Raw genomic sequence first — 45,770 nt, forward strand, 5'->3', positions numbered from 1 at the left:
GCTAAGCTTACCCCGAAGGATAAGCTCCGCTCGACTTGCATGTATTAGGCACGCCGCCAGCGTTCGTCCTGAGCCAGGATCAAACTCTCCAATAAGGTTTTTCCGAGCGATCACTTCACCCGAATCACTTCGAGGAAATAACCTTCCGAAAACTATCGAAAAGAGCGATTGCTCATTTTGAAACATCTGACGAGAATTTACATTCTCTACTTTTGGATCTCACCGAAGTGATCTCCAGATACTCACTCGTTGTTCAGTTTTCAAAGATCAAGCTCGCCATTGCCTTATATATTCTCGTCAGCAGCGACCTTTATAATATATCATGCTTCCCTCGTTTTTGTCAACATCTTTTTTTGATTTCTTTTTTCCGTTGATCCCCTTCTGCTTCTCAGCTTTAAGGTGTGTCGGAGGGACGAGTTATAATTTAACATAGAATTAACAACCGAGTCAACAGTTAAATTTTCAGTTCATTTATTGGTATCGTTGTTTAACTTTCACACCTAAAAACCAACAAAAAAAGAGAGTACATTTCCTCTCCTTAGCTTGACCTATTCAGCTTCACAGCATGCATGCCGGTGATCTTTTTGTATCTATAGTGTGTAGCGGACTGCGCGGCCTTCAGCAGCATCATCGGCCCAGGCCGTTATCTCTCTAATCTGTGAACGGGACACCAGCTTGCGCAGTACAAGCGGTAATTCAGCACCAAGCGGACTTAGACCGGAATGCTGTAATAATTCTTTAATGCTCCAGGACTCTTTGCGGCTTCCCAGAATATCCAGCAGCAGGCTGCAGCAGTCAGACATTTTGGACATAAGAGCAAACTCACAGGCGAGCAGAATAAGCTCAACTCTCTGATCAAGCGTTTCGGTGCTCACTGTCAGCTCCTCATACAGCTTGTGAACCGGGGTATTCAGACTTTTCACCTGCTCCCACACTGCGGGACTTGGAAAGAACCCCGCCTCGCTAACCTCAATCCGTGCCCAGTGATATAAAGCAATAAGTACACAATTATATGCATCCATCGTGCAGTCGGCTTCAAGGTAGCGCTTGGATTTTACATACATGTGCAGGAAACGGGCAAATTCCATAAACAAAACCCGCTCTTTAAGCGGTCCCTGAAACCGGACTATTTCACGCCGCATCTCTCCCAGAATCCCCTTAGGGTCCCAGATAACCTCACCCGCTACCAGACTGGTAAGCAGTTCGTTGTTATCCCCTGCCAATACAGCCCGTTCAAGTGCAGGCAAACCTACATGCACTGTCTGCGTCCGCCGCTCACCTGCAACGGTGTGAGTCAGAACCCGTTCCTTTTCCTGCTCCTCATGCAGCATCAGTACCACCATATCAAAATCGTGAAGCAGAGCGCTCTCAAACGGAGCATTGCCCTGTTGCCGCAGTGCTATAGCGCCCAGGACAGTCTCGTCAAACGTTTCTCCACTCAATAAGGTCAAATTGGATAGTTCCATGCTTCCCTCCATCAAATTTGGCGATTTTGCATCACGTCAGTTATAATTCTTATAAAGAATAATATTCTACATAGTCATGTCAGTTCCTTCCGGAAGTCCCAACTATATTTTAGTTAGGAGCTAAGCGATATGAAGATGAAGTCGGCTAAAATCAATGCTTTTCGCACTTGGGGACTGCTGCTCACTATGGTTGGTATGGGCCTGATGATTGCCGGAACGGCAGGCATTGTATTCTGGGGATCCGCAGGGAAAATAGCTGCCGCTATCGGACTTGTTATCGGACTGATCTCGATGACAGCCAGTCTGGCCATCTATTTCTGGGCAGGTATGCTGTCTACAAGCGCTGTCCAGCTGGAGTGTCCGGAATGCGGAAAGCTTACCAAAATGCTCGGTAAAACCGACCGCTGCATGTTCTGTCACACCCTGCTTACCCTGGATCCTGCACAAGCAACCCTGACTTCCGAGCAGCTTGAAAGTCAAAAGCTTCAGCATCCCTAGAATGCCCGGCGTGCAATTCTCTTCTTATTATCCACTCCCCCACTGAAAAATCACTGAAACATTGATGTAAACAAAGAAAGGTGCCCCAAACAGGGCACCTTTCTTCTATATACCGGATCGTCTACTTACTTATTTCCTGAAGTGTCTGCCAAGCCTCCAGCGTTCCGAAGCTACGGGTCCAGGAAGCAACTCCGCCAAGTCCGAACGATTTGGCAAGCTCAACCCGTGATTTCAGGGAAACCTTGTCCTCAATCCAGATTTTGTTAAGCACACCGTCTACTTTGTATTCCACATAATTCTGACCTGCCTTGTTATCGAAGGACGGGGTCAGTTTCTTTTCCGCCAAAAGCTCCTGAACCGTCTTCATGCCTACCGCCTTGGAGCTTACCTTCTTCTCCCCGTTCTCCATTGTCTCAGTCCAGATGCGGGTATAGAGCGGAACACCGAGAATCAGCTTCTCGGCCGGCACATCGTCCTCCTCAATAATCCGGCTTATCGAGTTCTTAACCCATGGCAATGAGGCTACCGAGCCTGCTGTGGGGCTGGACGCCCAATGCTCGTCATACGCCATAACAATTAAAAAGTCCGCTGCTGAGCCAAGCGCTCTCCGGTCCAGAAACAGCGACCACATCTCACTATTTGATTTCGGGGTAACATCTATAGAAGTAATCAGATTTTTGGCCTGAGCCATCGGTTTTAGCTCCCGCATAAACTGCGTGACATTCTCCCCGTCCTTGGTGTACACATTCTCAAAATCAATATTAATTCCGTCAAGATCATATAAATCAGCATATTCCAGCATTTGAACAATTGTATTCATCCGCTTTTCATAGCTCGATAACGCTTCGGTGGTCAGATCTGCGTCAAAGCTGTTACTGAGCAAGCCCCATACCTCCATGCCTTGCTTATGAGCCCAATCCACATAGGCACTATCAGCCTTACTGCGTACATTACCGTCAACATCCACAATACTGAACCAGGTTGGACTGACCACGTTCACTCCGGGCAGCTCTCCAAAATTAGCCGGATTAGGCTTTCGTTCATAGACAGCCTCCCAGAACAGGTTCACAGCCTTCCCTTTCCAGCTGCGTTCCGCACGCGTAGGCACATACTCCTTCTGCTCCACTGTCTTTTCTCCGTCAGCAGTAATATCAGCAGTCTTTATATATCCGGTATAGCCGTTATCCATCTGTACATACAGCCATTCCTCATTCTCGTTCTCTGTATTCCAGATCCGTACCATTGTACCGGGAGGCAGGTCCGCAATAATGGGCGCATGAATAGTCGGCTCATTGCGCAATGCCTTCGTGCGGCCGCCTGACTCCCCTTTAACCGTGCCGGTCGGCACGCTCTCTCCGGCAGTCATCAGCAGAACAGCACCGGTGACGCTGTCCTCCTCTACCTCCAGCCCGTACAGATCTTCCAGAGCATCGGCCGGAAGATAGGTCACTCCATCCTTCTCTTCAGGAGCAAGCCGGAGCTGGACCGGCTCATTATTCAGGCTGGCCGATGTTGAATCCTCCTGCATATATAGCAAATCATTATCTGTAGAAAGAATAACGGACTTGGTAGCTTCTTCATAACGGATAGCCGGATCAACATAATCCTGCAGCAAAGGGAGCGGCAAAAGTAAACCGTCACCGGTACCGCTGGCAGAGTATCCCGTTAACTGGCCTTTTACAAAAACCGGCTGCTTCATGCCTTCCCAGTCCGGCTCGGTATGTTCACGGTTAGGCAATACATAGAAAGCGATCCAATAGGCGGCTGCGGCGATAATAACAAGTACTGCGAAAAGGCTAAAACGGCTTCCACGCTTGCGGGTACGTCCTTGTCTCATTCTGCTCTCCAAAATATATCCTCCAAAACTATCAATAGATTTAAGTGCAGTTTTCCAGTCTTAAGTATACGCTATGTTCAATGCATTGGTTGCGCAAATCTGCTGGAAGGACAGGGATTAAATGGCCTCTACGCTCCGGTATAACAAAAAACGCGTGATACCCGTTGCCGGATCCCACACGTTATAAATTCTCGCTCTTCACTTAAATTCCTTTACTGCTTAATGCTTGTTATCACTGCAGCATTTGCAGACTCCGTACATTTCCATACGCAATCCGTGAACCTTGAAACCTGTTGCGAGTTCTGCCGCATGCTCTACCTCATGAAGCGACGGATAGCTGAAGTCTTCGATTTTACCGCATTCCTGGCAGATGACATGATAATGATCGGATACATTGGCATCAAAACGGCTGGAGTTATCACCGTAGGTCAATTCACGCACCATTCCGGCTTCCATGAACATTTTCAGATTGTTGTATACTGTCGCCACGCTCATACTTGGAAACTGCGGCTCCAGCGCACGATAAATATCGTCTGCCGTAGGATGATTCAATGCCTCCATCAGATACGTCAAAATAGCATGACGCTGGGGTGTAATACGGACACCGGTAGTCTTTAATTGTTCCAATGCATGCTGTACGCCACTACCCATCAATTCCACCGCCTTTAAATTAAACCCGTAATGTAAGAAGTTAAAAACCTATACTGCAATTGTAAAACCAGAATTTGAATGTTGTCAACGCGCCAGATACATTATATTCATTATTATATAATAAAAATTACTTTTTTCAATATTCCTTCACAATTAAACTGCTGTTTCCTTCTACATGCACCTTATATTCACCTGTGCCTATTTCGCCGGAAATAGTTTTCTTGTCAATCATCAGTCCGCTAATTTCAGAATTAATATTTCCGTAACCGCTCGAACCTGCCATTGTATAATTTGCTTCAGCTGGCAGGTAAAGATTAATATCACCAACAGCGCTATAGACCTCCCAGTCCCCGCCGACAGCCTCTGACCGGACATTAATTGTGCCGTTCAGCGATTCCGCATGCAGCTCTGCCCTTACACCGTCAACTGTGAGGTTGCCGTTTTTACTGGACAGGCTTACTTCATCCCCGCTGCCTGTAGCTGAGATATTACCGACAACCGTGGAGAGCTTCAGCGCACCTGCAACATCCCAGGCATCCATGCTTCCTCCTCCTGTTGAGAGATCAACTCCGCCTTGAACGGTGCGGGCGCGGACTGCGCCGTTCAACGTTTTTCCTTTTACATTTCCAAAAATACGATGCAGAATCAGCTCACCGTTACCAGTCTCAAGAGTGATATCTTTAATGGCCTCAACGTTCTGCAGTGTTATGCCTCCGTTCATCGTCCGGATATCGAGATTGAAGCGCCGGTCTTCCGGGAGCGAAATGTCAAGGTCCATGCGCGGCTGGCGTTTGCCGGAATCGCCGTACGTTTTGTATTGAGGAGTGATTTTAATAGTGGGACCTTCTTCTACCTGGACAAAGGACTGCTCTGAAACGGCCTCTGCCTGTGGTCCTTCCAGCTGATCTACCCACACGGTGGCTGTAATTTCTATATCCTCCACTGCAGCGCGGTGGATCAGAATATCCCCGTTGATACCATCGACCGTGATCTTGGAGGTATTAAGCTCGACGGGTACAATTAGCGGCGCCTTCTCGTAACGGTTCCCTTCCGCCTCCCCGTAATCTACTGCAGCCGCAGTCAGATTAAGACTGACTTTGTTCCACAGATGCAAATAGTGCGCCTGTTCAGCCACAATAAACACACTGGCTCCCAGTACTATTGCCGACAGCAGGCCGCGCAGGTCCATCCGGGGTCTCGGGGCTTTGGTTACATTCCCCCTGCGGCGCGAAATCAGGGAAATGAGCAGATACTCCGCGCCCCACAGCACCGGGATCAGCGGCCACCATTTGAGCAATAACAGCATGCTGTCGGTTCCGTTCACCCAATCCAGCAGCAGGAGACTGCCAACGGACGCAAGTAGTGCAGCAGCTGTATAGCGGCCTACACGGCGGGGGCGGCGTTCGCCGCTTTTGCGTACCAGCATACCCTTGGCAATCTCGCGTCCCCCCAGCCATAAACCGCCAAGAATCAGAACGCCCGCAACAGCAGCAGCTGCATAGTTCTCAATAGTGTACTGAAGCCAGACCGGCTTTTGGCGGAAAAGGAACATAAGCGTTCCCCCGAAAAGCAGCATCAGACCAAAGACAATCCCCGGCTCACTGATCCAGGCACGGCGCCTGGCTGTCTTGCCCGCTGTTATCGGCAGCTCCGGCTCGGATTCCTCCGGCAGCCGGAGAATACGGTCTGCAGACTGCAGCGCATCAAATACATTGTAAAAATACACGGCAGGAATCAGAAGTGCCAGCAAAATAAGCAGAGGAACATTAATCTGCATGCCTAAAGATGAAAAATAGAGCATAGCCGCAATATCCAGCAAAATAATGAACAGGAAAGAAATCCCCTTGCGCAGAAGCCCAAAATAGAGATGTCCGCTTCCGGGAATCACGGCCGCCAATAGCCCTGCTATAAATTTGCGTTTGCGGGGGCGTTTTTTCTGGCGCGGCGGAATTACAGGTGGCTTAGGCTGGATAACAGATTCATCCTGCTGTTCGGAATTCATATCTGGACTCTTCCTTTCCCGAAAAGTATATTTCATCCTGCTCAAAGCTGCCCACCCCGGTAAAATTCAATCAGCTCCACTCCCGGAGCCACTTCCTCTATACCCGCAGGAACAAACCCGTGCTTAGTATACAGTGTTACCGCAGGGTAATTCAGTTTTCCTGTAGATACTATAAACCGCTCTATTTCAGAATAATGCCCGAAAATATAATCCAGCAGGCTTCCGGCTATGCCTTGGCGAAAATGTCCAGGATTCACCATCATCCGGGTAACCGTCAGCCTGCCCGGTGTTTCCTCAAGGACAGCTACGGCTCCCAGCAGGTCTCCGCTGTCATCAAACCGGCCGTAGAACTCCTCTTTCGCAGCAGACAGCATCTCTCTTGTCTCAAGCAGCGGGGGAATCTCATTGAAGCCGATCATCTCCGCTTCCAGCCTGTAGGCTTTGTGCTGGAGGCTCCAGAGCTCACTTAGAGTGTAATCATCCTGCAGATTCAGCCTGATTATTGTATTCATCCGCCCATTCCCCTTATATGCCGCACAGGGCCTGCCGTTGCCGACAAGCCCTGTGCATAAGATCCTATAATGAATTACCCAAACCCGGTCTTATCCGTTCAGCACTTCTGCCAAAAGGTTGTTTACCAGCCCCGGATTAGCTTTACCTTTGCTTTCTTTCATTACCTGGCCTACGAGGAAGCCGATTGCCTTCTGCTTGCCGGCTTTGTAATCCTCAACGGATTGCGGATTGGCAGCCACAACAGCTTCAACAATCTGCTTGATTGCACCTTCATCGCTGATCTGTACAAGCCCCTTTTCTTCAACGATTACAGCAGGCAGCTTGCCGCTTTCCAGCATTTCTTTAAACACGGTTTTGGCGATTTTACTGCTGATGGTTCCGCCGGCAATCAGACCGATCATCTCCCCAAGTCCCTGCGGGGTAATCTTTACCTGGGATAATTCAAGGCTGTTGCTGTTCAGATACCCGAGCAGATCCCCCATCATCCAGTTCGCAACGGCTTTGGCATCCTTTGTAAAGGCAAGACTGCCCTCAAAGAAATCAGCCAGCGGCTTGGAAGAGGTCAGTACGCCTGCATCGTAGGCTGTCAGCCCATATTCTTCGCTGTAACGGGCCTGGCGGGCATCCGGCAGTTCCGGAATGGTCTCGCGGATGGATTCCTTCCAGGCATCGTCAATATGCAGGACAATCAGATCCGGGTCCGGGAAATAACGGTAGTCATGTGCTTCCTCTTTGCCGCGCATGGACAGGGTTTTGCCCTGTGCCTCGTCCCAGCGGCGGGTTTCCTGTACGACCACACCGCCGTCATCAAGGATTTCTCCCTGGCGGAACTGTTCATATTCAAGGCCGCGCAGTACACCGCGGAAGGAGTTCATATTCTTCAGCTCGGCGCGGATACCAAATTCGTCCTGTCCCACAGGGCGCAGGCTGATGTTGGCATCACAGCGCATGGAGCCTTCCTCCATCTTCACATCGGAAACATCGCAGTACTGCATGACTGCACGGATCTTCTCCAGATAAGCACGCGCCTCTTCCGGCGAACGCAGATCCGGTTCAGAAACGATCTCTATCAGCGGAGTTCCCACCCGGTTGAAGTCAACCAGTGAAGCAAATCCGCCGTCCACGTGGGTCAGCTTGCCTGCATCTTCCTCCAGGTGAAGGCGGGTAATGCCGATCCGCTTTGTCTCTCCGTTCACCTCAATATCAATCCAGCCGTTCAGGCCGATCGGCTGGTCGAACTGCGAAATCTGGTAGGCTTTCGGCGAATCTGGATAAAAGTAGTTTTTGCGGTCGAACTTGCTGACATCACCAATAGTGCAGTTCAGCGCCATAGCCGCTTTCATAGCATAATCCACCGCCTGGCGGTTCAGCACAGGCAGCACGCCGGGATGCCCCAGGCAGACCGGACAGGTATGGGTATTAGGCGGAGCACCGAATTCCGTCGAGCAGCCGCAGAAAATTTTGGACTTGGTATGAAGCTCCACATGAACTTCCAGCCCGATGACCGTTTCGTATTTAGACATAAATGATCTCATCCCTTAAAAGTTTTGTGAGCCTGTTCCCTGTACAGCGTATTATCCGGCGGAGCTTACAGCTGTGGCCGCTCTTTGTGGAAATCTGTATGTTGTTCAAAGGCGTGCGCAACGCGCAGCACGGTGCTCTCGTCAAATTCCTTCCCGATAATCTGCAGTCCGACCGGCAGACCGCCGGCAAAGCCGCAAGGAATGCTGACCGCAGGAATGCCGGCCAGATTGACCGGAATGGTCAGTATATCGTTTAAATACATCGTCAGCGGATTTTCCGTCTGTGAGCCCAGCTTGAAAGCAGTAGTCGGCGCTGTAGGGCCGATTACCACATCATAATTCTTGAAGACTTCATCGAAGTCTTGCTTAATCAGGGTGCGCACCTTCTGCGCTTTCAGATAATAAGCATCATAATAACCGGAGCTCAGCGCATATGTGCCCAGCATAATCCGGCGCTTCACCTCTGGACCGAAGCCCCGGCTGCGGGAATTGTGGTACAGATCAAGCAGTCCGCCGCCCTCATCCACACGCACACCATAACGGACGCCGTCAAAGCGGGCCAGGTTAGAAGAGGCTTCCGATGAAGCGAGCAGATAATATGCTGCTACTGCATATTCCGTATGCGGCAGGGAAACTTCTTCCCATACTGCGCCGAGGCTTTCCAGTACTTTAAGTGCGGACATTACCTGTTCGCGCACCGATGGATCTACACCTTCGCCGATATATTCCTTCGGCACGGCAATGCGAAGTCCGGAAACATCGCCGGTCAAAGCGCTCAAATAGTCGGGGATGTCCACTTTTGCAGAGGTGGAATCCTGGGCATCGTAGCCTGCGATCGCCTGCAGCACATATGCGGAATCCTCCACATTACGGGTTACCGGGCCGATCTGATCAAGCGAGGAAGCGAAAGCCACCAGACCGTAACGGGACACCAGACCATAGGTCGGCTTCAGGCCGACTACACCGCAATAAGATGCTGGCTGGCGGATCGAGCCGCCGGTATCCGAGCCAAGCGCGAACAACACTTCACCGGCGGCAACAGCCGCTGCCGAACCGCCGCTTGATCCTCCGGGAACATGCTCCAGATTCCATGGGTTACGCACAGCACCGTAAGCGGAGTTTTCATTAGAGCCGCCCATAGCGAACTCGTCCATGTTCAGCTTACCGACCGTTACCGCATCCGCCTGACGCAGCTTAGAGACAACGGTCGCATCATAAATCGGCTGGAAATTGTCCAGGAACTTACTCGCACAGGTAGTGCGCAGCCCCTTGGTAACAATGTTGTCCTTTATCCCGGCAGGCAGACCGAACAGCAGGCCGCGCGCCGCTCCTGAAGCCAGCTTGTCGTCCAGCGCACGTGCAGACTGGCGTGCCCCTTCCTCATTCAGCGTTAAAAATGCATGTACCTTACTGTCACGATCAGCAATAGCAGCCAAAGATTGCTCCGTCAGCTCACTGACGGAAATTTCCTTGCTCTGCAGCATGTTATGTAGTTCTGGCAATCGATATTGAAACAGGCTCAACATTCTTCCTCCTTTTCGGTATGGTTATTCCAGTACAGCGGGAACCTTAAAGTGGCCGTCTTCATCCTCCGGCGCGTTAAGCAGAGCTTCGTCCTGGGACAGGCTCTCCTTCACGACATCCTCACGCATAACGTTACTGACCTGCAGCACATGTGTAGTCGGCTTTACATTTTCTGTATCCAGCTCATTCAATTTCTCGGCATATTGTAAGATAGCATTCATTTGTTCAGTAAAAACAGCCTCTTCCTCCGGGCTTAGCTGCAGTCTGGCCAGCTTGGCCACATGCTGCACATCTTTGACAGTAATGCTCATAAAGAATATCCCTCCTGTTTAAAGGGCTAAAGCGCCCGGATAACGTTTTTAATTATATTGTAGAAGCCTGGACAATTCAATGTACTTGTCATTCCGCCCTTTATCTGGATAACAAAAAGACCGGCTTGCGCCGGTCTTCATTAAATCCAAGCCCGGAGATTCACCTGTTTGATGAATTCCGCCTGGGACATGCTCTCTTTAGGTGCTGCTTCCGCTTCTTCCGCTTCAGCATCCTCGCCGTTCATCAAATGATGAAACAGCTTCTCGTTATACGTCGATAAAGCATAGTCGATCAAGGCCTCATGCGTCGCTCTTTCGGCTTCCGCCTCCAACAGCTGATCTTCCGCCTCAATGTCCTCTGCAGTAACATAAAAATTCCTGTTAGCCTGAGGGACCCGGATGACGTAATCAAACGCATTGTCAGGATTGCGGTCATAAGCAATCAGGTAGCCGTAGTCTCCGATAGGAAGACTCTGTTCAAACGCGTCAGCAACAATGACAATCTTCTCTCCCAACCGCAGCATCGCCTTACCTCCTGCTCCAAAATCTATCATGGTTCTACTTGTTTCAACAGTCTACTAGAAAAAGCTAGAGCTGTCCAGCAGCAGCAGGAGTGTTAAATGAAAGTTCACAATAATTTTCTGAAAACAAACATTGTGTAATTTTGATTCAGCGTTTCTGTCCGGTTGTCCGGCGGCGTTCCGGCAGTACAACAAACAGCAGGTAAACAACCAGCGGCGTGGGAAATCCGGTCATCCCCCATAATCCCCAGAACCAGGCTGCCCTGCCTTTATCCCTGCTGCGGGCATCATGGAAAAGCCATGTCCCCTGAACCAGCAATATGGCTGCAATAACAGCCCATAGCCAATAAGGCACATCACGCAGTTCCTTCATTGCCCCCTCTCCTCCCGTCGCTGCCTGACCTTTACCGCGGCCAGCCCCCCAAGTACAGCAAGCGGAATTACCGCTTGGATAACCCAATAAACAGCAGGCGCAAAACCAAGAACAGTCAGAACAATACTTAAGAGGAGTATTGCAGCCAGTAAAAACAGCAGCAGCTCCCGGCGGCTCTGGCTCCGTCTGCGGTCAGCCTCTGCGGCCAGAAACTGCTGCATCGCCGGTAAGGACGGTGCCGGGATGTCATCATACTGCGCATCCAGCCGTTCCAGCTCAGCAGACAGCTTGTTCAAAAGCTTCTGGTCCTCGGCATCATTATTCATCCTCTTTGAGCTCCTTTCTCAGCTGCTGCAGACCTTTAGACACACGTGATTTAACGGTTCCGGAAGGGACCTCCATAATGCTCCCGATCTCTTCATAGCTGTAGCCGTAGTAATGCTTCAGAAGTACAGCTACACGCTGGGGCAGCGGCAGCCTGGACAATGCATCAAGTACATCGCTCCATTCCATATTGCGGCTCTCGAACCGCCAGCGGATAGCCGCCGCTCCCCGCTCCCGGCGCAGCCATTCTGACTCCCTCTTCCATCGCCGTTTACGGTCAATGTACAGCCGGGTTGCAATCGTGATCAGCCATGAGGAGAAGGCTGAGGTCCCATTGTAATTGCCGATCTTCTCCATAGCCCGCACCATAGTGTCCTGGGCAAGCTCTTCCGCCAGGGAAGGGTCCATAGTAGCTTTGATTAAATATTTGAACAAGAAGTTGTAGTGCTCCCGCAGAAGCCCGGCCAGCGCCGGGGCATCCCCCTGCTGTGCCTGCCTGATTAACTCCAGCGTCCCTTCGTCCATCAGCTTCCTGTTCCCTCCTTCATTTGTGCACAGCTGTAATACGTCCGTAGCTGCCGGATCGTTCATTCCCGGTCCCGGTTATTTTGCAGCTCCCATAATCTGCGTCTCCAGGGCTGATAGCGCCCCCGGCCGGCCGGAAATCCCCAAAAACATAAAAGGCTCCGTGTCTCTCCGGCCGTCTGAGTTTCCTTTGCCTGTGGATGATGTAGCGCCGGCCTCTCTATACTTTCAGCCTTTAAATCAGCTTCACTTAAGCTGGAGCAAACATATAAATCAATACTATCGTTCTTCAATGAACTTCCTCCCATACAAATAAACCCGTCTAAACAGACAAAAAAAGAACGCAAACCGGGATTAATTCCGCAGTCTGCGTGCTTCGCGAGGTAAATGTTACATTTAATTAACGTTATTGTAGCAACTTTGTATCCTTCTGTCTATCTCTATTTTCTCGCTTTTTGTCGCCTGGTCAGGAATGCCGTCACTGCATGGGGACGTAAGGATTGTTCCGGCGCTCAAAGCCAATGGTCGTCCGCGGGCCGTGCCCCGGATAAACCTTCACTTCTTCATCCAGACGGTATAGCTTGCCGCGCAAGGAATCAACCAGATCCCGCTCTCTGCCTCCAGGGAGGTCAGTACGTCCTACACCAAGCTTAAACAGGACATCTCCGGAAAAAAGATCATTCCCGCACAGGAAGCTGACGCTGCCCGGCGAGTGACCCGGAGTATGAAAAACTTTGAAGGTAAGCCCTAGCAGCTGCAAAATCTGGCCCTCGGCCAGATCATATTCCGCAGGCTCCGTACTGATCGGAGGTGAGGCCTCCGGCCACATCAGAGAGCCGTTCAGCTTGGGACTGACCAGCCACTCACTCTCCAGGGCATGTACATAAACAGGGCAGTTTTTGGCTTTGCGCAGTTCATCCACACCGCCAATATGGTCGAAATGGGCATGGGTCAGCAGAATCGCTTCAATCTCCATATCTTGAACAGCGCGCAGCAGTGCAGCAGGATTCATGCCGGGGTCGATGATGACACCCCGCTGCGGATCTGCTCCGGTAAGCAGATAGGCATTGGTCTGGAGCGGGCCCAGATTATAGGAGCGGATATTTAACATTGATCAGAGACCCGAAATCAGAGTGCGAAGCTCACTGGCAATAACCGCGTGCGACTCTGTTCCTTCTCCGTAGGCCTGCCCCATAGCCTTGCGCACTTCCGCAATTTTGCTGTCGTAATCAGCAGCTTCACGGTCAGGATTCTCCTGTTTGAAGGCACGCATCAGTGTCTGTACATGCTCTGGACGCGGTCCCCAGTGCCCCAGCACATATCCGCCTGTATCGGCAAAGATTACAACTGGCACTGATCTTCCGCCCATCGTAAGAAAATCATCCATAAGATCCTGATTCTCTTCAAGAATCAGCACTTCAGTCTTGATCCCTGCGGTCTCCAGAATCCGGAATACAACCGGCACATTGCGCACAACATCACCGCACCAGTCCGCAGCCAAAATCAGCACGCGCAGATCATCACGATGATTCAGGCTTTCAAAAAATTCACGGTCGTCCCCGTTATCCCATGCAAACTTCTCATACCAGGATTCAAACGCCTGCTGGTTTTTGGTCATGCTCTCCACGAACTGGCGGGGGGTCAGGCCTTGGCCAAACTTATGGGCTACATTCTGCTTCATGCTGCACTACCCTTCTTTTTGGATTTATACCATTTGAACAGAAAATAGATAATAATAACGGCAATTGCAACCAGAAGAATCTCACGGGTATACTTACCCGCAACCTCATCAATAGTCTCCCATTTGTCACCCAGGGTGTATCCCAGGTATACAAACAGCGCACTCCATGGAATCACAGCAAGTGTAGTAAGCAGAGTAAATTTACCCAGCGGCATACGTGATATACCTGCAGGCACTGAGATGGCATGACGGACGACCGGAATGAACCTTGCGGTGAAAATAACACCGGTACCATACTTTTTAAACCATTCCTCTGAGTGGTCGATATGCTTCTTGTTAATCAGAATATACTTTCCGTATTTCTCCAGCACCGGTCTTCCGCCGTAGCGGCCGATCCAGTACACAAAAATCTGTGCAATTACACCGCCAATTGTACCAAAAATAATGGCTCCGAAGAAATTAATGTCGCCCTGTGAAACCAGATAGCCGCCAAATGCGAGCACGATTTCACTTGGAATGACCTCCAGCATCAGCCCGATCATAATCCCGAAATAACCAAGACTCTGAATCCATTCAAACAAATGTGAGATCAGATCAGATATAACATGCAACTGCAGCCCTCCTCCCTTTGAATGCAAAATGTAAACTGCCGGAAATCCCGGCATTTTTCTGCTCTATGTACCCGGCTTCTACTAGCTTATTCTAGCATATGCCGGCTTACAACTTCTAGTTAAGGCACACAGCTGAATAACCGCCAATGACAATTACAGGAATTAGCGCGATTATATATTTAGACAATTATCTAAATATTGAAAGGTCGGACAGAACATGAATGAATCCTTTAAAGCGCTGGCCGATCCAACCCGGAGGCAGATCATCCGGCTGCTGCGCGAGAAAGACCGGACCGCAGGCGAGATTGCCGATTACTTCCGGATGACCAAACCCAGCATCTCCCATCACCTAAGCGCCCTGAAGCATGCCGGGCTGGTACAGGATGAGCGCAAGGGGCAGTTTATTGTGTACTCACTCAATACAACTGTGCTTGAGGAGGTCCTGGGATGGTTTCTGGAACTGACCGGTGCCGGTAACAGCAATGAGGCTGAACCGCCTGCAGCCAAGGATCAGCCCCGCGGGAAGCTCCAATCTGACAAGGAGGAAATATGATGGAGGATTTTAAATGGAAATGGCAGGACACGCTGATCGTTATATTCGGTATGCTTGCGCTCGGGTACGCTCTGGCTAACTATAGCAGACTGCCGGACCTGCTCCCTGCCCAGTTCAGCATTACAGGAGAAGTGAACAGGTATTGGCCCAAAAGCTCAATTATTATTCAAGGCGCCTTTCTGGGCCTCATTCTTCCGTTAGCAATGCAGTTCATCCGCCGGGCCGACCCCAAGAAGGATAATTACAGGAAATTTGAAGCTGCCTATAAAATGATCCGTCTGGCTATAGCCGTCGTGATGGATGCTATGCTGGTGCTCGCTGTGGCCAAAGGGCTGAATCCCGGTTTTGCTGCAGGCAAGCTTGCCATTGCCGTCATCGGTGTGCTGTTCATCGCGCTGGGCAACTATATGCCGCAGATAAAAGACAACTATTTCACCGGCATTAAGACACCCTGGACGCTTGCGAGTCCTGAAGTCTGGCGCAAAACACACCGTTTCTCCGGGTACATGTGGGTAGCCAGCGGAGTATTATTGATGCTTGCTGCATTTCTGCCTGCAACGCTGTCGATCAGCCTGATTATCACCGCTCTGCTGATTGCTGTCATTGTACCTTATGTTTACTCCTGGCTTATTTCACAGCGGATGAAGGCGTAGGGATGGTGCAGGAGCGGGCAGGAGCCAGCAAAATACTGTAGGCTGGGCGATCTAGGGATAGCCTGAACCCCGCATAAGCTCCAATGAATCTTGCCCGTTTGCCTCCACTGTCCGCACCCGGACGGCTGCTGCGATCAGCTGATCCAGCTTCACACCCAGCTCTTCAGCTTCAGCTGAAAATGCAAAACCCCGGTCATTATGTGCCTGACCTTTATTATGTTCAGAAAGTGCCAGCAGCCGGTATCCCCTCGTCAGCTCGTGTCCGGCATACGCCATTGCCGCCGCGCTACTCCGGTCGCCCTTGGCTAAAAAATGCTGTCCCATCTGCAGCAGCCCCTTTGCTGCGCTCTCCCACTTGACGGCATTATACCGGTCCAAATCCAAGCTCCTTCTCATCCAGTACAACGCTCTGCCCGGATCATTGCCATTCAAATATGACTCTGCCAGCAGCCAGTGCAATTCGGCATCGCCTGGGGAATACCTAAGACTGCTGTGCAGCAGCTCTATCTTCTCCCGCTCCGGAAGCAGAACGGCAAGGTTAATGGCTGTACGCGGAGCATACGGATTGTAACGCAGCGATTTCCGGAGCAGTATGCTTTGTTCTTCAGGTGCAGCAGAACCTGAAGCTTGCTTGAATAAGACCTCCCCCCTCCACAGCTTGAAGGAAATTCCGGTACATATCAGACAGAAGCAGACCGTTGCGATCAGCAGTTCCCGTACTCCTGACCGCTGTGCTGAACTGCTGCGGGTCATCTGCCCCTGGCGGGCAGAGCTCCGCCGTGATAGGGTGTTCAACACCAATTTCGTTGCGGAAGCTGTAAGTCCAGGGACAGACTTGGCTGCCGGCACTAATGCAACTGCGGGTACAGAGACCGGTTTAAGCACATCGGCCGTGTCCGAATTGCATCCGGCGTCCTTAGCCCGGCTGACCGGCCTGTGCAGCGGCGATCCGGCCAGCGCCCGTGCTGTCAGCAGAAACAGCAGCAGCCAGAACAGCCCGTAGCTCCAGCTGAAATCCACCGCCCCGTGCAGGAGGATTATGAGCATTGGAGGCAGCAGCCCGGGGGCGTTCCTGCCGGCTATATATAGTGCTGCGAGCAGCATGAGCAGCAGAACGGCACCTCCGGCGATGCCGAGATTCAGCAGGAAATCGAGGTAGCCGCTGTGTACCTGGCTGCCGACATAGGGGCGGGACTGGACGGCGAGGTACGCGCTGCGCCAGGTCTCGCCCCCCTGCCCCAGCCAGGGCGCTTCCCCCGCGAGGCGCAGAGCGTCGCGGTAGAACAGCCCGCGGGCGGCGGCCGTCGGGGACGGCCCGCTGATCCGCCCGCGCAGCAGTGCCAGGACGGCGCTGCCCGCCGCCGTCCAGAGCCCCGCCGCCAGCAGCATGGCGGCGGGGTCCCTGCCCGCCGCACGCCTGCTGCGGCGGCACAGCCACAGGCCGGCGAGCAGCGCGCCGGCCCAGCACCCGGCCAGCAGCAGCAGGCCGGGCAAGGGCTCTGCCGCCAGCCCGGTGCGGGCCAGCTGGCGGTAGAGCAGCGCCGCTGCAGCCGCAGGCGCGGCGGCGCAGATAAGCAGCGGCGCGGCAAGCTGCCGCTGCAGGAGCAGTGCCGCTGCGGCGGCGCAGGCCGCAGCGAGCATGGCGCCGCGCGACTCGCTGAGCAGCAGCGCGGCGGCGTAAGGGAACAGAGGCAGCATGCGCAGCAGCTGCCTCGCGGTGTCCGGCGCGCGGAGCCGGCCTTGCGCCGATGCGCCGGCCTGCCGCTCCCCGGCGGCGGCTATGACCCGCTCCAGAAGAAAGACTGCCATCGCCGCGCCGAAGGCATTAGGATACTGGAGCAGGCCGCCCAGTCTCGCTCCGGCAACACTTACAGCCGGAGAAGCTGTATAGGCAACCGCAAAGGGAACCGGCAAGCCGCCGCAGACAGCCAGCAAGCCGCTTAAGCAGATTGTCATCCCAAGCATTGTCCACAGGGCTTCAAGAAACCGGGTTCCCCGGCGGCTGCCTGCACAAACAACAGCACAACAAGCAAAGCCCGCATATAGACCCCAGCGCAGAAGCTCATTAAGCGTACCCAGCACTGATAACGGCTCCCGCAGCTGAACGGCATACAACGCCAAAATCAGCAGCAGACAGCCCGCAGCAACGATAACCGCTTTACCGGCCCCGCGCGTCATACCAGCCTTACCCGGCTGACCTTCCATGCCGCTCCCGGCATTACATACCCGCTTGTTCAAGCCTGGAGCGGGCAGAACAAAGCTGGAAGACGGCATCCGGAGCTTCGCAGGAAGTTTACGCATGGCGGACTTTGCAGGGAATGCGGGTATTGCGGCCTGGTGCCAGCCCACAAACAGGCAAGCAGCGGCAGCAGCGGTACATAGGCCGAACCATACGGCCATAAGCCCGTACATTTCTCTGGCAAAAAATAAGCCGCGCAGCAGACAGGCCGCAGCCGCTGCAGCAGTAACCATGCCCGCACTTCCCCATACCGCTATAATCTGCAGCCTGCGCTTCCCTTTAACTGCGCTCATCCCATCACTCCAGGCACTTAAGATATCTGTAAGTATTTCCAGATTCCCTCTTGCGCAACGGACACAAAGCAATCGTTACAAAAAAAACAGCAGGACGGCTTGCTCCTTCCGGAGACAGCCGTCCTGCCAGTTATCATACTTTAGTCTTCTCTCATAAGGCAGCTTCAGCCCTGGGCCGGAGTTTCCGCGGGCAGTAGATCCGCACAGACACGTTCAAGGTACGGCTTCGCCCCCAGAAAATCACGGAATGCGCTGTATTCACGCCATTTGGCAGCTTTGTCTCCGCTGCCGGCTTTGACTGCACGGATAAGGATATTCTTGGGTGTATGCTCCATGTCGATGAATTCCAGCAGCTGGCTGCGGTAGCCCATCAGCTCCAGCAGCTTGGCCCGGATTGCATCAGTGGCAAGCGCCGAGAAGCGCTCCTTGAGGATGCCATGGGACAACAGCGGACTCAGCACCTCATTCTCAACCTGGTTAAACAGCTCATGCTGGCAGCAAGGTACAGACAGGATGACCGAAGCGCCCCAGCGGACCGCTTTTTCCAGTGCGGCATCAGTGGCAGTATCACAGGCATGCAGGGTAACGACCATGTCCACCTGATCCAGCTCGTTGTAATCGGCAATGTCGCCCACAAGGAACTTCAACTGATCATAGCCCAGCTTCGCAGCCAGCTGGCTGCAGTGGGCAATAACATCCGCTTTGAGGTCAAGGCCGACGATGTTCAGCTCCCGGCGCTCCCGGACAGCCAGATAATGATACAAGGCAAACGTCAGGTAAGATTTGCCGCAGCCGAAATCAACAATGGTTAAAGGGCGCCCGGCCGGAAGGTCGGCCAGCACATCCTCAACCATCTCCAGGAAACGGTTGATCTGGCGGAACTTATCGTATTTCTTGGCCAGCACCTTGCCTTCACTGTTCATTATCCCCAGCTCGATCAGAAACGGAACAGGCTCTCCCTCATCCAGCACATAACGCTTCTTACGGTTATGGGCCAGATCAGGCGCCTCCTCCTTGCTGGCAGATTTCGTCAGGATCGATACTTTGTACTTCTTGCTGATCAGCACCTGATAATCCGCCTCAATGGTGCACACCAGCGCCTGGCGGAAGGTTGACCGCAGAAGAGACATCATCTCCGCAGCGGCTTCTTCAGCCGGAATGTTCCGGTGCTCGACCTTAGGTCCGGTGAAGTAGGCAAACTGGTAATGCAGCTTCCCTTTGAGCTCAACCGGCTTGACCTGGACTTTGCTGTAGGCGACCTCGCCTTTACTGCGCAATTGGCTTAATGTAGCCGATATTAAGGTGCGGTTGTTAATCACCTGTACGATTAATGTATTTAAAGATTCCACGGGGTACATCTCACTTTCACCTATTGAATAGAGAACGGGTTCTCATTAGCAGCTGCTATATTATAGCATGCCCGGCACACAGATATTATAAAAGGCTGCTGCATTAGTATATCAGCTATAGAAAACGTACTTGTGAGCTAGCTTTGCTCCTGCCTGGCAGCCGCAGTAATTCTCTCCCACTCGGCCTGTCCCTGGCGGACTTCCTCCAGCGGAAGACCGCCGAGCTCCAGCGCTTCTGGCTCCTTCAGCAGCAGCCGCCGGTAGAGTCCCTGGCCTTCCACAGCAACATCTGCCCCCTGCTCCCATAACCGGTACAGGCTGTCCTCTGCTTTGGCATAACGTCCGTCAGACTCAAGATAAGGCAGCAGCAGGCGTTCTGTTTTGACGGGAAGCCGGTAACCCTGTATGTTATCCAGCAGCTCTGCCACTTCCTTGGTCATTCCCAGCAGCTCCCGGTCAGCGCCGTGCTGATCTGCGTAGAGGAATAAATGCAGGGCGCGCATAGACCGCAGCAGCGCAGCTTCCTCATTCCCTGCGGCTGCATAAATGCTGCCCTCCTCCTTAAGCAGCCGGGCCACACCCTGCAGCTTGTCGGACTCTATAATACCGCCCAGGCGGAACATTTCGATCATGTCTTCCACGGACAAAGAGTTCAGCAGACGGGAATTCAGCCGGAAATGCCGGTTAAACTGCTCATCCACTTCCCACAGGGCCTCCGTCGTTTTTTTCTCCTGCTTGAGGGTCATCACCTTGGCTACCATTGCTGTCATATCTTCAATCATCCGGACGATATAATCTCTTCGGAACATAAATCCAACGCCTCCCCGGAAAATATGCCGGCTGCCGGTATGTAAAACCGCAGCTGGCAGAATATCAGATGCTTCTAGGATCATCTTAAACCATTCCCGGTCCTGTGCGCCACTTCACTGATCCATAACCTAAAGAGGCAGCCGTCCGCGCATCCGCGGCAAGCTGCCTCTTTAGACCGATCCTAATTTCCTTCCACATGTACAATTATTTCTTGGCTGCAGGCACCTGTGCAAAATCCTTAATCATCTCAGCCAGACGCTCTGGAGCTTCATACATACTCATATGTCCTGCTCCCGGGATGACTGCCTTGGTAATATTCGCCTTATCGGAGGTAAAGATCCGCTCAGCCGGCACCAGGCTGTCCTCCGCACCGGCAACAAGCAGCACCGGTACAGCAGCCGCAGAGATTACATCACGGCGGTCCGGACGCTCCCGCATCGCCAGAGCCGCGCCTGCTGCGCCTTGCGGCGGAGTCTTATAGCCAATCTCCTTGGCCCGCTGGAGCAGCTGAGGAGCGGCACCTGAAGCGAACAATCCGGGAACCAGTGCATCCACAAATGAGGTGATCCCTTCATTCTGGATCGTACTGACGCTCTTGAGCCGTTTCTCTCTGGCTTCCTCACCGTCCGGATAACCGGTTGAATGAATTAGCCCGAAGCCCTTCAGCCGGGAAGCATAGCGCTGGGCAAAGGATAACGTGACATAACCGCCCATAGAATGGCCCAGCAGATATACATCCTGTATCTCCAGGGCATTCAGCAGGGAGAGCACATCATCGGCCATCTGATCTATGCTGTATGCGCCAAGCGGAGCATCCGATGCGCCATGTCCGCGCAGATCCGGGGCAATCACCCGGTAGCTGCCGCTCAGAAAGGGGATGACCTGCTCAAAATAAGCCGAGCTTCCGCAGAAGCCGTGGAGCAGTACAATAACTTCACCCTGCCCCTGATCACTGTAACAAATATTACTTCCTTCACAACGGATATTTTCCATGGCTGCTTCCTTCTTTCTATGTAATAACTTAGGCTTGTTCTAATTATTAAGCAGAACAGCACTGCTTGAAACGTCCTAAAGCGCCAGTCCAAAAGCTTTTGCCGCAGCCAGGGCAATCTGCTCTGACATCTGAATAACCCGGTACAGCGGTGTGGTCTGCAGTGTGCGGTATGGAAAGGGGCCGTTCACCCCGACGATAGCAGCCAGACTGTAATTTCCGACCTCCGGCAGGCTAAGCCCAATGGACTGCGCTGGACGCAGCGGCTCACTCGCGGCGAAATAGCAGCCAAGGGCTGCCGGAGGACCCAGGCAGGCATCAATCGCTATAACAAGCTGCCCTTCCGGAATAGCTGCAATCCGCGCCACCAGATTATCCGCATCGCAAGGCGAGGGCAGGGTACCGGTAACATGGGGGAATCCGTGCTCCAGCAGCCTGCTGCCGGTCAAGGGGCCGAGGGCATCGCCTGTAGAACGGTCTGTGCCGATACATAGAAAGGTAATCTGCTCTACAGGATGCCGGCCGGCAATATCATGAAAGAAGGCCCTTAGCTGTTCTGCATCCATTTTAATCCGTTTTCTGCTCTCCTGCTCCCTGATTGCCACGATCCTTGCCTCCTTATCCCGATAAATAATCGTATTGATTCCCTCTAATTTAACATGTTTTTTGCAGACCGGACAAAAAAATGGTGTTTCTTTACCCTGTCATGATAAAATACTTCAGAAGAAACAGCCGCACCCTTTCACAGGACGCCGGCCATTTCATTGAATCATACTCAGAAAGGACTGTTTGCACTTCATGGATCTGACAAAGCCCAGCCAGGAAAATGTGGAATATATGATTGAGGGCATCAAAACCAAGCTTAAAATGGCGAGCGCAGCCGCCATGCAGGCATCTGCTTTCTCGGTAGACCACTATGAGGATATTCTGGATATCTACGAGGTTGCTATGGGCAGCGACCGGCTCAGCATTTCCCAGGTCGAAGCGCTGGTATCAGAGCTTGGCCGCCTGCGGAACAAATAACAAGCCTTAGACGACACAGGAGCTCCCCGCCCGGCTGCCATTTACAAATGGTTCCGGTCGGGGAGCTCCTTTACTTTTTATCCGGATTCAACTGATAAGTCCGTTTTCTATGGCAGATCAATCAGTATAAACTCTGCTGTCCCGCCGTTAGTTGTCCCTTTAAGCGTAAGATCACAGCTTTTACGGATACGGGCGGCATCACCGGGCTGAAGCTGAAATTCTCCTTCGCTGCAGCTGACCTCCAGATTACCTGAGATCAGGTAAATATGTGTACGGCGGTCTTCCTTTTGCGGATATTGCACCAGCCTGTTCGTTTCAAGCACGGACAAATAGACCGTTACGTCTTCACCGAGCTTAAGCGCCCCGTCTATCTCTGCTCCTGAAGCTACCGGAAGCAAAGTCCCTGTCTTCAGCTCACGCGGGAAAAATTTAGCATCCCAGGAGGGTTCAACTCCAGGACGGTCAGGCAGCAGCCACATTTGCAGAAACCTGACATTGTCATCCGGTGAGGTATTGGTCTCCGAATGGTTGATTCCTGTCCCTGCACTCATAACCTGAACACTGCCTGCCTGAAGCTCGGCATGATTCCCAAGATCATCCTGATGCCGCAATACGCCTGATATTACATAAGTAATAATCTCCAGATCGTGATGCGGATGCTCCTCCATTCCCTGCTCCGGCTTCAGCTCATTGTCGTTATGGGCCAGCAGTGCACCGAAATGTGCGTTGCTGGGATCATCATAGTCGGCAAAAGAGAAGCTGAATTCGCTGTTGATCCATTGTTTATTCGAAGTATGACGCTCTGCTGACGTGATTATTTTTATCATTAGTTATGCACCTCCAAAGATGTTCGAATCTCTGCATTCGTAATAAAAAAGGGGGGTGTATGCCCCGGTTTATATTGATAATAGGCGCCTTAATTATGTATTTCTTACCCTCAACCTTTCGCTGTCAATCAGAACGAATTACTATATAATTCCATCCCGCGGTTTTTCTCTTGGGTAATGTTTCCTGAGCCTTCCTGCTGTTTCAGCCTATATCCCGAAGTTTATATACGAAGTAAGAACATTCAGGCTATCCTGAACAACAAGTGACCCTATACTATTAAGGAGTGATTATAATGAACAAGGCAGAGACAGAACATCCGGTAGAAAGCGGCAGCACATTCTTTAAAGGTATTTTTATCGGCGGACTATTAGGTGCCGCAGCCGCATTATTGTTTGCACCTAAGCCAGGCCGCGAAATACGCAGTGACCTGTCTGACAAACTTACACTTGCAACAGATAAGACTAAGGAAGTTGCCGGTGTGGTAACTGACAAGACCAAAACTATTGCTACTACTGTCGGAGAAAAAGCAACGGATCTGGCCAGCACTGTATCCGCTAAGGCTTCTGACATCCTCACTACGGTCAGCGACAGCAAGCAGCAGATCGCTGCAACACTGCAGGAGACCGGCAAAAAAATCGGGGAGACTGTAGCCGAAGCATCCGGGGACGTGGCTTCCGATGTCAAAAAAGCATCTGAGGAAGTAACCGATGAAGCCAAATCTGCTTCAAAAGAGGTTGCCGATAAGGCCAAGGATGCCAAAGACGAGGTCGCCAGCGAAGCTAAAGATGCCAAGGAAGAGGTTAAATCCTCTTACAAGTCCTCTTACTAAAATACTGTGACCTGCGGCTCAGTCTGAAGTGGAGAACAGCCAGCTCAGTGCAGCTGGCTGTTCTTATGTAATCAAAACTTCTCATAACAAGAGTAAGTATGCATTATATTAAAGCCTTTATGGCTCAAGAAAGCGGGGAGACCTTATGGGAGATGCAGGCAGCAAGACCAAAACATATGAAGTCGATGAGCATCCCTTTGAGCTGCGGCACGAGGTTAAGCGGCTGAATGCCAGACTGGACAAAATAGCAGATTCTCTGGAAAAATCCGAATTCAAGGACATCCTTGAGAACTATACCAACCCTAAGAAGCGGATTGTAACCAATCTGATGGCCGGCATATCACGGGGCTTGGGTCTGTCTCTCGGGACCTTCGTTATCCTTGGTTTACTCGGCTATGTGCTCAGCCTGTTTCTTGATGTTCCTGTCATTGGAGAGTATCTCGGCGAGATCAAAACCTATATTGATGCGAACAGCTAACGCCCGTGCTTCAGGGCCGGCCGGAAATAAATAAAGGACATGCCCTTTCCCGGAGGATAGGCATGTCCTGTTTTGTCTTTGCTTATACGGCTAGCTTCAATAGGAAGAGTTAGCCATGATCTGCTTCAGCTTCTCAGTGGCCCGCTTCTGAATCCGTGACACACTCATTTGCGACACGCCCAGCTTCTGGGCAATAGCCCGCTGGGATTGGCCGTCCTGGAATGCAAGCAGCAGCACCTGCTGCTCCTGTTCCTTGAGTTGGCCCAGCGCCTGCTGGAGATCCATCCGCTTTTCAACGGTTTCATAGTCATTGGCGTCAGAACTGATCAACTCGCCGAGTGTAGCGCCTGTATCCTCCTGGGAGAGCGGCGAATCAAGCGACACGTAATGGTAGCATTCTCTGCCGGCCAGCACTTCAACAGTTTCTTCCACGGTAAGATCAAGATAATGGGCTATTTCCTCTACAGCGGGCGAACGCTCCAGCCTGATGGTTAGCTCATCAATAGCCTGCTGGACAAGCGCCCCCTTCTCCTTGATTCGTCTCGGAACCTGTATGTACCAGGATTTATCCCGCAGGAAGTTCTTCATATGACCGATCATACTCTTCATTGCATACGGCTCAAAGGGAATTCCCAGACTGATGTCGTATTGTTGAAGCAGTCGAATCAGCGCCATCTGTCCTACCTGGTACAGATCTTCATAGAGGTCGGGACGGTTGCGGGCAATTTTGCCTGCCGCCATCTTGACCATAGGTTCGTATTTGCGGATCAGTACAGTAGCAATTTCATTATCTTTGGTCTGCTGGTATTCCCAGATCAGACTTACCGCTTCGTTCATGGACTCTGGGGGAGTCACTTTGTCACTCATACTTTCTCCTCGCTAAAATTAAGCCGCTTTGTCAGGGTAACGACCGTCCCTCTCCCAGCTTCACTCACGACGCTAACATCATCCATGAGTGCCTGCATAAGATAAAAGCCCAGTCCGCCTACCTCAACATCATTCAGCTCTTTGTCATGCAGCGTCATGCGCGGTTCAGGTGAACCCACTCCGTCAAAGCTCTCCCCCTCGTCTTTGACAGTGATGGACAAGGCACTTGTCCCCACTTCGAAAATTACATCTACAAGCCCGTCTTCCTGGCCGTATGCGTACAATACGGAGTTGTTACAGGCTTCCGATACGGCTACCTTCATATCCTCAATATCCTCGTAGGTAAAACCCATTTTTGAGGCAATTCCATATAAATTCAGTCTGACGATATCGACATATTCTGCGCTGGCGGGTAACTGAAGAACTACTTTTTGCACGTCATCACTCATCCTTGTTTCGATCCTTTCCTTAGTGGGAGTTCTCTTGGGGGGCAAAAAACTTGGAAATACCAGTCATATCAAACAGCTTCTGAATCTGAGGCGGAACTTCCTCAACCGTAAATTTAACATCCATTCCGTGTCTTGCCTTGAGAATCGAGAGCAGAATACCAATACCTGTGCTGTCGATATATTTTAAATCCTTAAGATTAATAACGAGATCCAGTCCCGTGTCTCCCACAAGCGGCTCCATGACCAGACGGAAATCCGGAGCGACTGACAAATCTAGCTCTCCAATCAGATAAACCGTACATACATTGCCTTCAGTTTCGGTCTTTGCGTGGAATTTTTCGCTTTTATGTGTATTCATAGACAATCTCTCCTGATTAAATGTTTTCTTTACCAATAACCCTAAAGGCATAGTGTTGAAACAAAACATGCACAATCCGCAGCAGGTAATTCCTGGGCGTCCGTTAAAACAGTGAGGCATTCCGTTCAATTAGCGTACTGTCATGGACTTCATGACGGCTGATAATTTGTTTGATGCTGCTCAGCTTCAGCGGCTTGCTGATGTAACCGTCCATTCCCGCAGCCTTACAGCGGGTCTGAATGCCCTCCATGACGTTAGCTGTCATAGCAATGATAACCGTCTTCTCAGCTCCCAGACTGCTGCCTGCGCGGATTCTGGTTGTCGCTGTGAGACCGTCCATTACCGGCATCTGCAGGTCCATAAATATATATTCATAGCAATTCTGCGCGGCAAGTTCTACCGCCTGGCTTCCATCCTCGGCTATATCGGCGCTGTAGCCCAGCTTATCCAGCATACTGACCATCAGCCGCTGATTAATCGGATGGTCGTCTACCACAAGCACCTTTTTGTGCATCCGATCCTTGTTAATCTCCCCGTGCGGCTCTTCAGCCTGAAAGCCTCTGGCAAGCTCATCCTCAGGCATTGCGGCCTGAATGGTGAATACAAAGGTTGCCCCCTTCTCCTCCATCGATTCAACGCGGATCTCACCGCCCATCATTCCGACAAGAGATTTGCATATTGCCAGCCCCAGACCCGTTCCGCCATATTTCCGTGTCATAGAGGAATCAAGCTGGGAGAACGGCTGGAACAGCCGGTCGCATTTTTCCGGAGAGATGCCGATACCTGTATCCTTGACAGTAAATTCCACCATTAGCTGTCCATCAGCACCGGAGGCGCGCGAGGCTACCAGATATACACCGCCCTGGTTGGTGAATTTCACCGCATTAGCCACCAGATTAATCAGCACCTGGCGCAGCCGGGCCATATCCCCATAGATTAGCTTAGGCAGATTCTGGTCGATAAAATAAGCCAGCTCCAGGTTTTTCTTGCCTGCCTCGGCAGAGAACAGACTGAATACCTCCTGGATCGTACCCTGAAGCTCAAACAGCTGCTCCTCCATCTCCATTTTTCCGGATTCCATTTTGGTGAAGTCCAGAATATCATTGATTACGGTAATGAGCGTATCTGCGCTTTTACGGATAATCTCCGTATATTCCTTCTGTTCAGGAGCGAGCTCTGTCTCCATCAGCAGGTCAATCATGCCCACAACACCGTTCATCGGCGTGCGGATTTCATGGCTCATCATCGCCAGGAATTCTGTCTTGGCATTGGCGGCAATTTCTGCGGCCTCCTTAGCCTTGACCAGCTCTCCGTTGATCTTTTCCAGCTCCTGCGTCTTTTGCTGCAGCAGCATGGACTGCATCTGATGCTTCTTATTGGTGAGATGCATATTGACGAAGCCTTCAATTTTGGACTTGAGAATCTGCGGGATGAAAGGCTTAACCATATAATCAATTGCACCCGCAGAATATCCGGCAAACAGATGCTCTGCCTCTTTGCTGTTGGCCGAGATGAAAATAATCGGGATATCCTTGGTCTTTTCTCTGGCCTTGATTAACTTGGCGGTCTCAATTCCGTCCATACCCGGCATCTGTACATCCAGAACAATAACAGCGAATTCATATCTCAATAAGCTCCGCAGTGCTTCTTCACCGGAATTTGCTTTGATAAGCTTATAATGCTGGCTCTCAAGCACGGCTTCCAGTGCCAGCAGATTTTCAGGACGGTCATCAACAAGCAGTATATGAACCGGTTCTTGAACCCCCATAGGCCCCTCCTATCCCGTTATTGATTTTTACGGTATATTTTTTCAACTCTGTCCAGGGGCTCGTAGCCGTTGCTAAACCTGGTGAAATGAATAGATTCCTTTGAGCCGAGCACCAGTACACCGAAACGGCTTAGGCTTTCATAAAACAGCCCGTGCACGTGGTCGCGGAGCTCATCGTTGAAATAAATCATTACGTTACGGCAAAAAATAACATTAAACTCATTAAACGATGTATCCGTCGCCAGATTATGCTCGGCGAAAATAATGTTTTTGCGCAAAAACGGCTGCAGGATTACTGAATTATATTTTGCAGTGTAATATTCGGAAAAAGCGCGGGTTCCGCCCGCCTCCATATAGTTCTTGGTGTATTGCTTCATTCTGCCGATCTCGTATACCCCTTCTTTGGCCTGCTGCAGGGAACGCGCATTCATATCCGTTGCATAAATACGCGCTTTATCATACAGCCCCTCCTCGTGCAGCAGAATCGCCATCGAATATACCTCTTCGCCGGTCGAGCAGCCCGCATGCCAAATTCTGATGTACGGATAGGTACGCAGCAGCGGGATGACCTTCTGGCGGAAGGTTAAGAAAAGACCCGGATCACGGAACATTTCCGTAACAGGAATAGAAAGGCTGTATACAAAACGTTCAAAGCAGGCACGGTCATGCAGAACCTTCTCCTGAAGCGCGGATATGGTAGGTACATTCTCGGCATGGACATGATGCCAGATGCGCCGCTTCAGCGAAGGCAGTGCATAGTTTCTGAAATCATATCCGTACAAGCGGTGCACGCCGCTGAGCAATAATTCAATTTCAATCTGCTCCAGCTCCTGCCCGCTTCCCGTATTCCCCGTTTGTTCATCATATCCCCGTTCCATCGCTGTCATCGTTATCCCTGCTCCCTTGCTTGCTTCCGTATTTCCGGACTGGTTAATTTTCACTTTCTGTAATGCTATTACCCCAATAATCGGCTTACGAATACAGCCATACACGCATTAGGGAAAGAAGCTGATCGTTACTTATCGGCTTCTTCATATAATCGGAGGCTCCGGCCTCAATACACTTCGCCCGGTCCTCCTTCATCGCCTTCGCAGTGAGTGCAATAATCGGCAGCTTCTGATACTGCGGCATCTCGCGAATCCGGCGCATCGCCTCGTATCCGTCCATTTCCGGCATCATCATATCCATGAGCACGAGGTCAAAATCATTGTGCTCAACCAGCAGATCAAGGGCCTCCCGGCCGTTCTCGGCAAACTTCACTTCCATATGGTAGCCTTCCAGCACGCTGGATAGAGCAAAGACATTACGGATATCATCATCGACGAGCAGTATCTTCTTCCCGTCGAAGAGCTCCTCCTTATTGTGCAGCTTTTGCAGAATTTTACGCTTGTCTTCAGGCAGATTGGCTTCTACCCGGTGCAGGAACAGCGTTGTCTCATCTAGCAGCCGCTCCGGAGAACGGACATCCTTAATGATTATGGATTCTGCATATTTACGCAGCTGTGTCTCTTCCTTGCTGTCCAGGTCCTTGCCTGTATAAATAATAATCGGCAGATCATTAAGTTCCTCATCGTCACGGATCTGGTCCAGCAGCTCAAAGCCGGTCATATCTTCCAGCATGAGGTCAAGCACCATACAGTCATACCGCTGCTTACGCAGCTCGCTGAGGGCTTCCTCACCGGTCGACACCGCCGTAATCGCAACATCGTCGTGACCGATCAGCTCCATAATGGAGCGCCGCTGAATCTCATCATCCTCAACGATCAGAAGATGCTTAAGGGTACTGGCGGTATAGTTCTCAATCTGCGAGAAGGCCCGGTCCAGCGCCTGTCTGGAGGACGGCTTCTTCAGGTACGCCATTGCACCCATCATCAGCCCCTGCTTCACTTCATCATTAACAGAGATGACATGCACAGGAATATGGCGGGTCTGTGAGACGCTCTTCAGCTCTCTTAGAATCGACCACCCGTCCATAACAGGCAGCTGGATGTCAAGGATAATTGCGTCAGGCAGGAAGGACTTGGCCATCTGCAGCCCGGTATCCCCCTGCAGCGCAACCAGGCCTTTAAAACCGCGGCCGCGGGCCATCCCGAGCAGAATTTTGGCAAAGCTGTCATCATCCTCAATAATCAGGATGACCTTGTCTTCTGCCTGAAGTCCCTCACGGTCATCTTCAACGATTGCCGGGTTTAGCGGCACAGGAACGGCTTCATCTGTTCCGGCAGACTGCTGGCTCTCGGAGTATTCGGCCGGGGAATAGGAGGACGCCGCTTCCACAGCCCCCGGAAGCAGACTGTAATGCCCCTTAACCGGCAGGTAGAGGGTAAATACACTTCCCTGGCCTTCACGCGACTCCAAACCTATAGCGCCGCCCATCAGACGGGCAAGCTCACGGCTGATCGAGAGCCCAAGGCCAGTTCCTCCATATTTACGGCTGGTTGTGCCGTCCACCTGCTGGAATGCCTCGAAGACAATCTCCGTCTTGTCTGAAGGAATACCAATGCCGCTGTCTTTAACAGCAATGGCTACATATTCGAAGTCATCCGGCAGGAAGGAAGGCAGGCGTCCAGGTTCAGCACGGCTGATTGAGAATTCCACGAAGCCTTCACTCGTAAATTTGAAGGCGTTAGACAGCAGATTGCGCAGAATCTGCTTCAGCCGGTGACTGTCTGTATACAGGCTGTCCGGCAGCGGCTCATCAAAGGCTAAACGCAGAGACAGCCCTTTCTTGGCTGCCTGCGGCGCAAAGTTCTGCTTCACAAAGGTCTTAAGCTCCGTTATCGGAATGTCTTCGTAATTCAGCTCCATCTTTCCGGCATCCACCTTGGACAGGTCAAGGATCTCGTCAATCATCTTCAGCAGATCGGCACCGGACATATAAATCGTATGGGCAAACTCCACCTGTTTCTCCGAAAGGTTGCCTTCCTTGTTCTCTGTAAGCAGCTGGGATAGGATCAGCAGGCTGTTGAGCGGGGTCCGCAGCTCATGGGACATGTTCGCCAGAAACTCTGACTTATATTTCCCCGTAACGGCAAGCTGCATAGCCTGCTTCTCCAGCTGGAGGCGGGCCTGCTCAATTTCATCCTTCTTCTCCTCGACCTCCTGCACCTGCTCCTCAAGGGCACGAGTTTTGGCGACCAGTTCTGTATTGAAATGCTCCAGCTCACCCTGCTGCCGCTGCAGCAGCTCTTCGGAGCGCTTCAGCGCATCGGTCTGCTCCTCCAGGTTCTCATTGGAACGGCGCAGCTCCTCCTGCTGGGTCTGCAGCTCCTCTGACTGGCACTGCAGCTCCTCCGTAAGCGCCTGTGATTCACGAAGCAGATCCTCAACAGCCATTCTGCGGATAATATTATTCAGTATAATACCGAGATTATTTGCCAGCTGGTGCAGAAGTTCATTCTGCAGCATAGTAAACGGTGTAAAGGAGGCAAACTCGAGCACACCAAGAACTTCATCCTCAAACAATACAGGATAAATAAAGATATGGTCCGGATGCGCATCCCCAAAGCCCGAAGAGACATTAATATAATCATGAGGCGCCTTTTCAAGCTTGAGCGGCATCTTGTCCAAGGCACATTGTCCGACGAGGCCCTGGCCTACATCAAAGTACTCTTTAAGACCGTCCTCGGCATCTCCGGCATAAAAGGCACTTGCCAGCAGCCGGTTAGGATTATGGAGGTCTTTAAGGTATAGCGCCCCGTATTGTGCTCCCAGCACAGGAGTGAATTCACTAATGAAAGTCTGAGAGACCCGGTCCAGTGAGCCCACCCCGCGCAGCAGCTCCGTCACACGCGCGATATTTCCATTAAGCCAGGCCTGATCGCTCTGCGCCTGGGTATAAGCCTGCTCCAGCTGCTGCTTCTGCTCGATATCCCCGGCCATCTTTTGAAAGACACGGGCTACATCACCGATCTCATCCTTCGAGTTCACCTTAATCCGGCGGATCGCACGCATTTTACCGTTGCCGAAGCTGGTAATCATCATTGACACCACATTAAGCCCGCGCGTGATGCTGGGAATCACCCATAAAATAACCCCGAGCCCCAGCAGCAGTCCTACTACCATAATTAATGTCACCATCTGAATCGAACGGCCAGAAGCCTCCTGCGCCTGATTGGTCTCCTGCGTCATCAGGTTGGCGTTATAGTCCGACAGGGCATTCAGGCTGTTAAGCATTTCGTTCTGGATGTCCTGTCCTTCAGCGTTACGGTAAGCATTGGCATTCTGGAAATAACCGGCTTCAAGCATCTTGACCGCCTTGCTCTGGTAGTTCATATAAGCGGTATATGCACTTTCAATCCGGTTAAGTATTTGCAACTCATCAGCATTGGTAAGCGAGGCTTCAATAGTCTTCAGATGCCCGTCTGCCTTGACCACCTTATCCTCAAGCTCTGTCTTCTGAACCTCTACTGTTTCTACATCTGCATTCAGCATGGCCGTGGTCAGGATACGGGCCATATCATTAACTTCGCCCCGCAGCCCTGAGGAAGCACGTCCTTTATCATACCTTGCGGTAAAGCTGTCGAGCTGATCGCTCATATAATTAAGCCGATCGTAGCCAATCATTGTTAATGCCAGCATAATGGCCAGTAACGCACTGAACCCGATTAGCAGCTTGGCTTTTATTTTCATTACAGTTCAGTTCCTTTCCCCAGCGTAATCCACACCAGGCATTTATCATCATCGCGCTCCACGTCAGGTTCGTCGATGAAGAATACATCCCGCATAGCCTTTTCATGCCATTCATGCCCGCTGTTGAGGTGTCCTGTCATGAATTTAAGCTGATCCTCCTGATCGCCTTCGGCCATTTCGAGCAGCCCGTCCGTGTAAAGAACCAAGTGGCCTTCCTCTTCATAGCTGAGACTCTGGGGTTCAATGTCAATCCGGTCAAACAAGCCGACGGGATGGCAGTTGCTTTCAAGAAGAACCGGCTCCTTGGCTCCGCCCTCAAAGAACAGCCCCGGCGGATGCCCGGCGTTCACGTAGTCGATCCGTTTGATCCGGGTATCAATAACCATATAAATGGCCGTAAAATAATACTGGACCAGCTGCTTCTCAATGTATAGCTGGTTGAATCTGCGGTTCAGCTCCTGAATGACCTTTTCGGGTTCTACATAGGTAGTCACCGTATCCTTCAGCACGGAAGCAAGGAACATGCAAAATAGGGATGAAGAAATCCCGTGGCCCATCATATCGAGCAGAATAACAGCATATCTCCCGTCACCAAGCGGATACCAGGCATACAAATCACCGGCCAGCTCAAAGGAGGGCTGATAGATTGCATGTACCTCAAAGTCCTCTTCTTTAACCGGCAGGCTCAGCACAGCATTCTGCACGAGTGCGGCAAGCTTCAGTTCGTCCTGAATCCGCGTGTCCCGTTCCTTATGCCAGTCCTTCTCCCTCTTCAGACGCAGCGCCAGACGGATGCGGGCCATCAGTTCAACCTTATTAATCGGTTTCGTAACATAGTCACCGGCTCCGGCATCAAGCGCTTCAGCCAGCTTTTTGGAATCGCCTACGGCGGTCACCATAATAATGGGAATATCCCGGAGATGTTCATACTGCTGTACTACACGGCAAGCCTCAATACCGTCCATCTCCGGCATCATCATATCCAGCAGAATCAGATCCACATCCGAGGGACGCGGGCGCTGTGTATCATTCCCGGCACCAATGCCCAGAATCTTCAGCATTTCCTTCGCAGATGATGCTGTAATAAAGTTCCGGTAATCCTCCTTTTTCAGGATTTCCCGGATTATAATAACGTTGGTCGGATTATCGTCAACAATTAATATTTTCAAGCATATTCACCTCTCCAGAATAGTGTAAGCCCGTAATCATCCCTCGTATTTCATCCTTTTATCATACGATATTTAAGCAGCCCTTTACCATCATTCTATAATTTGGAATATAAGGGTTTTATTGCTCCCGTATTCAACAAAGTAACCTCCAGCCCCACCACTACAATAGTGGAGCTGGAGGTTACGCTATTGCGCTATAGTTCCGCCCTCCGGAAAACGGCGGTTATTGCGGATATTTCTTGGCAATTACAAGTACCTTGCCCGCATCAAGTTCTTTCTCATAAAATCCTGCCTCCGCGCTGCTGAAGCCAAGGGCTGTAATCTTGGAACGCAAGGCGTCCCCGCGCGATCGGAAGAGGTTGGCGATAGCGCCAAACAATCCTTCTTCACCTAAGCCGACCTCATTTGTGTCCGCCGCATCAACAATGCGGTTTTCCCGGTCCTGATCATGACTGATAACATAAATGTTATCCTTCGTGTAGCCGCTGCTGCGCAGCCGGTTCACTTCTTCTATCGCCTGGACACCGTTCTCCAAAAGCTTGGCGTATGACTGAGTGCCGATTGGACCCATGAGATCACCTTCCTTAAGCTTAGATTTGTGAGGTGGATATGTCTTTTATTAAAGACAACTGTACTTTTATTAACCTCACCGTAAGCTTATGAAACACCTCATGACGCATTCGCATCAAATAAATCAATTCCGTCCCATTCACCGGTGAACGGATTGCGGTAAATCTTCAGTGCCGCGCTTCCTCTTATATAGACATCCCCGTCATCTGCAATGAAATCCGGTTCCCCCAGCAGCTCACCTGCGGTATTATCCGCCGGATTCAGTGATACTCCGTTAAGAATCAGGCCATACGTCCCTGCCTGGACCGGATTCACATGAATGTAGGTAACGATACCGCCGCAGATTCCGGCCGTCATATCAGCGTATTGATATTCCAGGCATTCCTGCCAGGGATCAGGGGAAATACTCAGCGGCACTCCCTTACTCAGCAGAAGCTCCTCCTTCGAACTAAACAGGGCTGCACCCGCAAGGGAATCAAAGCTGCTGATATACGGATTCAAGCCGAGATTGCGTTCAAAGGCAAGCACTACCTGCGGCTGCATGGAGAAAAAAGTCGCCGGGACATGCTCCCTCTGCGCGGAGGGCGATATATATGAGGATAGCAGGCTAAATAGAAGAATGATGACGTTCATAAGACGTCCCGCCTTTCATAATGTGCACCGATGCTGTGTGAATGGGACTGTTCCGGAATTAGTGCCGGAATTTCTGCCAGATTGCTGCTGCCGCGTCAACACCTTTAAGCGCTATTGCTACTTTACCCGGTGCTTTCTTGGCGTATGCCGTGTCATAGGAATTCACTGTACGCTCTTCTGCGGGAGTGAGTGTTTTTTCATCTATGGCTACCTCTCCCGCCTTCTGCTTCAGCTCACGGGATTTCCGGTATTTCTCAATTACCGTAACCGATACCTGCTTCACAGTCAGCGTAAGCTCATTCATAACGTCCCCAAGGTTCTTGACGGAATCGACAATCGGATCAATCTTCTGGATTTTACCCTGGACATCAGCGGTAATATCGTTGGCATGACGGACAGTTGTCTTGATTTCATAGGTAAGCTCATCTACTGTCTTCTGCACTTCCTGCAGAGTCTGGCTGACTTTGTCGAGGGATTCCTTTGCTGAATTTAAGGTTTTGATTAAGAAGAAAACAAGTACGGCGAATGCGACAGCAACCAGTGCCACGCTCAGTTCAATGATCATTTCAAAAACCCCTTCCAAGTCATAAATATCGGCTTACTCTGCCTTATTACTGCATAGTTACCCTTACGCCAATAGCACGAAACAGCCTGTCAAGCGTCTAAAAGACCATATTATTCCATTTTGTTTCAATCCGTAAGCCCCCGTTTATACAATGACTACACCACCCGACAGAAAGGATGACTTCTCATGCTGAAATGGTCGGTAATTCTGCTGGTGATTGCACTCATCGCCGGTGTATTCGGATTCTTTAATATCGTAGGAGCGGCAGTCGGCATTGCAAAGGTATTATTCTTTATCTTCCTCATCCTGTTCATTGTATCCCTCTTCACCGGACAGCGAGGAAGGTCAATGTGATGATATCCGCCCGGCGTGCCTAGAGGATAAACATGCATAGCAATACGGAACTGCAGACCCGGTGTCTCCGCCTCAGGAGCTCCGGGTTGTTCTATGTAGGGAATGTTCTTTTATTCTATTCACACATCAAAATATGTAGGCCTTTCCCCCACCAGGCAATTTTAAAGTTTTATTTACACGGTTGGTTCATCGCCTCCCCTTTTTGTTTACATGCATATTAGCACAGTACAAACATGGAAAAAACCGCTAACCCAAAACCACACTAGGAGGAATTTCAGATGAAAAAATTAGCCAGTTTTACAGTAGCAGTAGGTCTTATGGCATCCATAGCAGCATCGGCTTCAGCGGCAGAGGTTACAGGCACTGCAGATCCGGCAACTACAGTTACGGGGAGCACTTACAGTGAGCAGTTTGAAACTGTAATTACTCCGGCGGATATCAAACCGGCGACCCCGATGATTATTTTGACAAAAGCAACTCCTTTCCATTTCTCCACTGACAGCCTGACTCCGGCCGGCTGGCTGAGCGCCCAGACCATTGATACTACCGGCGCTGTTTTGACCGATGCCTGGGGCAATGAATGGAGAGAGGTTTATACCTGGCTTGGCAAAGCATGGATTAAGGTTCCGGCATCTGCATACGTAATTACTCCATAATGGAATAACCGCAAGCATTCGTTCCTGCCTGCACCCATATCCGGCAGTCTGAGACTTAATGTCTTATGGCTGCCGTCTTCCTTTTAAGATAACACAAAAGAAGGGCTAACTCTTCAGTAGACATTCTACTGAAGAGTTAGCCCTACAAAACCTCTACCCTAGTTCACCCGTCACAAACCTTGTACTGCTCTAATATCATTAGCGGACAACCGAGCCTCCATACAGGAACCGGTTCATCCACGAAGAGCTTAAATTGTCGACCCTCACACCGCCGGAAGCTACAGAATACGTGTGCAGAATCTTTCCGTCCCCCAGATACATCGCTACGTGTGAGATCCGCTCCGAAAATCTGTTCACTCCAGCATAAGCAGAAGCTGAGCTTCCCTTATAATCCATAAAGAACATCAGGTCGCCGCGCTTGAGGCCGGAAATATCAGTAACCGTCTGGCTGTTCTCCCGAACCCAGGTTCCCTGCTGCCGGGAGTCGGCAGGCAAAGTTAAATTCAGTGCATCCTTGAACATCTGCCGGATAAAATCAGAGCAGTCAAAGGTGCTCGTATTACTTCTGCTGGAGCCGAATTCATATGGCGTCCCCAGATATTTCATGCCTGCTGCGATAACATTATCAATGATAGCAGACTGTGCCGGTGCCGTTGGAGCCGGTGCCGGAGTTGCTGCTGGCGCAGGTGCCGGAGTTGCCGGAGCCGGCGTTACCGCTGCTTCGTCCAGCCCAATATAACGGTCTGCCGAACTGGTGTAGCCGATCGTTCCGTTAGTTGTCTGCACTTTATACCAGTAGCTGTTGGTCTCCTCCAATATTACCACCGGATCGCCTTCCTTGAGGTTCCCGAGCACTTTCCCGCTGGTTGAAGGGGTCTCACGGAGCCGGACAGACGCCTGAATGACTGCCGTCTGTACAGCTGGTGTCACTGCAGGTGCAGCAACAACACTGATATACTGATCTCCGGAACTTGTATATCCAACTTCTCCGGACGCAGTTCTGACTTTGTACCAGTAACTGTTGGTTTGTTCAAGTATAACGACCTGATCGCCCTTACTCAGGTATGTGATCACACTGCCGCTTGTAGAAGGGCTGGTGCGCAGACGAACTGAAGATTGAATAACGCCTGTCAGCGAAGCAGATGCCGTTACAGATGAAGCTGATGAAGCAGCGAATGCCTGCTGAGGGCTGAATACTCCCCAGGATAATGCAAGTGATGCTGAGACCAATAACGAAGCCGCAAGCTGTTTATGTGATCTGATCATAGCGTTCCCCCGCTTATGCAAAGATGAGAATTCAACAACGGCGCGCGCTACGTTTGTTGCTTTCTGCCCTCATTATAGGGGCAGGCGGGAATTGGAACATGCTTCTAATCTCACAAAAAGACTTGCCAAGTTATGGTAAGCACCGGGTCTATAGTCTTGATTTCTCCTTGGATTTGGTGGAAATTACAGCTAATTAGGAGCCGGTCGGAGCTTTATTCTTTGGGCTCGACATGAATATGCACATTCATAATATTGTCTCTGCCGCCCATCCGCTCTTCAATCGAATCGCTGATCCGGTGGCCTTCTGCCACACTGATTCCGGCATCAACCTCCACGACCACATCAACCAGCACCTGACTTCCATGTACACGGGCTTTAATATCCTTAATTCCCTCCACACCGGGGGTCCGGGCAATCGTACTGCGCAGATCCATGAGCTTATCCTCATCAAACCCGTCCGTCAGCCGGTAGGTGGCATCACGGAAAATATCCCATGCTGTTTTGGCTATGAGCAACCCTACCAGGACGGCAGCAGCAGAATCAATCCACGGCAGGCCGAACTGTGCACCCACAATCCCTGCCGCTGCGCCGATACTGACCATAGCATCCGAGAAATTATCCTTGGCTGCGGCCATAAGGGCGCCGTTGTTAATCCGCTTGGCTAATCTCTTGTTATATATATATACCCCCATCATCGCCGCTGAACACACCAACGCCACCGCAGCAGACCAGAGCTCCGGCACCGCTTTGGCGCCTTCGAACAGAGAACGTACCGCTTCAACGATTACCTGTATCCCGACCATCGCCATAATAAAGGAAGCCAGCAGTGCCGCCACCGTCTCCGCCCGGAAATGCCCGTACGGATGATCGGAGTCAGGCGGCTTCCGCGAAATCCGCAGTCCGATCAGCACTGCTGCGGAAGCAACAATATCCGTCAGGTTGTTGAAGCCGTCAGCCAGCAGTGCGCTCGATCCGAATAAAGACCCGCTTACCAGCTTAAATGCAGACAAAACCAGATAGGCAGCGATACTGACCATCGCCCCGCGTTCTCCCTTGCGTATATCCTCATAAATATCGGCCACCGGCTGACACTCCTTCTTCATCTTCTTTGCCAAGTCTGCTCCGGCAATTCATTTCTTGAATTATTCTTGCCCTTGTGGCGGCATTTAAAAACAATTAAAATGAGGAATAGGACTTGCTTCATAAGGGGGTAACATAATGAGCGAAAATACCGAGAAACCGAAGGTCAATCTGGCTGATGCCATCCGCCAGAAGCTTGAACAAAAGAAACAGCAGAATTCAAGCAAACCGGGCTCATCCTTTCAAGCCGGCTCCGCAAAGCCGCTGAAGAGCCAGAACAACAAAAAACCTAACAACCAGCGCCGCCGCACCGGCGGGTCCTAGGCCTTTGGGTCCGGACACAGAATCTGGTTCAGCTCTGAACATAAACGGCTGCGTTATCCCGGGAGGATAACGCAGCCGTTTTGTTATGAACCTTACCTGTTCATATAATTTATTCTATTAGACTTCAACAGGATACATGCGCTGGCGCAGTTCCTTAATTTCCGGATTCTCCAGGTATTCATCATAGCTCATGGAGCGGTCAATGACGCCTGTCGGTGTAATTTCAATAACCCGGTTGGCAATGGTCTGGATGAACTGATGGTCATGGGAAGTAAAGAGAATCGTCCCGTCAAAATCAATCAGACCGTTATTCAGCGCAGTGATCGATTCCAGATCCAAGTGGTTCGTAGGCTCATCGAATACGAGCACATTCGCGCCGTTCAGCATCATTTTGGCCAGCATACAGCGGACCTTCTCTCCCCCGGACAGCACGCTTGCCTTCTTCAGCGCTTCCTCACCGGCAAACAGCATCCGGCCCAGGAATCCGCGCAGGAAGGTTTCGTCCTGATCCTTGGAGTACTGGCGCAGCCATTCCACAAGGTTCAGATTGACACCGTCGAAATAGCTGGAGTTGTCTTTCGGGAAGTACGCCTGGGTAGTGGTTACACCCCATGAATACTCACCGCTGTCTGCTTCCTTCTCACCCATCAGAATATCGAACAGCAGTGATTTCGGCTGGGAATACGGGCCTACAAAAGCAATTTTGTCGCCTTTGTTGACTACAATGTTAAACTCATCCAGCATTTTCTCGCCCTCAACAGTCTTGCTCAGGCCAGTGACCGTAAGCAGCTGCTTACCGGCTTCACGCTCCGGCTTGAAGTTAAGGAACGGATATTTACGGTTGGATGGACGGATATCGTCCAGTGTAATCTTCTCGAGCTGCTTCTTACGGGAAGTCGCCTGCTTCGATTTGGAGGCATTGGCCGAGAAGCGCTGAATGAAGGCCTGCAGCTCCTTGATCTTATCTTCCTTCTTCTTGTTGGCATCACGCTGCAGGGTCTGAGCCAGCTGGCTGGACTCATACCAGAAGTCATAGTTGCCGACGTACATCTGAATTTTGCCGAAATCGATATCCGCAATATGCGTGCAGACCTTGTTCAGGAAGTGACGGTCATGGGATACCACGATAACAGTACCTTCATAGTCCATGAGGAAGTTCTCCAGCCAGCCGATGGATTCAAGATCCAAATGGTTGGTAGGCTCATCGAGCAGCAGGTTGTTCGGACGGCCGAACAGAGCTTGCGCAAGCAATACCCGGACCTTTTCGTTGCCGCTGAGTTCGGCCATCTTTTTGTCGTGCATTTCACGCATAATGCCCAGGCCGATCAGCATGGCTGCCGCATCCGGCTCAGCGTCCCAGCCGTTCAGCTCGGCAAATTCACCTTCAAGCTCACCGGCGCGCAGGCCGTCAGCTTCTGTGAAGTCGCTCTTGGCATAAAGGGCATCCTTCTCCTTCATAATTTCATAAAGGCGGGTGTGTCCCATAATGACTGTTTCCAGCACCTGAAATTCATCATACTCAAAATGGTTCTGTTTCAGGATTGCCAGACGTTCGCCCGGAGTGATGTGTACATCCCCGATGTTGGCTTCAATCTCGCCGGACAGGATTTTTAGAAAAGTAGATTTACCGGCACCGTTCGCCCCGATCAGGCCGTAGCAGTTCCCTGGTGTGAATTTTATGTTTACATCCTCAAAAAGTGCGCGTTTTCCGTAGCGGAGTGTTACGCCGCTTGTGCTAATCATTAAGCATTACCATCCTTTTCACTTTGGGTTTCGGCTCATTATAGCATAAAATCAAGGCAAATAGCCCGTAACATCACGTTGTTCCTGCGGTTTTGGCACTAAATCCCTATGTGTGCGCATTATTGCCCCGAATAGCGCTCCTCAGGGTGCACGATTAACGTCTCGCCGTACCCCAAGGTGCGTATCCGCTCCGGACTTATTCCCTGAGCCTCACGCGCCAGCTCCATCCGGTCCAGCGCCTCCCGCGCCGTATCGTCAGCCAGCCGGAAGGTGCCAAAATGCATCGGAATCATCATTTCAGCGCCTACATCCAGAAAAGCCTGCACCGCTTCTTCAGGATTCACATGCTGTGAGCTCATGAACCACTCCGGCTCATACGCCCCGATTGGCATCAGGGCAATATGCAGCTTGAAACGGCTACCGATCTCCTTGAAGCCTGGGAAAAAGCCGCTGTCTCCGGCAAAATAAAGATTAGGCGGCAGCTTCCGCTTCTGTTCGTCCTTCTTCCCCTCCGGATGCTTGCCGGGCTCGGCAGGCTGAAGCACATAGCCTCCCCAGTGGGAGCTGTTGGTATCAAAGGGGGTCCGCCGGGTCCAGTGCTGGGTCGGCACGAACGTCAGCTTGACCGGCCCCAGCGTCAGCTCCTCCCACCACTGCATCTCCTGGCAGTTCGGAAAGCCTTTACGCAGCATTTTCCGCTTGAGTCCGGCCGGAACCACGATCTTCGTCGCTGCCTTATACAGCTTGCGGATTGAGGGGAAATGCAGATGGTCATAATGGGAATGCGAGATCAGGATCAGATCCACCGGCGGTACCTCATTCAGCGGTATGCCCGGCTGGCCGATCCGCTTCTCGAAGCCGAGACGGCGGGCCCAGATTGGATCGGTAATGATATTAAGCCCCTCATATTGCATAAAAAAGGTCGAGTGCCCGATCCAGGTTATCGTCGTGTCCAGCCGGTTCCCTGTGAGATAACTCAGCTCCGGCGTGTGGTTCGGCACCTTATAGGAGTAGTCCTTCTGCTTGCTGCGGCGCTCCTCCCTCCACTGGCGCAGTTCCTTCAGCGTCTTGTCTACGCCGACGTTATCGATGTTGTTGTATTTTATTTTAGCCATAACGGCATCTCTCCTTATCAGGATTCAGTACAAATTTTACCCAATTTACGGCCGGATTAAGCTGCCGGGGCTGGCTGCCATTTTGTATTCCCCCCATATAATGATGTAAAATGCGGGTAAAGACTGCGGTAATTCTACCGAATGAAAGGGGAGCTAAGCGTATGAAGATCACATTTATAGAACCGACTCCAAGTCCAAATACGATGAAGCTTCATCTGGACGAAAGTCTGGAACCCGGCATCCGCCGGACCTATACACCCGAGAGCGAGCGCAGCGCCCCTGCCTGGGCACGGGATATGCTGAAGATCTCCGGTGTGACAAGCATTTATCACGCCGCTGATTTCGCTGCGCTGGAGCGCAAGGGCAGCGCCGACTGGGCGGCCATTCTGCGCGAGGTGCAGAGCCGCTTCGGCGCAGACGGCCTGAGCGCAGAGATTAATCTGGAGGACGAGAATGCCGGCGCCCATTTCGGGGAATCGCAGGTATTCGTCCAGATGTTCCGCGGCATCCCGATCCAGATCCGCGTTAAGACCGGCGCGAATGAAGAGCGCATCGCCCTCTCCAGCCGCTTCACGCAGGCGGTGACGGATGTGGCCAGCGCGGTGCTGATCAAGGAGCGCAAGCTCTCCGATTACGGCGTACGCTACGGTGAGCCGCCGGAAATTGCCCGCGAGGTCGAGCAGGAGCTGGAGGCGGCGTATCCGCAGGAACGCCTCGACTCCCTCGTGCAGCAGGCCATCGCGCACGGGGCCGCCGGCGAGTTCATCGAGCAGCGGCAGAAGAAGGGGCAGGCCGAGCTGCTGCTGGGCCTGCAGGACGCCGACTGGCGCGTGCGCTACGCCGCGCTGGAGGATCTGGCGCCGGCTGCGGAGCTCCTGCCGGAGCTGCGCAAGGCGCTGCACGACCCCAAGCTGCAGCTGCGCAGGCTTGCGGTCGTATACCTGGGCGACATCCGCACGCCGGAGGCGATGGAGCTGCTCTATGAGGCGATGGCTGACAGTGCCCCGGCTGTGCGGCGCACGGCCGGGGACACGCTGTCCGACATCGGCGACCCTGCTGCGACGCCGGTGATGACGGCGTCGCTCAAGGATGCCAGCAAGCTCGTCCGCTGGCGGGCGGCCCGCTTCCTCTATGAGCTCGGCACTGCCGAAGCTCAGGATGCACTGGCAGCTGCAGCCGAAGACCCGGAATTCGAGGTCGGCCTGCAGGCACGTATGGCGCTGGAGCGGATCGCATCCGGCGAGGAAGCGGCCGGCACCGTCTGGCAGCAAATGTCGGAGCGCCGCCGTACCTGACACGTATCTGCCGTATTTTGTTATTGCGCGAGTCTCAGTTGTTGCATTATACTAATTCCTGTTGTGTTCATATTGAATAAAGATAGCCTCATCATACCTAAGATGAGGTAGAGGTCGCGAATATTATCAGTAAGCGTGCAGAGGCGTTAAGAGCCGCCTGTGAAGCCGCCCAAAGGAATATCCGCCGAAGTCTGCGCCGCCGCTCCTAAATGCCGCGCAGACTGGGGCCGTTGCCGAACAGGCACGGAACTGTCACTGTGTACCGCAGGCCGCTACGGCCTGCAGGATTCTGCACTGTGTTGCGCTATCTTAACAGGGAGTATGATGCGGAGCCGTATTTTCAGGAAACCGCAGATCCGTCTGCGGTTTTTTTGCGCCTACAGGATTTGCCGCCCTCATGCACGGGGGCGGCTTCGTATACCACTCCCCTTCATGAACAGAAACACGAACCTTCAGAAGGAGTGTCCATTTTTATGCAAGCAACACAAGACAACCAGCAGCCGGCACTGCGCAAAACCTTCAAAGCCAGGCATCTGACGATGATCGCACTCGGCGGTTCGATCGGAACCGGCCTGTTCCTGGCCAGCGGCGGCGCCATTGCCTCCTCCGGTCCGGGCGGAGCTCTGCTCGCCTATGCTGCGGTAGGGCTCATGGTGTATTTCCTGATGACCAGCCTCGGTGAGCTGGCCACCTACCTGCCTGACTCGGGTTCCTTCAGCACCTACGGCACCCGGTTTGTCAGCCCGGCCTTCGGCTTCGCCATCGGCTGGAATTTCTGGTACAACTGGGCGGTAACCATAGCAGCAGAGCTAGCCGCCGCAACCGTCATTATCAAGTACTGGTTCCCGGAGAGCTCTTCTACTCTCTGGAGCCTTCTGTTTCTGCTGCTGATGTTCGGCCTGAACTTTCTCTCCTCCCGCGGGTACGGGGAATCCGAATACTGGTTCGCGATTATCAAAATCATCACCGTTATTGTCTTCCTGGTTGTCGGCGTGCTGATGATCTTCGGCATCATGGGCGGCGAGAAGATCGGCTTTACCAACTTCCAGCTTGGCGGAAGCTCGTTCCACGGCGGCTTCTTCGCCTTCGTCGGCGTCTTCATGGCCGCCGGCTTCTCCTTTCAGGGCACGGAGCTGGTTGGTGTTGCTGCAGGCGAAAGTGAAAATCCGCGCCGCAACGTGCCGATCGCGATCCGCCAGGTATTCTGGCGGATTATGATCTTCTACATCTTCGCCATTCTCGTCATCGGCATGGTGATTCCTTACACGAATCCCGACCTGCTGCGCGGCGGTATCGACGATATCGGCGTCAGCCCGTTCACGATTGTCTTCAACAAAGCGGGCCTGGCGATTGCCGCCTCCGTAATGAATGCCGTCATCTTAAGCTCCGTCCTGTCAGCCGGCAACTCCGGAATGTATGCCTCCACCCGCGTCCTGTACGCGATGGCCAAGGACGGCATGGCGCCGCGTGCGCTGGGCAGGCTTAACCGCCGCGGTGTGCCTGTCGGCGCCCTGCTGGTGACTACAGCAGTCGGTATGCTGGCCTTTCTCGCTTCGTTCTTCGGCGATGGTGCCGTCTACAACTGGCTGCTCAATGCCTCAGGGATGTGCGGCTTCATCAACTGGCTGGGCATCGCCGTCTGCCATTACCGGTTCCGCCGCGCTTTCGTGAAGCAGGGCCATTCGCTCAGCGAGCTGCCGTACCGGGCCAGATGGTTCCCGTTCGGTCCGCTCTTCGCCTTCGCGCTCTGCATGATCGCGGTGCTCGGACAGAACATGGGTGCCTTCACCGGCAGCAAGATCGACTGGTACGGCGTGCTCGTCTCCTACGTCAGCCTGCCGCTGTTCCTGCTGATCTGGGCCGGCTACCGCTGGTTCAGACCCAGCCGCCTCATTCCGCTCAAGGATTGCGATCTCAGCACCCATGCAGACTAGGCACTGGTTCATCATCTAAACTATTTATTACATTAAAAAGATGCCCGCAGCCTCTATGGCGCGGAGCATCTTTTTTGCGCTGTCATTCCCCTTCGTGATGCACACGTACATTTCCATGGTTACCCGGAGCTTCCTCCATACTCCCAAAACAACTTAGTTGGATTTTCAACACTTATTTCCTTAACCGTGGAATTAAGTGACGTTTTTCCCACAAAAATCATCTTCCTGGTAGTTTGTGTAGAATTAGTTGTCAAAATTCCACTTATATAAACCGCAATTACGTTTATAACCTCACACAGAGACACTCTATCGCCTCTTTCCTTCTACTCGGTGCGCACTTGTCCTGTTTCGTAGTTAATGGCATGGCATAATGAATGCAACGGGCTGAAATAACTGTACTATCTGCAATTATACCTGGCTAATTAGCTCCTCTGCAGGTTTTAACTGCACTCTATACATTTATATTTGCCAAAAACGCCTGAAACCAGCTTTTTTGAGGAAAATAGATGTACATAATACAGTTATCTCCTTAAAATGACTAAATCCCCCTGTTTTAATTGTACAAAGGAGTCAATTTCATAATTCA

46 protein-coding genes, 1 rRNA gene and 1 riboswitch are annotated in these 45,770 nt (G+C 51.8%); of the genes, 11 read left to right on the plus strand and 36 right to left on the minus strand.

Annotated elements, in window-relative coordinates:
• Window positions 1-95: ribosomal RNA gene (locus BN3772_RS13545) — 16S ribosomal RNA — on the minus strand; the annotation flags it as partial.
• 495 nt (window positions 96-590) lie between these two features.
• Window positions 591-1,466: a nucleotidyltransferase-like protein gene (locus BN3772_RS13550; protein WP_042200043.1), complete on the minus strand. Its 876-nt coding sequence runs from the start codon at window positions 1,464-1,466 to the stop codon at window positions 591-593.
• A gap of 129 nt (window positions 1,467-1,595) precedes the next feature.
• On the opposite strand from BN3772_RS13550, the gene BN3772_RS13555 reads away from it, so the two are divergent.
• Window positions 1,596-1,964 carry a YgzB family protein gene (locus BN3772_RS13555; protein ID WP_042180785.1) on the plus strand — a complete coding sequence of 123 codons (369 nt, stop codon included), beginning with the start codon at window positions 1,596-1,598 and terminating at the stop codon, window positions 1,962-1,964.
• 121 nt (window positions 1,965-2,085) lie between these two features.
• Here the strand turns inward: BN3772_RS13555 and BN3772_RS13560 are convergent, their stop codons facing one another.
• From BN3772_RS13560 to uptA, 14 genes are all read right to left on the minus strand, one after another.
• Complete coding sequence (locus tag BN3772_RS13560) at window positions 2,086-3,801, minus strand: glycosyl hydrolase family 18 protein (protein WP_042200084.1); 1,716 nt, start codon at window positions 3,799-3,801, stop codon at window positions 2,086-2,088.
• A gap of 219 nt (window positions 3,802-4,020) precedes the next feature.
• Complete coding sequence (gene perR, locus BN3772_RS13565; protein WP_042200045.1) at window positions 4,021-4,452, minus strand: peroxide-responsive transcriptional repressor PerR; 432 nt, start codon at window positions 4,450-4,452, stop codon at window positions 4,021-4,023.
• 136 nt (window positions 4,453-4,588) lie between these two features.
• Entirely contained in the window at window positions 4,589-6,454 is a 1,866-nt protein-coding gene (locus BN3772_RS13570) for a DUF4097 family beta strand repeat-containing protein (protein WP_244444742.1), read from the minus strand.
• A 41-nt stretch (window positions 6,455-6,495) separates the two neighbouring features.
• Window positions 6,496-6,966, minus strand: coding sequence for a GNAT family N-acetyltransferase (locus BN3772_RS13575; RefSeq protein ID WP_042200046.1), 471 nt, complete (start codon window positions 6,964-6,966; stop codon window positions 6,496-6,498).
• A gap of 90 nt (window positions 6,967-7,056) precedes the next feature.
• Entirely contained in the window at window positions 7,057-8,502 is a 1,446-nt protein-coding gene (gene gatB, locus BN3772_RS13580; protein WP_042200047.1) for an Asp-tRNA(Asn)/Glu-tRNA(Gln) amidotransferase subunit GatB, read from the minus strand.
• 53 nt (window positions 8,503-8,555) lie between these two features.
• On the minus strand, window positions 8,556-10,013 hold the full coding sequence (gene gatA / locus BN3772_RS13585; protein ID WP_042200049.1) for an Asp-tRNA(Asn)/Glu-tRNA(Gln) amidotransferase subunit GatA: 1,458 nt from the start codon (window positions 10,011-10,013) through the stop codon (window positions 8,556-8,558).
• 24 nt (window positions 10,014-10,037) lie between these two features.
• Window positions 10,038-10,325, minus strand: coding sequence for an Asp-tRNA(Asn)/Glu-tRNA(Gln) amidotransferase subunit GatC (gatC, locus tag BN3772_RS13590; protein ID WP_042180796.1), 288 nt, complete (start codon window positions 10,323-10,325; stop codon window positions 10,038-10,040).
• Between the two features lie 140 nt (window positions 10,326-10,465).
• Window positions 10,466-10,849: a hypothetical protein gene (locus BN3772_RS13595; RefSeq protein ID WP_042180798.1), complete on the minus strand. Its 384-nt coding sequence runs from the start codon at window positions 10,847-10,849 to the stop codon at window positions 10,466-10,468.
• A 145-nt stretch (window positions 10,850-10,994) separates the two neighbouring features.
• Entirely contained in the window at window positions 10,995-11,219 is a 225-nt protein-coding gene (locus tag BN3772_RS13600; protein ID WP_042200050.1) for a hypothetical protein, read from the minus strand.
• Window positions 11,216-11,545: a DUF5345 family protein gene (locus BN3772_RS13605; protein ID WP_042200051.1), complete on the minus strand. Its 330-nt coding sequence runs from the start codon at window positions 11,543-11,545 to the stop codon at window positions 11,216-11,218. The genes BN3772_RS13600 and BN3772_RS13605 overlap by 4 nt, the downstream gene beginning before the upstream one ends.
• On the minus strand, window positions 11,538-12,068 hold the full coding sequence (sigY, locus tag BN3772_RS13610; protein ID WP_042200088.1) for an RNA polymerase sigma factor SigY: 531 nt from the start codon (window positions 12,066-12,068) through the stop codon (window positions 11,538-11,540). Before sigY ends, BN3772_RS13605 begins: the two co-directional genes overlap by 8 nt.
• 478 nt (window positions 12,069-12,546) lie before the next feature.
• On the minus strand, window positions 12,547-13,179 hold the full coding sequence (locus BN3772_RS13620; RefSeq protein ID WP_042200053.1) for an MBL fold metallo-hydrolase: 633 nt from the start codon (window positions 13,177-13,179) through the stop codon (window positions 12,547-12,549).
• Between the two features lie 3 nt (window positions 13,180-13,182).
• Window positions 13,183-13,749, minus strand: a complete 567-nt coding sequence (locus BN3772_RS13625) for a thioredoxin family protein (RefSeq protein WP_042200054.1) — start codon at window positions 13,747-13,749, stop codon at window positions 13,183-13,185.
• Entirely contained in the window at window positions 13,746-14,360 is a 615-nt protein-coding gene (gene uptA / locus BN3772_RS13630; protein WP_039877205.1) for an undecaprenyl phosphate transporter UptA, read from the minus strand. Before uptA ends, BN3772_RS13625 begins: the two co-directional genes overlap by 4 nt.
• Before the next feature lie 217 nt (window positions 14,361-14,577).
• Between uptA and BN3772_RS13635 the strand changes: the two genes are divergently transcribed.
• Together BN3772_RS13635 and BN3772_RS13640 are read left to right on the plus strand one after the other, a co-directional pair.
• A complete protein-coding gene (locus tag BN3772_RS13635) occupies window positions 14,578-14,913 on the plus strand; it encodes an autorepressor SdpR family transcription factor (protein WP_042200057.1) in 336 nt (111 codons plus the stop codon).
• On the plus strand, window positions 14,913-15,566 hold the full coding sequence (locus tag BN3772_RS13640; RefSeq protein ID WP_052380500.1) for an SdpI family protein: 654 nt from the start codon (window positions 14,913-14,915) through the stop codon (window positions 15,564-15,566). The genes BN3772_RS13635 and BN3772_RS13640 overlap by 1 nt, the downstream gene beginning before the upstream one ends.
• Before the next feature lie 51 nt (window positions 15,567-15,617).
• Here BN3772_RS13640 and BN3772_RS13645 read toward each other — a convergent pair whose 3' ends face one another.
• The 5 genes from BN3772_RS13645 to yyaC all read right to left on the minus strand — a co-directional run bounded on the left by BN3772_RS13645 (window position 15,618) and on the right by yyaC (window position 21,853).
• Window positions 15,618-18,098, minus strand: coding sequence for an O-antigen ligase family protein (locus BN3772_RS13645; protein ID WP_052380501.1), 2,481 nt, complete (start codon window positions 18,096-18,098; stop codon window positions 15,618-15,620).
• Window positions 18,099-18,262: 164 nt separating this feature from the next.
• The gene (locus BN3772_RS13650) at window positions 18,263-19,456 is read right to left on the minus strand and encodes a class I SAM-dependent methyltransferase (protein WP_209443649.1); all 1,194 of its coding nucleotides are present in this window, start codon (window positions 19,454-19,456) and stop codon (window positions 18,263-18,265) included.
• A gap of 128 nt (window positions 19,457-19,584) precedes the next feature.
• Window positions 19,585-20,256 (minus strand): DUF6483 family protein, encoded by a 672-nt coding sequence (locus BN3772_RS13655; protein ID WP_042200091.1) that lies wholly within the window; start codon window positions 20,254-20,256, stop codon window positions 19,585-19,587.
• A 205-nt stretch (window positions 20,257-20,461) separates the two neighbouring features.
• Window positions 20,462-21,250: an alpha/beta fold hydrolase gene (locus BN3772_RS13660; RefSeq protein WP_042200062.1), complete on the minus strand. Its 789-nt coding sequence runs from the start codon at window positions 21,248-21,250 to the stop codon at window positions 20,462-20,464.
• Window positions 21,251-21,325: 75 nt separating this feature from the next.
• Window positions 21,326-21,853: a spore protease YyaC gene (gene yyaC, locus BN3772_RS13665; RefSeq protein ID WP_244444743.1), complete on the minus strand. Its 528-nt coding sequence runs from the start codon at window positions 21,851-21,853 to the stop codon at window positions 21,326-21,328.
• A gap of 193 nt (window positions 21,854-22,046) precedes the next feature.
• Here yyaC and BN3772_RS13670 point away from each other — a divergent pair, with 193 nt between their 5' ends.
• Complete coding sequence (locus BN3772_RS13670) at window positions 22,047-22,271, plus strand: DUF1128 domain-containing protein (RefSeq protein WP_042180822.1); 225 nt, start codon at window positions 22,047-22,049, stop codon at window positions 22,269-22,271.
• 107 nt (window positions 22,272-22,378) lie between these two features.
• Here the strand turns inward: BN3772_RS13670 and BN3772_RS13675 are convergent, their stop codons facing one another.
• Window positions 22,379-23,098: a pirin family protein gene (locus BN3772_RS13675; protein ID WP_042200063.1), complete on the minus strand. Its 720-nt coding sequence runs from the start codon at window positions 23,096-23,098 to the stop codon at window positions 22,379-22,381.
• A gap of 293 nt (window positions 23,099-23,391) precedes the next feature.
• Between BN3772_RS13675 and BN3772_RS13680 the strand changes: the two genes are divergently transcribed.
• On the plus strand, window positions 23,392-23,928 hold the full coding sequence (locus BN3772_RS13680; protein ID WP_042200064.1) for a YtxH domain-containing protein: 537 nt from the start codon (window positions 23,392-23,394) through the stop codon (window positions 23,926-23,928).
• 145 nt (window positions 23,929-24,073) lie between these two features.
• Window positions 24,074-24,406 carry a DUF5665 domain-containing protein gene (locus BN3772_RS13685; RefSeq protein WP_039877217.1) on the plus strand — a complete coding sequence of 111 codons (333 nt, stop codon included), beginning with the start codon at window positions 24,074-24,076 and terminating at the stop codon, window positions 24,404-24,406.
• Window positions 24,407-24,502: 96 nt separating this feature from the next.
• On the opposite strand, the gene BN3772_RS13690 is transcribed toward BN3772_RS13685, so the two are convergent.
• The 10 genes from BN3772_RS13690 to BN3772_RS13735 form a co-directional block, all read right to left on the minus strand.
• A complete protein-coding gene (locus BN3772_RS13690) occupies window positions 24,503-25,273 on the minus strand; it encodes a sigma-70 family RNA polymerase sigma factor (RefSeq protein ID WP_042200065.1) in 771 nt (256 codons plus the stop codon).
• Window positions 25,270-25,722, minus strand: a complete 453-nt coding sequence (gene rsbW / locus BN3772_RS13695) for an anti-sigma B factor RsbW (RefSeq protein ID WP_042180829.1) — start codon at window positions 25,720-25,722, stop codon at window positions 25,270-25,272. The genes BN3772_RS13690 and rsbW overlap by 4 nt, the downstream gene beginning before the upstream one ends.
• Window positions 25,723-25,741: 19 nt before the next feature.
• On the minus strand, window positions 25,742-26,080 hold the full coding sequence (locus BN3772_RS13700; protein WP_042200066.1) for an STAS domain-containing protein: 339 nt from the start codon (window positions 26,078-26,080) through the stop codon (window positions 25,742-25,744).
• 103 nt (window positions 26,081-26,183) lie between these two features.
• Window positions 26,184-27,848 carry a response regulator gene (locus tag BN3772_RS13705; RefSeq protein WP_042200067.1) on the minus strand — a complete coding sequence of 555 codons (1,665 nt, stop codon included), beginning with the start codon at window positions 27,846-27,848 and terminating at the stop codon, window positions 26,184-26,186.
• Window positions 27,849-27,865: 17 nt separating this feature from the next.
• A complete protein-coding gene (locus BN3772_RS13710) occupies window positions 27,866-28,735 on the minus strand; it encodes a CheR family methyltransferase (protein WP_042180834.1) in 870 nt (289 codons plus the stop codon).
• An 85-nt stretch (window positions 28,736-28,820) separates the two neighbouring features.
• A complete protein-coding gene (locus BN3772_RS13715; protein ID WP_042200068.1) occupies window positions 28,821-32,480 on the minus strand; it encodes a response regulator in 3,660 nt (1,219 codons plus the stop codon).
• Complete coding sequence (locus BN3772_RS13720) at window positions 32,480-33,649, minus strand: SpoIIE family protein phosphatase (protein ID WP_042200070.1); 1,170 nt, start codon at window positions 33,647-33,649, stop codon at window positions 32,480-32,482. The genes BN3772_RS13715 and BN3772_RS13720 overlap by 1 nt, the downstream gene beginning before the upstream one ends.
• 223 nt (window positions 33,650-33,872) lie before the next feature.
• Window positions 33,873-34,220 (minus strand): YflT domain-containing protein, encoded by a 348-nt coding sequence (locus BN3772_RS13725; protein ID WP_042180840.1) that lies wholly within the window; start codon window positions 34,218-34,220, stop codon window positions 33,873-33,875.
• A gap of 98 nt (window positions 34,221-34,318) precedes the next feature.
• A complete protein-coding gene (locus BN3772_RS13730; protein WP_052380502.1) occupies window positions 34,319-34,852 on the minus strand; it encodes a hypothetical protein in 534 nt (177 codons plus the stop codon).
• A 58-nt stretch (window positions 34,853-34,910) separates the two neighbouring features.
• A complete protein-coding gene (locus BN3772_RS13735) occupies window positions 34,911-35,417 on the minus strand; it encodes a DUF948 domain-containing protein (protein ID WP_042200072.1) in 507 nt (168 codons plus the stop codon).
• Window positions 35,418-35,603: 186 nt separating this feature from the next.
• Between BN3772_RS13735 and BN3772_RS13740 the strand changes: the two genes are divergently transcribed.
• Complete coding sequence (locus BN3772_RS13740; RefSeq protein WP_042180844.1) at window positions 35,604-35,771, plus strand: DUF1328 domain-containing protein; 168 nt, start codon at window positions 35,604-35,606, stop codon at window positions 35,769-35,771.
• A 278-nt stretch (window positions 35,772-36,049) separates the two neighbouring features.
• Window positions 36,050-36,427 (plus strand): hypothetical protein, encoded by a 378-nt coding sequence (locus BN3772_RS13745; protein ID WP_042200074.1) that lies wholly within the window; start codon window positions 36,050-36,052, stop codon window positions 36,425-36,427.
• Window positions 36,428-36,625: 198 nt separating this feature from the next.
• Here the strand turns inward: BN3772_RS13745 and BN3772_RS13750 are convergent, their stop codons facing one another.
• Complete coding sequence (locus tag BN3772_RS13750; protein WP_042200076.1) at window positions 36,626-37,693, minus strand: C40 family peptidase; 1,068 nt, start codon at window positions 37,691-37,693, stop codon at window positions 36,626-36,628.
• Window positions 37,694-37,905: 212 nt separating this feature from the next.
• Window positions 37,906-38,730: a cation diffusion facilitator family transporter gene (locus tag BN3772_RS13755; RefSeq protein ID WP_425280438.1), complete on the minus strand. Its 825-nt coding sequence runs from the start codon at window positions 38,728-38,730 to the stop codon at window positions 37,906-37,908.
• Between the two features lie 181 nt (window positions 38,731-38,911).
• Here BN3772_RS13755 and BN3772_RS13760 point away from each other — a divergent pair, with 181 nt between their 5' ends.
• Entirely contained in the window at window positions 38,912-39,097 is a 186-nt protein-coding gene (locus BN3772_RS13760) for a hypothetical protein (protein ID WP_042180853.1), read from the plus strand.
• Window positions 39,098-39,214: 117 nt separating this feature from the next.
• Here the strand turns inward: BN3772_RS13760 and BN3772_RS13765 are convergent, their stop codons facing one another.
• Entirely contained in the window at window positions 39,215-40,840 is a 1,626-nt protein-coding gene (locus tag BN3772_RS13765) for an ABC-F family ATP-binding cassette domain-containing protein (protein ID WP_042200079.1), read from the minus strand.
• A 119-nt stretch (window positions 40,841-40,959) separates the two neighbouring features.
• A complete protein-coding gene (locus BN3772_RS13770; RefSeq protein WP_042200080.1) occupies window positions 40,960-41,955 on the minus strand; it encodes an MBL fold metallo-hydrolase in 996 nt (331 codons plus the stop codon).
• A 161-nt stretch (window positions 41,956-42,116) separates the two neighbouring features.
• Here BN3772_RS13770 and BN3772_RS13775 point away from each other — a divergent pair, with 161 nt between their 5' ends.
• The gene (locus BN3772_RS13775; RefSeq protein WP_042200081.1) at window positions 42,117-43,250 is read left to right on the plus strand and encodes a virulence factor; all 1,134 of its coding nucleotides are present in this window, start codon (window positions 42,117-42,119) and stop codon (window positions 43,248-43,250) included.
• A 100-nt stretch (window positions 43,251-43,350) separates the two neighbouring features.
• Window positions 43,351-43,565: riboswitch (Lysine riboswitch) on the plus strand.
• A gap of 158 nt (window positions 43,566-43,723) precedes the next feature.
• Window positions 43,724-45,184, plus strand: coding sequence for an amino acid permease (locus BN3772_RS13780; RefSeq protein WP_042200082.1), 1,461 nt, complete (start codon window positions 43,724-43,726; stop codon window positions 45,182-45,184).
• The last annotated feature ends 586 nt before the right edge of the window (window positions 45,185-45,770 follow it).

This window comes from Paenibacillus camerounensis (assembly GCF_000723885.1).
Taxonomy (GTDB): domain Bacteria; phylum Bacillota; class Bacilli; order Paenibacillales; family Paenibacillaceae; genus Paenibacillus_AQ; species Paenibacillus_AQ camerounensis.

What these genes read in the sequence shown, in the direction of transcription:
- BN3772_RS13550 (WP_042200043.1), bottom strand. Translation starts at nt 1,466, where the DNA reads ATGGAACTATCCAATTTGACCTTATTGAGTGGAGAAACGTTTGACGAG.
- BN3772_RS13555 (WP_042180785.1), top strand. Translation starts at nt 1,596, where the DNA reads ATGAAGATGAAGTCGGCTAAAATCAATGCTTTTCGCACTTGGGGACTG.
- BN3772_RS13560 (WP_042200084.1), bottom strand. Translation starts at nt 3,801, where the DNA reads ATGAGACAAGGACGTACCCGCAAGCGTGGAAGCCGTTTTAGCCTTTTC.
- perR (WP_042200045.1), bottom strand. Translation starts at nt 4,452, where the DNA reads ATGGGTAGTGGCGTACAGCATGCATTGGAACAATTAAAGACTACCGGT.
- BN3772_RS13570 (WP_244444742.1), bottom strand. Translation starts at nt 6,454, where the DNA reads ATGAATTCCGAACAGCAGGATGAATCTGTTATCCAGCCTAAGCCACCT.
- BN3772_RS13575 (WP_042200046.1), bottom strand. Translation starts at nt 6,966, where the DNA reads ATGAATACAATAATCAGGCTGAATCTGCAGGATGATTACACTCTAAGT.
- gatB (WP_042200047.1), bottom strand. Translation starts at nt 8,502, where the DNA reads ATGAGATCATTTATGTCTAAATACGAAACGGTCATCGGGCTGGAAGTT.
- gatC (WP_042180796.1), bottom strand. Translation starts at nt 10,325, where the DNA reads ATGAGCATTACTGTCAAAGATGTGCAGCATGTGGCCAAGCTGGCCAGA.
- BN3772_RS13595 (WP_042180798.1), bottom strand. Translation starts at nt 10,849, where the DNA reads ATGCTGCGGTTGGGAGAGAAGATTGTCATTGTTGCTGACGCGTTTGAA.
- BN3772_RS13600 (WP_042200050.1), bottom strand. Translation starts at nt 11,219, where the DNA reads ATGAAGGAACTGCGTGATGTGCCTTATTGGCTATGGGCTGTTATTGCA.
- BN3772_RS13605 (WP_042200051.1), bottom strand. Translation starts at nt 11,545, where the DNA reads ATGAATAATGATGCCGAGGACCAGAAGCTTTTGAACAAGCTGTCTGCT.
- sigY (WP_042200088.1), bottom strand. Translation starts at nt 12,068, where the DNA reads ATGGACGAAGGGACGCTGGAGTTAATCAGGCAGGCACAGCAGGGGGAT.
- BN3772_RS13620 (WP_042200053.1), bottom strand. Translation starts at nt 13,179, where the DNA reads ATGTTAAATATCCGCTCCTATAATCTGGGCCCGCTCCAGACCAATGCC.
- BN3772_RS13625 (WP_042200054.1), bottom strand. Translation starts at nt 13,749, where the DNA reads ATGAAGCAGAATGTAGCCCATAAGTTTGGCCAAGGCCTGACCCCCCGC.
- BN3772_RS13635 (WP_042200057.1), top strand. Translation starts at nt 14,578, where the DNA reads ATGAATGAATCCTTTAAAGCGCTGGCCGATCCAACCCGGAGGCAGATC.
- BN3772_RS13640 (WP_052380500.1), top strand. Translation starts at nt 14,913, where the DNA reads ATGGAGGATTTTAAATGGAAATGGCAGGACACGCTGATCGTTATATTC.
- BN3772_RS13645 (WP_052380501.1), bottom strand. Translation starts at nt 18,098, where the DNA reads ATGAGCGCAGTTAAAGGGAAGCGCAGGCTGCAGATTATAGCGGTATGG.
- BN3772_RS13650 (WP_209443649.1), bottom strand. Translation starts at nt 19,456, where the DNA reads ATGTACCCCGTGGAATCTTTAAATACATTAATCGTACAGGTGATTAAC.
- BN3772_RS13655 (WP_042200091.1), bottom strand. Translation starts at nt 20,256, where the DNA reads ATGTTCCGAAGAGATTATATCGTCCGGATGATTGAAGATATGACAGCA.
- BN3772_RS13660 (WP_042200062.1), bottom strand. Translation starts at nt 21,250, where the DNA reads ATGGAAAATATCCGTTGTGAAGGAAGTAATATTTGTTACAGTGATCAG.
- BN3772_RS13670 (WP_042180822.1), top strand. Translation starts at nt 22,047, where the DNA reads ATGGATCTGACAAAGCCCAGCCAGGAAAATGTGGAATATATGATTGAG.
- BN3772_RS13675 (WP_042200063.1), bottom strand. Translation starts at nt 23,098, where the DNA reads ATGATAAAAATAATCACGTCAGCAGAGCGTCATACTTCGAATAAACAA.
- BN3772_RS13680 (WP_042200064.1), top strand. Translation starts at nt 23,392, where the DNA reads ATGAACAAGGCAGAGACAGAACATCCGGTAGAAAGCGGCAGCACATTC.
- BN3772_RS13685 (WP_039877217.1), top strand. Translation starts at nt 24,074, where the DNA reads ATGGGAGATGCAGGCAGCAAGACCAAAACATATGAAGTCGATGAGCAT.
- BN3772_RS13690 (WP_042200065.1), bottom strand. Translation starts at nt 25,273, where the DNA reads ATGAGTGACAAAGTGACTCCCCCAGAGTCCATGAACGAAGCGGTAAGT.
- rsbW (WP_042180829.1), bottom strand. Translation starts at nt 25,722, where the DNA reads ATGAGTGATGACGTGCAAAAAGTAGTTCTTCAGTTACCCGCCAGCGCA.
- BN3772_RS13700 (WP_042200066.1), bottom strand. Translation starts at nt 26,080, where the DNA reads ATGAATACACATAAAAGCGAAAAATTCCACGCAAAGACCGAAACTGAA.
- BN3772_RS13705 (WP_042200067.1), bottom strand. Translation starts at nt 27,848, where the DNA reads ATGGGGGTTCAAGAACCGGTTCATATACTGCTTGTTGATGACCGTCCT.
- BN3772_RS13710 (WP_042180834.1), bottom strand. Translation starts at nt 28,735, where the DNA reads ATGACAGCGATGGAACGGGGATATGATGAACAAACGGGGAATACGGGA.
- BN3772_RS13715 (WP_042200068.1), bottom strand. Translation starts at nt 32,480, where the DNA reads ATGAAAATAAAAGCCAAGCTGCTAATCGGGTTCAGTGCGTTACTGGCC.
- BN3772_RS13725 (WP_042180840.1), bottom strand. Translation starts at nt 34,220, where the DNA reads ATGGGTCCAATCGGCACTCAGTCATACGCCAAGCTTTTGGAGAACGGT.
- BN3772_RS13730 (WP_052380502.1), bottom strand. Translation starts at nt 34,852, where the DNA reads ATGAACGTCATCATTCTTCTATTTAGCCTGCTATCCTCATATATATCG.
- BN3772_RS13735 (WP_042200072.1), bottom strand. Translation starts at nt 35,417, where the DNA reads ATGATCATTGAACTGAGCGTGGCACTGGTTGCTGTCGCATTCGCCGTA.
- BN3772_RS13740 (WP_042180844.1), top strand. Translation starts at nt 35,604, where the DNA reads ATGCTGAAATGGTCGGTAATTCTGCTGGTGATTGCACTCATCGCCGGT.
- BN3772_RS13745 (WP_042200074.1), top strand. Translation starts at nt 36,050, where the DNA reads ATGAAAAAATTAGCCAGTTTTACAGTAGCAGTAGGTCTTATGGCATCC.
- BN3772_RS13750 (WP_042200076.1), bottom strand. Translation starts at nt 37,693, where the DNA reads ATGATCAGATCACATAAACAGCTTGCGGCTTCGTTATTGGTCTCAGCA.
- BN3772_RS13755 (WP_425280438.1), bottom strand. Translation starts at nt 38,730, where the DNA reads ATGGTCAGTATCGCTGCCTATCTGGTTTTGTCTGCATTTAAGCTGGTA.
- BN3772_RS13760 (WP_042180853.1), top strand. Translation starts at nt 38,912, where the DNA reads ATGAGCGAAAATACCGAGAAACCGAAGGTCAATCTGGCTGATGCCATC.
- BN3772_RS13765 (WP_042200079.1), bottom strand. Translation starts at nt 40,840, where the DNA reads ATGATTAGCACAAGCGGCGTAACACTCCGCTACGGAAAACGCGCACTT.
- BN3772_RS13770 (WP_042200080.1), bottom strand. Translation starts at nt 41,955, where the DNA reads ATGGCTAAAATAAAATACAACAACATCGATAACGTCGGCGTAGACAAG.
- BN3772_RS13775 (WP_042200081.1), top strand. Translation starts at nt 42,117, where the DNA reads ATGAAGATCACATTTATAGAACCGACTCCAAGTCCAAATACGATGAAG.
- BN3772_RS13780 (WP_042200082.1), top strand. Translation starts at nt 43,724, where the DNA reads ATGCAAGCAACACAAGACAACCAGCAGCCGGCACTGCGCAAAACCTTC.